General features: G+C 73.0%; 49 protein-coding genes (2 of these 49 only partly in view). 17 read left to right on the top strand and 32 right to left on the bottom strand.

The window, feature by feature from the left end; all coding sequences use genetic code 11:
- A protein-coding gene (locus ACZ6QO_RS26240) for a terpene synthase family protein (RefSeq protein ID WP_465854257.1) crosses the window boundary here: on the top strand, positions 1 to 1,108 show its 3' portion. 1,325 nt of this gene lie to the left of the window's left edge; the window shows 1,108 of its 2,433 coding nt (coding positions 1,326-2,433); its start codon lies off the left edge, out of view; its stop codon occupies positions 1,106 to 1,108.
- Between the two features lie 225 nt (positions 1,109 to 1,333).
- Here ACZ6QO_RS26240 and ACZ6QO_RS26245 read toward each other — a convergent pair whose 3' ends face one another.
- From ACZ6QO_RS26245 to ACZ6QO_RS26295, 11 genes are all read right to left on the bottom strand, one after another.
- Positions 1,334 to 1,609 (bottom strand): isoamylase early set domain-containing protein, encoded by a 276-nt coding sequence (locus ACZ6QO_RS26245; protein WP_465854258.1) that lies wholly within the window; start codon positions 1,607 to 1,609, stop codon positions 1,334 to 1,336.
- Positions 1,610 to 1,794: 185 nt separating this feature from the next.
- Positions 1,795 to 3,096, bottom strand: coding sequence for an alpha/beta hydrolase (locus ACZ6QO_RS26250; protein ID WP_465854259.1), 1,302 nt, complete (start codon positions 3,094 to 3,096; stop codon positions 1,795 to 1,797).
- A gap of 77 nt (positions 3,097 to 3,173) precedes the next feature.
- Positions 3,174 to 4,265, bottom strand: coding sequence for an LLM class flavin-dependent oxidoreductase (locus ACZ6QO_RS26255; RefSeq protein WP_465854260.1), 1,092 nt, complete (start codon positions 4,263 to 4,265; stop codon positions 3,174 to 3,176).
- Positions 4,266 to 4,343: 78 nt separating this feature from the next.
- Positions 4,344 to 4,964 (bottom strand): TIGR04076 family protein, encoded by a 621-nt coding sequence (locus tag ACZ6QO_RS26260; protein ID WP_465854261.1) that lies wholly within the window; start codon positions 4,962 to 4,964, stop codon positions 4,344 to 4,346.
- A gap of 44 nt (positions 4,965 to 5,008) precedes the next feature.
- The gene (locus ACZ6QO_RS26265; protein WP_465854262.1) at positions 5,009 to 6,244 is read right to left on the bottom strand and encodes an amidohydrolase family protein; all 1,236 of its coding nucleotides are present in this window, start codon (positions 6,242 to 6,244) and stop codon (positions 5,009 to 5,011) included.
- A 184-nt stretch (positions 6,245 to 6,428) separates the two neighbouring features.
- The gene (locus ACZ6QO_RS26270; protein WP_465854263.1) at positions 6,429 to 7,325 is read right to left on the bottom strand and encodes a glutamate ABC transporter substrate-binding protein; all 897 of its coding nucleotides are present in this window, start codon (positions 7,323 to 7,325) and stop codon (positions 6,429 to 6,431) included.
- 13 nt (positions 7,326 to 7,338) lie between these two features.
- Positions 7,339 to 8,826, bottom strand: a complete 1,488-nt coding sequence (locus tag ACZ6QO_RS26275) for a hypothetical protein (protein WP_465854264.1) — start codon at positions 8,824 to 8,826, stop codon at positions 7,339 to 7,341.
- Between the two features lie 3 nt (positions 8,827 to 8,829).
- Positions 8,830 to 9,804: an FHA domain-containing protein gene (locus ACZ6QO_RS26280; protein ID WP_465854265.1), complete on the bottom strand. Its 975-nt coding sequence runs from the start codon at positions 9,802 to 9,804 to the stop codon at positions 8,830 to 8,832.
- A 2-nt stretch (positions 9,805 to 9,806) separates the two neighbouring features.
- Positions 9,807 to 11,096 carry a VWA domain-containing protein gene (locus tag ACZ6QO_RS26285; protein ID WP_465854266.1) on the bottom strand — a complete coding sequence of 430 codons (1,290 nt, stop codon included), beginning with the start codon at positions 11,094 to 11,096 and terminating at the stop codon, positions 9,807 to 9,809.
- Complete coding sequence (locus ACZ6QO_RS26290; RefSeq protein ID WP_465854267.1) at positions 11,089 to 12,027, bottom strand: PP2C family serine/threonine-protein phosphatase; 939 nt, start codon at positions 12,025 to 12,027, stop codon at positions 11,089 to 11,091. Before ACZ6QO_RS26290 ends, ACZ6QO_RS26285 begins: the two co-directional genes overlap by 8 nt.
- Positions 12,024 to 14,027: a serine/threonine-protein kinase gene (locus ACZ6QO_RS26295; RefSeq protein WP_465854268.1), complete on the bottom strand. Its 2,004-nt coding sequence runs from the start codon at positions 14,025 to 14,027 to the stop codon at positions 12,024 to 12,026. The genes ACZ6QO_RS26290 and ACZ6QO_RS26295 overlap by 4 nt, the downstream gene beginning before the upstream one ends.
- On the opposite strand from ACZ6QO_RS26295, the gene ACZ6QO_RS26300 reads away from it, so the two are divergent.
- Positions 14,026 to 14,532, top strand: coding sequence for a hypothetical protein (locus tag ACZ6QO_RS26300; RefSeq protein ID WP_465854269.1), 507 nt, complete (start codon positions 14,026 to 14,028; stop codon positions 14,530 to 14,532). The genes ACZ6QO_RS26295 and ACZ6QO_RS26300 overlap by 2 nt on opposite strands.
- Here ACZ6QO_RS26300 and ACZ6QO_RS26305 read toward each other — a convergent pair.
- From ACZ6QO_RS26305 to ACZ6QO_RS26315, 3 genes are all read right to left on the bottom strand, one after another.
- Positions 14,507 to 15,697 (bottom strand): hypothetical protein, encoded by a 1,191-nt coding sequence (locus ACZ6QO_RS26305; protein ID WP_465854270.1) that lies wholly within the window; start codon positions 15,695 to 15,697, stop codon positions 14,507 to 14,509. The two genes, ACZ6QO_RS26300 and ACZ6QO_RS26305, sit on opposite strands and share 26 nt — an antisense overlap.
- A 165-nt stretch (positions 15,698 to 15,862) precedes the next feature.
- Positions 15,863 to 16,075: a hypothetical protein gene (locus tag ACZ6QO_RS26310; protein ID WP_465854271.1), complete on the bottom strand. Its 213-nt coding sequence runs from the start codon at positions 16,073 to 16,075 to the stop codon at positions 15,863 to 15,865.
- Positions 16,076 to 16,092: 17 nt separating this feature from the next.
- Entirely contained in the window at positions 16,093 to 17,106 is a 1,014-nt protein-coding gene (locus ACZ6QO_RS26315) for a GTPase family protein (protein WP_465854272.1), read from the bottom strand.
- A gap of 139 nt (positions 17,107 to 17,245) precedes the next feature.
- Here ACZ6QO_RS26315 and ACZ6QO_RS26320 point away from each other — a divergent pair, with 139 nt between their 5' ends.
- From ACZ6QO_RS26320 to ACZ6QO_RS26330, 3 genes are all read left to right on the top strand, one after another.
- Positions 17,246 to 20,824: an AAA family ATPase gene (locus ACZ6QO_RS26320; RefSeq protein ID WP_465854273.1), complete on the top strand. Its 3,579-nt coding sequence runs from the start codon at positions 17,246 to 17,248 to the stop codon at positions 20,822 to 20,824.
- Positions 20,825 to 20,901: 77 nt separating this feature from the next.
- Positions 20,902 to 21,300, top strand: a complete 399-nt coding sequence (locus tag ACZ6QO_RS26325) for a hypothetical protein (RefSeq protein ID WP_465854274.1) — start codon at positions 20,902 to 20,904, stop codon at positions 21,298 to 21,300.
- Positions 21,300 to 21,971 (top strand): nucleotidyl transferase AbiEii/AbiGii toxin family protein, encoded by a 672-nt coding sequence (locus tag ACZ6QO_RS26330; RefSeq protein ID WP_465854275.1) that lies wholly within the window; start codon positions 21,300 to 21,302, stop codon positions 21,969 to 21,971. The genes ACZ6QO_RS26325 and ACZ6QO_RS26330 overlap by 1 nt, the downstream gene beginning before the upstream one ends.
- A 13-nt stretch (positions 21,972 to 21,984) precedes the next feature.
- Here the strand turns inward: ACZ6QO_RS26330 and ACZ6QO_RS26335 are convergent, their stop codons facing one another.
- Both ACZ6QO_RS26335 and ACZ6QO_RS26340 read right to left on the bottom strand, forming a co-directional pair.
- Positions 21,985 to 22,677, bottom strand: coding sequence for a YoaK family protein (locus tag ACZ6QO_RS26335; RefSeq protein WP_465854276.1), 693 nt, complete (start codon positions 22,675 to 22,677; stop codon positions 21,985 to 21,987).
- Between the two features lie 279 nt (positions 22,678 to 22,956).
- Positions 22,957 to 23,748 (bottom strand): alpha/beta hydrolase family protein, encoded by a 792-nt coding sequence (locus ACZ6QO_RS26340; RefSeq protein WP_465854277.1) that lies wholly within the window; start codon positions 23,746 to 23,748, stop codon positions 22,957 to 22,959.
- Between the two features lie 126 nt (positions 23,749 to 23,874).
- On the opposite strand from ACZ6QO_RS26340, the gene ACZ6QO_RS26345 reads away from it, so the two are divergent.
- Entirely contained in the window at positions 23,875 to 24,429 is a 555-nt protein-coding gene (locus tag ACZ6QO_RS26345) for a mycothiol transferase (RefSeq protein ID WP_465854278.1), read from the top strand.
- A 21-nt stretch (positions 24,430 to 24,450) separates the two neighbouring features.
- Here the strand turns inward: ACZ6QO_RS26345 and ACZ6QO_RS26350 are convergent, their stop codons facing one another.
- Positions 24,451 to 25,269 carry a DUF2637 domain-containing protein gene (locus ACZ6QO_RS26350; protein WP_465854279.1) on the bottom strand — a complete coding sequence of 273 codons (819 nt, stop codon included), beginning with the start codon at positions 25,267 to 25,269 and terminating at the stop codon, positions 24,451 to 24,453.
- Positions 25,270 to 25,510: 241 nt separating this feature from the next.
- Between ACZ6QO_RS26350 and ACZ6QO_RS26355 the strand changes: the two genes are divergently transcribed.
- Entirely contained in the window at positions 25,511 to 26,734 is a 1,224-nt protein-coding gene (locus ACZ6QO_RS26355) for a hypothetical protein (RefSeq protein ID WP_465854280.1), read from the top strand.
- Here the strand turns inward: ACZ6QO_RS26355 and ACZ6QO_RS26360 are convergent.
- The 3 genes from ACZ6QO_RS26360 to ACZ6QO_RS26370 form a co-directional block, all read right to left on the bottom strand.
- Positions 26,676 to 29,474 carry a helix-turn-helix transcriptional regulator gene (locus ACZ6QO_RS26360; RefSeq protein ID WP_465854281.1) on the bottom strand — a complete coding sequence of 933 codons (2,799 nt, stop codon included), beginning with the start codon at positions 29,472 to 29,474 and terminating at the stop codon, positions 26,676 to 26,678. The genes ACZ6QO_RS26355 and ACZ6QO_RS26360 overlap by 59 nt on opposite strands.
- Before the next feature lie 114 nt (positions 29,475 to 29,588).
- A complete protein-coding gene (locus ACZ6QO_RS26365) occupies positions 29,589 to 31,397 on the bottom strand; it encodes a 2-isopropylmalate synthase (protein ID WP_465854312.1) in 1,809 nt (602 codons plus the stop codon).
- Positions 31,398 to 31,536: 139 nt separating this feature from the next.
- Positions 31,537 to 31,872 carry a hydroxyisourate hydrolase gene (locus tag ACZ6QO_RS26370; RefSeq protein ID WP_465854282.1) on the bottom strand — a complete coding sequence of 112 codons (336 nt, stop codon included), beginning with the start codon at positions 31,870 to 31,872 and terminating at the stop codon, positions 31,537 to 31,539.
- Positions 31,873 to 32,999: 1,127 nt separating this feature from the next.
- On the opposite strand from ACZ6QO_RS26370, the gene ACZ6QO_RS26375 reads away from it, so the two are divergent.
- Positions 33,000 to 36,077, top strand: a complete 3,078-nt coding sequence (locus ACZ6QO_RS26375) for an AfsR/SARP family transcriptional regulator (RefSeq protein ID WP_465854283.1) — start codon at positions 33,000 to 33,002, stop codon at positions 36,075 to 36,077.
- Between the two features lie 6 nt (positions 36,078 to 36,083).
- Here ACZ6QO_RS26375 and ACZ6QO_RS26380 read toward each other — a convergent pair whose 3' ends face one another.
- The 7 genes from ACZ6QO_RS26380 to ACZ6QO_RS26410 all read right to left on the bottom strand — a co-directional run bounded on the left by ACZ6QO_RS26380 (position 36,084) and on the right by ACZ6QO_RS26410 (position 43,730).
- Positions 36,084 to 37,991 (bottom strand): helix-turn-helix domain-containing protein, encoded by a 1,908-nt coding sequence (locus tag ACZ6QO_RS26380; RefSeq protein WP_465854284.1) that lies wholly within the window; start codon positions 37,989 to 37,991, stop codon positions 36,084 to 36,086.
- A 76-nt stretch (positions 37,992 to 38,067) separates the two neighbouring features.
- Positions 38,068 to 38,814 (bottom strand): 3-hydroxybutyrate dehydrogenase, encoded by a 747-nt coding sequence (locus ACZ6QO_RS26385; RefSeq protein WP_465854313.1) that lies wholly within the window; start codon positions 38,812 to 38,814, stop codon positions 38,068 to 38,070.
- Between the two features lie 97 nt (positions 38,815 to 38,911).
- Positions 38,912 to 39,928, bottom strand: a complete 1,017-nt coding sequence (locus ACZ6QO_RS26390) for a branched-chain amino acid ABC transporter permease (protein WP_465854285.1) — start codon at positions 39,926 to 39,928, stop codon at positions 38,912 to 38,914.
- On the bottom strand, positions 39,925 to 40,788 hold the full coding sequence (locus tag ACZ6QO_RS26395; protein ID WP_465854286.1) for a branched-chain amino acid ABC transporter permease: 864 nt from the start codon (positions 40,786 to 40,788) through the stop codon (positions 39,925 to 39,927). Before ACZ6QO_RS26395 ends, ACZ6QO_RS26390 begins: the two co-directional genes overlap by 4 nt.
- Positions 40,789 to 40,852: 64 nt before the next feature.
- Positions 40,853 to 42,097 carry an ABC transporter substrate-binding protein gene (locus ACZ6QO_RS26400; protein WP_465854287.1) on the bottom strand — a complete coding sequence of 415 codons (1,245 nt, stop codon included), beginning with the start codon at positions 42,095 to 42,097 and terminating at the stop codon, positions 40,853 to 40,855.
- 171 nt (positions 42,098 to 42,268) lie between these two features.
- A complete protein-coding gene (locus ACZ6QO_RS26405) occupies positions 42,269 to 42,985 on the bottom strand; it encodes an ABC transporter ATP-binding protein (RefSeq protein WP_465854288.1) in 717 nt (238 codons plus the stop codon).
- On the bottom strand, positions 42,972 to 43,730 hold the full coding sequence (locus ACZ6QO_RS26410; protein ID WP_465854289.1) for an ABC transporter ATP-binding protein: 759 nt from the start codon (positions 43,728 to 43,730) through the stop codon (positions 42,972 to 42,974). Before ACZ6QO_RS26410 ends, ACZ6QO_RS26405 begins: the two co-directional genes overlap by 14 nt.
- Positions 43,731 to 44,205: 475 nt before the next feature.
- On the opposite strand from ACZ6QO_RS26410, the gene ACZ6QO_RS26415 reads away from it, so the two are divergent.
- Positions 44,206 to 45,600: a tannase/feruloyl esterase family alpha/beta hydrolase gene (locus ACZ6QO_RS26415; RefSeq protein ID WP_465854290.1), complete on the top strand. Its 1,395-nt coding sequence runs from the start codon at positions 44,206 to 44,208 to the stop codon at positions 45,598 to 45,600.
- Between the two features lie 190 nt (positions 45,601 to 45,790).
- On the opposite strand, the gene ACZ6QO_RS26420 is transcribed toward ACZ6QO_RS26415, so the two are convergent.
- Entirely contained in the window at positions 45,791 to 45,955 is a 165-nt protein-coding gene (locus ACZ6QO_RS26420) for a hypothetical protein (protein WP_465854291.1), read from the bottom strand.
- 119 nt (positions 45,956 to 46,074) lie between these two features.
- Between ACZ6QO_RS26420 and ACZ6QO_RS26425 the strand changes: the two genes are divergently transcribed.
- Positions 46,075 to 46,434, top strand: a complete 360-nt coding sequence (locus ACZ6QO_RS26425; RefSeq protein ID WP_465854292.1) for a PadR family transcriptional regulator — start codon at positions 46,075 to 46,077, stop codon at positions 46,432 to 46,434.
- Positions 46,431 to 46,925 carry a hypothetical protein gene (locus ACZ6QO_RS26430; protein WP_465854293.1) on the top strand — a complete coding sequence of 165 codons (495 nt, stop codon included), beginning with the start codon at positions 46,431 to 46,433 and terminating at the stop codon, positions 46,923 to 46,925. Before ACZ6QO_RS26425 ends, ACZ6QO_RS26430 begins: the two co-directional genes overlap by 4 nt.
- Before the next feature lie 115 nt (positions 46,926 to 47,040).
- On the opposite strand, the gene ACZ6QO_RS26435 is transcribed toward ACZ6QO_RS26430, so the two are convergent.
- On the bottom strand, positions 47,041 to 47,559 hold the full coding sequence (locus ACZ6QO_RS26435; protein ID WP_465854294.1) for a DUF5990 family protein: 519 nt from the start codon (positions 47,557 to 47,559) through the stop codon (positions 47,041 to 47,043).
- On the opposite strand from ACZ6QO_RS26435, the gene ACZ6QO_RS26440 reads away from it, so the two are divergent.
- From ACZ6QO_RS26440 to ACZ6QO_RS26455, 4 genes are all read left to right on the top strand, one after another.
- A complete protein-coding gene (locus ACZ6QO_RS26440; protein ID WP_465854314.1) occupies positions 47,509 to 47,709 on the top strand; it encodes a hypothetical protein in 201 nt (66 codons plus the stop codon). The genes ACZ6QO_RS26435 and ACZ6QO_RS26440 overlap by 51 nt on opposite strands.
- Before the next feature lie 151 nt (positions 47,710 to 47,860).
- Positions 47,861 to 49,726 (top strand): flavin monoamine oxidase family protein, encoded by a 1,866-nt coding sequence (locus ACZ6QO_RS26445; RefSeq protein ID WP_465854295.1) that lies wholly within the window; start codon positions 47,861 to 47,863, stop codon positions 49,724 to 49,726.
- A 626-nt stretch (positions 49,727 to 50,352) separates the two neighbouring features.
- Entirely contained in the window at positions 50,353 to 51,690 is a 1,338-nt protein-coding gene (locus ACZ6QO_RS26450; RefSeq protein WP_465854296.1) for a sensor histidine kinase, read from the top strand.
- A gap of 244 nt (positions 51,691 to 51,934) precedes the next feature.
- Positions 51,935 to 53,422 carry a sensor histidine kinase gene (locus ACZ6QO_RS26455; RefSeq protein ID WP_465854297.1) on the top strand — a complete coding sequence of 496 codons (1,488 nt, stop codon included), beginning with the start codon at positions 51,935 to 51,937 and terminating at the stop codon, positions 53,420 to 53,422.
- Between the two features lie 96 nt (positions 53,423 to 53,518).
- On the opposite strand, the gene ACZ6QO_RS26460 is transcribed toward ACZ6QO_RS26455, so the two are convergent.
- Together ACZ6QO_RS26460 and ACZ6QO_RS26465 are read right to left on the bottom strand one after the other, a co-directional pair.
- Positions 53,519 to 53,704, bottom strand: a complete 186-nt coding sequence (locus tag ACZ6QO_RS26460; protein ID WP_465854298.1) for a hypothetical protein — start codon at positions 53,702 to 53,704, stop codon at positions 53,519 to 53,521.
- 232 nt (positions 53,705 to 53,936) lie between these two features.
- Positions 53,937 to 54,308, bottom strand: a complete 372-nt coding sequence (locus ACZ6QO_RS26465; RefSeq protein ID WP_465854299.1) for a DUF5997 family protein — start codon at positions 54,306 to 54,308, stop codon at positions 53,937 to 53,939.
- Between the two features lie 54 nt (positions 54,309 to 54,362).
- On the opposite strand from ACZ6QO_RS26465, the gene ACZ6QO_RS26470 reads away from it, so the two are divergent.
- On the top strand, positions 54,363 to 55,091 hold the full coding sequence (locus tag ACZ6QO_RS26470; protein WP_465854300.1) for a LysR family substrate-binding domain-containing protein: 729 nt from the start codon (positions 54,363 to 54,365) through the stop codon (positions 55,089 to 55,091).
- Between the two features lie 129 nt (positions 55,092 to 55,220).
- Here ACZ6QO_RS26470 and ACZ6QO_RS26475 read toward each other — a convergent pair whose 3' ends face one another.
- Positions 55,221 to 56,138: a GNAT family N-acetyltransferase gene (locus tag ACZ6QO_RS26475; RefSeq protein ID WP_465854301.1), complete on the bottom strand. Its 918-nt coding sequence runs from the start codon at positions 56,136 to 56,138 to the stop codon at positions 55,221 to 55,223.
- A 255-nt stretch (positions 56,139 to 56,393) separates the two neighbouring features.
- On the opposite strand from ACZ6QO_RS26475, the gene ACZ6QO_RS26480 reads away from it, so the two are divergent.
- Positions 56,394 to 56,987: the 5' portion of a dihydrofolate reductase family protein gene (locus ACZ6QO_RS26480; RefSeq protein ID WP_465854302.1), read on the top strand. The gene runs 18 nt beyond the window's last position; only the first 594 of its 612 coding nucleotides appear in the window; it begins with the start codon at positions 56,394 to 56,396; its stop codon lies beyond the right edge, outside the window.

The following is a 56,987-nucleotide window of genomic DNA, read 5'->3' on the forward strand; positions in this document are numbered from 1 at the left end:
GGCGATGATCGACGCCGACGGCGACCACGAGCAGGTCTGCCTGTCCTCCGACTGGCTGGCCTGGGGCACCTACGGAGACGACTACTTCCCGGCGGTCTTCGGCGCCACACGCGACCTGCCGGCGGCGAGGCTGTGCCAGGAGCACCTCGGGATGTTCATGCCCCTGGACATGGGTGAGACCCCCGAGCCGTCGGACGCGCTCGAACGCGGCCTCGCCGACCTGTGGCGGCGCACCGCGACCGGCATGTCCCCTCTCGGCCGGCGGCGTTTTCGCGCGGCGGTCGACGACATGACCTCAAGCTGGCTGTGGGAGCTGGCGGGCCAGGCCCAGCACCGCGTCCCCGACCCGATCGACTACGTCGAGATGCGCCGCAAGACCTTCGGCTCCGACATGACGATGAGCCTGGCGCGGCTGGCCCACATGGACGTGGTGCCCGACGAGGTCTACCAGCACCGTGTGCTGCGCGAGCTCGAGACCGCCGCCCAGGACTACGCGTGCTTCACCAACGACCTGTTCTCCTACCAGAAGGAGATCGAGTTCGAAGGGGAGGTGCACAACCTGGTGCTGGTGGTCGAACGGTTCCTCGGCGTCGACCGCCTGCGGGCCCGCGACATCGTGGCCGACCTGATGGCGGCGCGCATGCGGCAGTTCGAGCACATCGTGGCGAACGACCTGCCCGCCCTGCTGGACGACCTCGCCCTCGGCGAGCAGGTGCGCGAGATCCTCATCCGCCACGCCGACTATCTCAAAGACTGGATGTCCGGCATCCTCGAATGGCACCGCCGATGCGCCCGGTACACCGAGTCCGAACTACGCGGACACGGCTCAGCCACCGCCCCCCGCACCCCGGCCCTACCGACCACCCCGACGCTACACATGGTTCCCACCGCCCCAACGGTTCCCACTACCCCCGCGCTACCCATCCCCGCGCTACCCACCCCCGCGCTACCCACCACCGTGCTTCCCGTCACCCCGGCGGTCCCCGCCGCCCCGGCCACCCCTGCGGCGTGGCAGCCCTCCGCGCCGACCGGCCTCGGCACCGCCGCCGCACGACTCACCCCACCCGACCGAGCACAGCCCCCACAGACGGTCCCCGCAGACGGGTGACGCGGACATGCGACAGAGATGAACTGACGCTGACAGGCGACGCGCGCGGTCCCCACAGGGGCGCCACGGACGGGCGACCACGCGCGGTCAGCGCCCGCGGACGACGCGGACGGCCACCGCACGGCCACCGCCCACGGACGACCGCGCGATCACCGCAGAAGAGTGCCGGACAAGCCACCACGCGTGGTCAGCACCCACGCGTGACGCGGCACATGGCACCCGGCGTCACAGATGGATCAGGCTGCCCTGGTCGTCGATGTGGTCGGCGGTCTCGTCGTCGAACCACAGCCCGGCGGTCGCCAGGTACCGGAACCGGTGGACGCCGGCGGGAAGGATCACCGAGATGGTACGCGTGCCGTTCCGGCGGCGGAGCAGTTCGTGGCGTCCCGGGTGCCAGTCATTGAAGTCGCCGACGACGCTGACCACGCCCAGTGGCTGGTCCAGCGGCAGACAGAAGGTGACGCGGGTCTTACGGCCGAAAAGGGTGGTGCGCTTGAGCATCGGGGGTCCTCCGGATCGTGACGCGACCAAGCTTGGCGCACCACCGTCCGCCCTACGTGCGGACACGCCACACGTAACATACTTTTCACCCCGATCCGTCGGCGTCCGTCCAGTTTCGGCACTCCGGGGAGCCGCGCGCGACGACCGACTACGGGCCCAGAGACGACTATGGGCGCAGAGACGGACTATGGGCGCAGTTGGGTGGCGAGGCGGTCCATCGTGGCGTGCCAGATGGCGGCGCCGGGGTCGATCACCGCGAAATGGTCACCCGGTCCTTCGATGTACCCCGCTTCCGGCCCCGCCGCGCGCGCGTACCTGCGGCCGATGTCGACGAGGTCGGGGTCGTCCTCGGCGCCCTGGACGACGAGCTGCGGCACGCCAAGCGGCAGCCGCTCCAGCGGGCTCGCGGCGGCGTACACCTCGGGGATGTCCTGCGCGGCGCCGCCGAGCGCGGCGGCCACCGCGCCCGCGCCCATACGCCGCCGGTCCGCCTCCACCAGATCCAGCACTCCGGCCAGCGACACGGCGACCGCCACCGGCACAGGCGTCCGAGCGCCTTCGGGCCGGGAAGCCGCGACGGTGCCGACGTCTCCGGCCGACGACGCCACAGCCGCCTCGGCGTCCCTGGCCGAGGACGCCGAGGCGGCGTCGGCGTCTCGGCCTGAGAAGGGCGCGGCCGCGTCGGCGGCGAGGCGAAGGGCGAGCTGGCCGCCCGCCGAGTGGCCGAGCACCGCGACACGGGCCAGGTCCAGCGGGGCGCCGATCTCCCCCAGCGCCGCCAGACCGGCCGCCACGTCGCCGGTGGTGGCGTCCCAGCCGTGCAGGTCGGGGCGACGGTACTCCAGGTTCCAGGCGGCGTACCCTCGGGCGGCGAGGTCGATCGCGAGCGCGTCCATCAGGTCGGCCTCCCAGATGGACCGCCAATACCCGCCGTGCACCAGCACCGCCACCGGCAGGGACACCTCCGCGAACCCAGGTGGGACACCGGTGGAGTCGGTCGGGAAAGCGGTGGAGGCGATCTGCCTGGTGGTGGTGGAGGAGGACGGCGGATTCGCGGCGGCCGGGGGCAGGCGCAGTTCCCCCCACTGGTCGGGGTGGTCGCCGTACCGGATGCGGCGGGCGGGGACGCGGAGCCGGTGGACCGCGTGGCGGATGGCCCACACCAGACCCCACACTCCGCGGCCCTGCAGGTGGGCGGCGCCACCGGCCGTCTCGACCGGGCCTACGCGGCCGAGATCGAGCCACACCGTGCGGGGGGAGAACACCAGCGGGGTGCCGATGAGGCGCCGGGTGTCCGGGCCGGGGCCGGGCAGCGCGACGACGCCCTCCTCGCCGGCGGCGTCCAGCCCGGCGTGGAAGGCGGCGGCGTCGGGCGCGACCGCGAGGCGTCCCTCGACGCCGAGGGCGTCGAACTCCTTCGCCGCCATGTCCGCGAGCAGCCTCGTGTCCGCCGCGACATCCGGACCGACCAGGACGAGCACGTGCACCTGAGCATTCCTTCCATCGCGGGCGGGCCGGCCGTCCCGCACCGGTCACCCTATCGGCGCGGCCGGGCGCGCCGAGGTCAGCGGGTCCGCCGGGACGGGGAGCGGTCGAGGAGGGGGAGGACGGCGGCGCCCAGTAGATCGATGCCGCGGTCGTCGTCCAGGCCGTGCGGCGTGCCGAACTCCACTCTGCGCACCCCGGCGTCGATCAGCGCCTGCGCCTGCGCGGCCACCTGTTCGGGCGTGCCCGAGAACGCGAACAGGTCAAGGACGTCGTCGGGGATCAGCTCGCCGGCCGCCCGGTCCTCCCCCGCGGCGACCAGGTCCCGCACCCGGGCGAGCAGATCGGCGGGGATCTCGGCGGTCGGGTCGAGCTCCGCCACCACGGCCAGGTACATGGCGACCTCGGTGCGGGCCCTGGCCCGGGCGGCGGCGCCGTCGGTGTCGACGACGGTGACCGCGCCGAGCACGACGCCGACCTCGCCGGGGTCGCGCCCGATCACCTCGGCGCCGGCGCGGACGCGGTCGCGGATCACCGGGACCATCGCGGGGTTGGCGCTGCCACCCACCTTGACCTCGTCGGCGATCCGCCCGGCAAGGGCCGCGCCCTTCGGCCCCCAGGTGCCGAGCAGCAGGGGCGGACGGGCCCGGTGGACGGCGTAGCGCAGCCGCGTGCCCTTCTCCAAGCGGTGCATCTCCCCCTCGAACCCGCGGTCGTCGCCGCCGAGCAGCCGGTAGACCACCTCGGCGGCCTCGGCCAGGGCGGTCAGCGGCCGGGGCTGGGCGATGCCGACCGCGCCGAGCCAGGTGCCCCTGGCCAGGCCCAGGTACGCGCGGCCGCCGGAGGCGAGGTCCAGGGCGGCGATCTGCCCGGCGATCTCGTAGGGGGCGAGGGAGTAGGGATTGAGGCAGGCGGCGCCGAGCCGTACGCGCAGGGTGGCGGCGGCCATCTCCAGCAGCGGGTACAGGGGCGGCTGGTACATCAGGTCGCCGAACACGCTCAGCACGTCGAACCCGTGCCCCTCGGCCGCCCGCGCCAGCCGCGCGTAGTCACCGGGCCGCTTGTCACTCTGCAGCCCAAGTCCGATTTCGACCCGCCCCAGATCCATTCCCGGCGTGGCCAGTGCTCCCCGCGCGATTGGTGTGCCCGGTGCGGGGTTTGTGCTCGTCACCGCTTACCCGCCTCTCCTGTTCGTGTGCACGGCTCGTCTTGGGTCCGCTGCGGCGGAAGGCGGAGGGCTTCGCCGCCTTCACGTCAGATCGGCGGAGTTCATGCGGCGGCGTCGGGTGCGTTCGACGCGCATCACCAGGCGTTCCTCGGGGTCGGGGCAGGCGAACAGCGTGTCCTTCGCCAGCCAGTCCCCCTCGGCCAGGTCGCGCTGCTTGGCCGCGAGGAAGGGCAGCACGGCGGCCAGCGCGTAGACGCAGAAGTGGCCGCCGTCGGGCAGGCGCAGGTGCGCGCTCTGTTCGAGCTCGAACCGGTCGCCGACCCGCATACCGCAGACCGACCTGCCCTCGATGCGGTCGACCACGACCCGCAGGTCGTAAAGCTCCATGTCGCCCTCGGGCGCCGTGCCGAGCCCTTCGTCCACGGCCGGGTCGCCGGGGAGCGCGGTGCCGGAACGCGGATCGCCGGTGTCGCGCCCAGGGCATCCCGGAGCGGGCGTGCCGACTTCGACAGGGCTCGCCGGAGCGGTCGTACCGGGCTCGACGGGGCTCGCAGGACCGGTCGCGCCGGCCTCCACCGGGTTCGCTGGAGCCGTCGTGCCGGGGGCGACGGGGTTCGCCGGGGCGGACGGGCTGGGCTTGATGGGGCCGGCTGCTGTCGTGTCGCCGGTGGGGGTGAGGTTTCGGGGGCTGTGGTCGTTCATTTTGAGATTTCCGTTCCGCCGGGGGGGCTAGCGTGGGCGGGCGGTCATTGGATGGTCCGCGTGGCGTGGTCGTCGCGGACGATCTCGCCGCCCTTCATCACCCAGCGGACCCCCCTGAACGCCGACGCGGCGGCCAGCGGGTCGTCGTCCATCGCGATGAGGTCGGCGTACCTTCCGGCCTCGACGGTGCCGAGGTCGCCGGCGGCGCCGAGCCAGCGCGCCGGTTCGAGCGTCGCCGCCCGCAGCGCGCCCGCCGGGCCGAGACCGGCCTCGGACATGTGCTCCAGCTCCCGTACCGTGGCGTTGGTTCCCTCGAACTGCCAGAACGGGGGCATGTCGCTGCCGAGCATGACGGTGACACCGGCCGCGAGGGCCATGGCGTAGCTGTCGAGGTGGCGCGGCCCGGCGGAGAGCGAGCGGCACTGCATCCATCCGGGCACGCCGAGCTCGTCGAAGAACTCTTTGCAGCGCGTCACGAGCAGGGTGGGCACCAGGGCGGTGCCGTGGGCGGCCATCGCGGCCGCGACCTGCGGGGTCAGCTCGTAGCCGTGTTCCACGCAGTCCAGCCCGAGCTCGACCGCCTGGGCGATGACGGCGGCGGGACCGGCGTGCGCGGTGACCTTGCGGCCCCAGGCGTGCGCCGTGTCGATCACCGCGGCCATCTCGTCGCCGAACAGCTGGGGTGTGTCGATGCGCTCGTGCTCGCCGGCGATGCCGCCGGAGATCATGACCTTGATGAGGTCGGCGCCCGCCTTGATCTGGCTGCGCACGCCGCGCCGGAAGCCGTCGGCGCCGTCGCACTCCAGGGTGTCGCCGCCCTCGTGCCCGTGGCCGCCGGTGCACACCAGCGCGCGCCCCGCGGTGTAGACGCGCGGCCCGGCCGCCCGGCCCGCGTCGATCGCCCGTCGCAGCGCGAAGTCCGCGTGGTCCTTCTCGGCGACGCACCGCACGGTGGTGACGCCGCACCGCAGTGTGCGGCGGGCGCCGTCGGCCATGTAGAGGGCCAGGTCGTGCGGCCCCATGTCCTTGACGTCGTCGCCCGCCCGCCCGGGCAGCGACAGGGACAGGTGGGTGTGCATGTTGATCAGGCCTGGGGTCAGGTAGGCCCCCGCGAGGTCGATGACCGGCACGCCGGGGCTTGCGGCGAGGACCCGCGCGCGGGGACCGACGGCGGCGATGCGCTCGCCGCGCACGAGGACCGCCGCGTCGGTCAGGGCCTCGGCCCCGTCATCCCCCCGCCCGTCCACGACGGTGCAGTTGACGATGATGACCTCGCCCATCGGCCGGCCTCGATCCAGGAGAGGAACCGCTGTTCATGAACAGGAATGCGACCTGTTCACCGGTAATATAGCGGCCTGACCGGGCAATTCCGAGCAAACCTCACCTTTCAGCCTCGATGTTCATGAAATTTTCAGCATCGGCGGCCACGCTTCGGCCCGCACGGCCGCGGTCTCCGGGACGGCCTCAGCCGCAGCCCTCGAACTGCGGCACGGTGTAGGTGAGGGCCAGCCCCGATTTGGCGAACCACTTCTGCAGCAGCCGCTTGGCCGTGCCGTCCAGGTACATCTCGGTGATGGCCTTGTTGACCGCCTCGCAGCCGTCGATGTCACTGGTGCGGATGCCGATGCCGTACCGCTCGTCGCTGAACGGGGCATTGACGATCTTGGTGCCGGAGGTGGCGAACCCGGTCAGGATCAGGTCGTCGGTCGAGACGGCGTCGACCCTGCCCGCGCGCAGGCCCTCGACGCACTCGCTGTAGGACTCCGAGGCGACCAGCGTCACCGGGATCTTGCGTTCCTCCTTCACCCGGCGCCAGGAGTTGGACCCCTTGACCTGGCAGAGCTTTCGGTCGCGCAGGTCGCGCACGTTCGACACGCCACTCTGGTCGGCCCGGACCAGCGTGTCCTGGTGCGCCACGTAGTAAGGGCCGGCGAACGACACCTTCGTCTTGCGCTCCGCGGTGATCGAGTAGGTGGCGACGACCAGGTCGACCGCACCGCTTCTGATCATGTCCTCGCGCTGGGCGGACGGCGCGGTCAGGAACCGCACCGGCTTCCCGAGCTTGCGGGCGATGTAGGTGGCGACGTCGACGTCGAACCCCGAGTAGGCGCCGTTGGAGCCCTTGACCCCGAGGTTCGGCTGGTCGGCCTTGACCCCGACGACCAGGGAGTCCTTGTCGAGGACGGAGGTGCCGGCCGCGCAGGAGGCGGCCAGCGGGACGAACGCCGCCACGGCCGCCAGCGCGGCGGCGGCGCGGCGCGGACGGCCGCGGCCGTCTCGCCGGGGAAGCGGGAAGCGGCTCTGCTCGCGCGCGGGGCGGCGCGGACGGCCGTGCCCGCGCCCGGAGGTGAACGTGACCATCTGGGAGTTCCCTTCAGCGGTACTCGGCGAGCCGGGGCCGGACACCGATGAGGACCAGCAGGATGGCGGCCAGCGCGGCCGCGGGCGGCACCCAGTTCCACCCGCGCAGCGCGCCGTCGCCCTCGCGCACGGCGGTGTCGAGCGCCTCGCGGTGCAGGGCGGTCAGCTTGACCAGCGCGCCGTCGTACGCGCCGAAGGCGGGGCCCATGGTCTGGCTCACCGCCGCCCGCCGCGACCCGGAGGTGGCGAGCTGCCGGGTGCGCTGGTCGTTGCGCTGGAACTCCTGGTAGGTCTGCAGGACCCGCTGGAACGCCGGGCGCTGGCTGGGCAGCGCCGTGATGCCGGCGGCCTCGGCCCCGAAGAAGCCGAGGAAGTCCTCCTTGCCGGTCCTGACCCGGTCGTTCACCGCGGCGTAGTACTTGTCCAGGTTCCCGGCCGGGACGTAGAAGACGGCCTGCGACTTGTCCAGGTACACCTGCTCGTAGGTGTCGGCGCGCTGCGGGTCGAGCAGGTAGCGGCTCTCGTCACCGTGCAGGGTGTTGCCGATGGCGCGAGCCCGCGAGAGCGCGAGGACGGAGTTGAAGCCGTCCTCCTTCGCGTCGCGCAGCACGTCGCTCTCGTGCTGGAGGAGGGCGAACGCGGCCACGGTCAGCGCGCCGACGACGACGGTCGCCACGAGCGCGGGCGCGTTGAACGTGCGCCGGAAGCCGCGGCTGAGGAAGACCTGCAACACGATGAGGGCCAGCAGCGCGAGCCCGCCGGTGACGCCCACCCAGATGCGTCCCTGCTGGACGGCGGACAGCTCGGCGAGGTAGGCGTGCCGGACGATGGTGCCGCTGTCCAGGGTGAGGTTGTAGGCCTTGGGCAGCAGGTCGAGCCGCATGAGGTCGGTCGCCTGGCGGTAGACGTCCAGGACGGCCTGCGGCGGAGGCCCCGCGGCGTGGCCCGACTGCTCGTCCAGCAGCAGGGCGCGGGCGGCCAGCCGCTCGTAGCGGCCGAGCCCGTCCAGCAGCGCCTGCACCGTCATCTGGCTGGTGGCGTCGCCGCCGGCCAGGTCGGCGGCCTGCAGCACGGCGCGGTCGGCCTGCGAGCGGCGCTCGTCGTAGCGGTCGAGCATGGCCTGGCGGCCGGGCCCGAGGCCGGTCTCGCGGCCGGCGAGCAGCACGGAGGCGACCTGGGCGTCCATGTCGCTCAGCGCGAAGTACAGATCGGCGGTGGTCACGACCTGCGGGCCGGCGGTGTGGCCGATGACGCGCAGGCCGTCCCTGGCATGACCCACGCCGATGCCGACGGCCGCGAACAGCAGCACGACGGCGGCGACGGCCAGGCCGGTCAGCAGGCGGATCCACCCGGGGACGGTGCGCACCCGCAGGACGCGGCGCAGCCCCGCGGGCCCGACGGCCGGGCCGGCCGCGGGCACGGTGGCCACGCCGCCGGGAGCGGCGAGAGGAGCGGGAGGAGCGGCCGGGACGGGCGCGGGCGCGTGAGCGGGGGGTGTCATGGCTCAGGCCCTCCGCACGGTGATGACGGTCCACGCCCCGACGTGCACCCGGTCGCCGTCGGCGATCGGGACCGGGACGTTGACCTCCAGCAGCCGGCCGTTGACCAGCGTGCCGTTCGCCGACCCCGGGTCGACGAGCTCCCACGAGCCATCGGGCTGGGCGAGCAGCACGGCGTGCAGGTGGGAGACGCCGGGGTCCTCCGGCGGCCCGGACAGGTCGATCTCGGGCACCAGGGAGCGGGACTGGCTGCGCCGCCCGATGCGCATCTCGGGCCCGGCGAGGGGCAGCGTCCGCTCGGGGCAGTAGGGCGGGAAGGCGACCCGCGCGGCGTCCGGGCCGCCCTGGGAGATCATGTCGTCGTAGTGGGCGCGGTCGGCCGCGATCACCGCCACCCAGCCGGCCTGCGCGGGACGCGGCGCCGCCGTGCCGCCGGTGACCGCCGCTCCGGTGGCCCCGGCAGGGCCGCCGGGCACGGGCTGGGCGGGCTGCCAGGCCGGGGCGGACCCCGCCGGGGGCTGGACCGGCCGGGAGGCCGGCGGGGACGGCGCGGGCTGGACGGGCTGGGACGGCTGCCAGGACTGCGCGGGCTGGACCGGCTGGGACGGCTGCCAGGACTGCGCGGACTGCGCCGGCTGCGCGGTCCCGCCTCGCCGTACCGGCTGCGCCGGCTGCCACGGCTGGGCGGGCGCGCTGGCGGCGGGGGCGCCCTGGGGGGACGGCCGCGGCGGGGCGGCCTGCCGCGCCGAGCCGCCGCCGAGCACGAAGTCGTAGCCGCAGGTCTCGCAGAACCGGCCGGTTCGCTCGGCCCCGCAGTCGGGGCAGTTGCCCGCGGCGACCGGGCCGGCGGAGCCCGGCGACGCGGCGGGGCCGGCGGACGCCTCGGGGGCGGCCTGCGACGGGGTGCCGGACATCAGCGCGCCGCAGGTGTCGCAGTACTCCTCGTCTGCGGAGTCGTGCCCCACAGGGCAGATTGCCATCCTCAGTTCTCCGGGTCCTTGCGCATGCGGACGGTGCGGACGGATCGGGTGTCGAGCGCGATCTCGTCCGCCTTGTCAACGACGCGCTTGAGACGCGCGGTTCCCGTCTCGGGGTCGACGTCGATGACCTTGTCGAGCAGCTTGGCGGTCTCCTCGTTCCCGGCCCGCTCGGCGATGCCGCGCGCCCTGCCGAGCCGGGCGGTCGCGGTCTCGACGTCGCCGTCGTTGCGGGCCTGCAGGCCCTCCTGGATCAGCGAGGCGAGCTCCTGCTGGCCGGTGTAGTGGGCCACCCGGGGGTTGATGCGGGTGGACTGGACGGGGTCGTCGCTCCACTGGGCGAGGATGTTGCCGCTGGCCAGCACCTGCCCGGTGTCGGGCAGCACCAGCTTGACCAGGCCGGCGCGCATCTCCTGGCCGACGTTGCCGGCCGGCACCCGCACGCTGACGTGGTACTCGCGGGTCTCCCCGCCCCAGGAGCCGGTCGGGTAGTCGCCGGTCAGCGCGTCGACGTCGGTGCGGCGGCCGGTCAGGTCCTCAAGCGCCGGGGACACCTGCTTGACGAAGTTGAGCGTGGCCGCGCGGGGCGTCCACAGGCGCAGCGCGACGTCGGCGACGGTCTTGCCCATCGCGGCCTCGGTCATCGCCCGGAAGTCGGCCTCGAGCTCCTCGGGCCTGCGCACGTCCATCACGCTGCCGAGGAGCGTGGACCCGATCCTGCGCACCTCGGCGACCACCCAGTCGGTGCCGACGCCGCGGCAGTCGCAGACGAACTTGCCGGCACAGTAGGCGAGGTTGGCGTCGAACTCGGGGGCGGGCTCGTGCTCGTTCTTGCCGTCGGTCAGCAGGATGGCGTGCCGGATCGCGCCGGGGTGGCTCATCTGGTGGGCGCTGAACAGGTCGGCGGCGCGGCGCAGCCAGCGTCCCATGGCCGTCCCGCCGTCGGCGCGCAGCTGGGCGACGGCGTCCTTGGCGGCCTGCCTGCTTCGCGGGTCGGCGGGAACGAGCCGGCCGTCGCCGGGGAAGACGACCTCGGCCTGGTGGTCGCCGGAGATGACCGCGAAGTACACCCCGTCGCGAAGCGTGTCGATGGCGGCCTGGGCGGCCTTGCGCGCGTCGGCGATCTTGCCGTAGGCCATCGACCCCGACGTGTCGACGATGATCACCTCGGCCGCCTCGGCGACGGGCGCCCGTTCCACCGGGCCGCTAGCCTCGACCGTGATGATCCCGTGGACCTCCTGGCTCCCCGCGGGCAGGTACTTGTTCTGGTCCACGCGCATGGTGAAGTCAGTCACTTCTCTCCTTCGGGAAGACCACCGTCGTCTCTGCCCGCTCCCCCTGTCCGAACGGGATCACCGCGACGGTGATGTTGTCGTGTCCCCCTGCCTCGATGGCCAGCCGCACGAGCCGCCGCGCCGCCGCCAGAGGGGCGCCGTTCAACGCCGTGGCGGCCAGCGTCTCGGGTTCGGGGTAGTAGTTCCACAGGCCGTCGCTGCACAGCAGCACGGCGCCGGGGCCGTCGGTGGTGAACGTCCTGACGTGCGGCACGACCTCTCCGGCGTCGGCGCCGAGCCAGGCGGTGAGCATGTGGGTGCCCGGTGTCGCGTCGTCGGTGGTCAGCAGCGATGAGTGGTCGCCCAGCCAGTACGCCCGGCTGTCGCCCACCCAGCCGACCGTGACCCGCCGCCGCTCGACCACGGCGGACACCAGCGTGCAGGCCGGCGAGTCCTCCCCCGGCCGCGCGCTGGAGGCGACGGTGTCGGCGGCCAGCCGTACGGCCTCGCGGGTGGCGACCTCGGGCCCCTCGCCCTCGGCCAGCCGCTTGGCGATGGTGACGGCCGCGATGTCGGCCGCCGCCTGGGAGGCCTCGTCGGGGCGGGGCGAGGTGGACACCCCGTCGCAGACGACCGCCACGACGGCGTCCTCGCCCGCGGTCAGCAGCGCCATGGCGTCCTCGTTGCGGCTGTGCCGCAGGCCCCGGTCGCTGACTCCGGCCATGGGGCCGAGCTCGATCTCGACGTGGTCGCGGCCGGTGGGCTGGAGCATGCCGCAGTTCTCGCAGTAGCCGTCGGAGCCGACGGCCGAGGACCCGCAGGCCGTGCACGCGACGCCCCGGGTGCGCACCGGAGCGGGCGCCGGCGGGACGGACAGGTCGTGCCCGCACTGCTCGCAATACGCGTCCCCGGCCAGGACGCGGGTGCCGCACACGGGGCAGGCGCCGGTCACAACAGCGTCCTCGGGCGGACGGCGTTGGCCCGGCCGATGAGCGCGTGGCGTTCCTCGGTGGACCCGGCCGACCGGGCGAGCGACCGGTACACCCGCTCCAGTTCGCCGCGCACGCCCTGCTCGCTGAGCGGGGTGCCGAGCAGCGTGCCGTTGCCGGCGGGCGCCGCCTGCCCGGTGACGAACCGGGCGAGCGCGCTTTCGAGCACCTCGGAGGCGAGCCCGGCGCGGTCGCGCGCGTCGAGTTTCAGCCCGCGCAGCCGCTCGCCGGCGGCGACCAGTTCGGGCTCGGCCGGGGCCTGGCCGCGCACCACCACGGCGACGGCCGCCACCTGGGCGGCGGTCCGGTGGATGGAGGTGGGGGGCATCTGGTCAAGGACGCGGATCGCGCCCTGGGGGTCGCCCGCGGCCAGCCTGATGCGGGCCAGGGCGAAGCAGGCGCTGACGTAGGAGCGGTCGGTCTGCCAGATGGCCGCGTAGTGCCGTTCGGCGTCGGCGAGCGCGCCGAGCGCCTCCAGGGAGAACGCGAACGCCAGCCGGGGCGCCGCCTCGCCGGGGAACCACGCGTAGATGCCGTCGAAGAACTGCGCGGCCGTGCCGGCGTCCCCGGCGGCCAGCGCGGCGACGCCGCGGTACCACCACAGGCGCCAGTCGCCGGGCAGGTCCTTCGCCACCGCCGCGTACAGCTCGTCCGGGACGGCGCGGCCCTGCTCGCTCATCACCCTGATGAGCGCGAGCCTGGTCTCCGGGGTGGGCGGCGCGGACTCCAGCAGCCCGATCAGCTCCTCGGGGTTGCCGGCGGTCAGACCGGCGAGCAGGCCCGCGGCCGGGTCGAGCGGGTCGACGAGCGGCGCCGGCAGCGAGGAGGCGGCGTCGGCGGGGTCCAGCGGTGCGAAGGGCCGCCCGGTGGTGGCCGGGGCCAGCTCGGTGCCCACGGCCGCCCGCTCGGGACCGAACATCCCCGACTGCGCCGGGTGCGGCACGCCCTCCTCGGCGGCCCTGACCTCGCGCAGGATGCCGACGAGCTGGTCGGACATCTCGGAGGCGCTCTCGAACCGCCTGCCGGGGTCGGGGTCGGTGGCGCGCCGCAGGAACCGCTGGAAGGACTCGTGCTGCGGGGGCATGTCGGGTAACGGCGCGCTCTTGCCGCCGCTGGTCGGGCTGAAGGGGAAGCCGAGCACGGCGAGCGTGCGGCCCACGGTGTACAGGTCGGAGGCGACGGAGGGACCGTGGGAGGCGATCTCGGGGGCCTGGTAGCCGATGGTGCCGTAGATGGCGCTGTCGGCGTCGTCCAGGCGGCGCACCGCGCCGAGGTCGATGAGCTTGAGCTGCTCCTCGACCTGGATGACGTTGGCGGGCTTGAGGTCGCAGTAGAGCATGCCGCGGTCGTGCAGGTAGCCGAAGGCCCGCAGGATCTCGAGGCCGTAGGCGATGACCTGGGCGAGCGGCAGCGCCTCGCGGTTGTCGGACTCGCGCAGCCTCCGGCGCAGCATCTCCTGCAGCGGCTCGCCGCCGACGTACTCCATGACGATGTACCCGACCATCGTCCCGGTGCCCGGGTCGGGGTGGTTCACGAAGTTGAAGATCTTGACGATGTTGGGGTGGTCCATCGCGGTCAGGTAGCGCCGCTCGGCCTCGGCGGCGGCGAGGGCCTCCATGTCGCCGGTGTCGAGCAGGCCCTTCATGACCACCCAGCGGCCGTCGAGGTTGCGGTCGGCGGCCAGGTAGATCCAGCCCAGGCCGCCGTGGGCCAGGCAGCCCTTGACCTCGTACTGGCCGGCGACCAGGTCTCCCTCGCGCAGCTTGGGGGTGAAGGAGAAGCGCTGGCCGCAGTGCGGGCAGAACCCCTCGGGGCGGCCGGGGCGGCCGTCGCGCTGCCGGCCCACCGGCCTGCCGCAGTCGGGGTTGCCGCAGAAGCGGCGGTCCTCGGGCACGACCGGGTCGGCGAGCACGACCGCCGAGGGGTCGCGGTACGGGACGGGGGGCACCTCGACGAGCCCCATGCCGAGCATCCCCCGGCGGGAGCGGCTGCTGGTGCGGCGCGAGCCGCTGGTGAAGCCGGTGATGCCGGACGCCGAGCCGGTGGGCATGGTGACCGGGGGCATGCCGGCGGAGGGCGCGGTCATCGGGCCCGGCCCGGCGCCCGGGGGCGGCGCCTGGGCGGGAACCGACGGCCAGGCGGTGCCCGGCCGGCCCGGCCCGCCCGGCGGCGTGGCGGCGGGCGGGGCAGAGGGCCACGCGGTGCCGGACTGGCCCGTGCCGCCGTACCCGGGAGGGCCGGGCGGCGCGCCCGGTGGCGCCCAGTGGCCGCCGGGCGGGCTCTGCGGCGCCGCGTGGCGGCCGTTCGAGGTGCCCGGCGCGGCTCCGGGCTGTGCTCCGGAGGCCGGCGACGGGCGCGCCTCCGCGGGCGGGGGCGCCATGCCGCAGGTGTCGCAGTACCCGTCCACCACTGTCCCGGCGCAGCCGGGTTGCGTGCATCTGGTCATCCGGCCGCTCCGATTCTCGTGATGGCCCGCTGGTACTCGGCGACCGCCACGGTCGCCCGCCGCAGATCGCACGGCGCCGTCCACAGAAGATCGCGTGCCGCCCCGTACAGGCCGGCGAGGGCGGCGTCCTCGGCGTGCCCGAGGCGCACCGCCTTGGCCTGGTAGGCGGAGAGCCGCCCGCGCAGTTCGTCGCGGCGGCCGATCAGCCCGGCGACCGACTCGGTGACGCGCGTGGCGTGGGCCAGGGCCTCCTCGACGCCGCGTTCGAGCGCGGTCAGGCGCTCGGCCAGCTCCAGCCAGCGGCCCCCGGCGGTGTCCAGGGCGGCGAGCCGGTCGCGCAGTGTGGGCGCCTGGTCGGGCATCTCGGGCAGCGGCGGAGACTGGATCTTGACGAGGACCAGGTCGCGGACGCGCCGCGCCTCGCGTTCGGCCTCGGCGACCGCCTCGACGCGCTCGCCGAGGCGCCGGGCGCGGCCGGCGTACTCCTCGCGGACGCGCAGGGCCTGCGCCAGCTCGCCGCCGCGCGCCTGGGCGGCACGGCCGAGCGCCTCCAGCTCGCCGAGCAGGCCGGTCGAGCCCAGCGGGTCGGTGGTGACCCGTTCGCGCAGGCGGGCGGCCTCGGCGTCGAGGCGGTCCAGCTCGGGGTCGGCGACGCCGAGGGAGGCCGCCTGCTCGCGGGCCGCGCGGCGGGCGGCGTCGGCCCCGTCCAGCACGGGGAGCAGCGCGTTCCAGGCGTCGTCGACGGCGCCGATCAGCTCGGCGACCTCGCGGTAGGCGCGGTCCATGCCCGCGAGGGCCATGTCGAGCGTGATCCACTTGCCTTCGGCCCTGAGCAGGGAGCGCTTCTCGATGGGCACGTCTTCGGTCTTGAGCTCCACGGAGGAGCCGGTGAGCAGGGCGGTCAGCAGGCCGAGGTCGGGCTTTCCCGCGACCCTGACCTCCTGGGCGTGGTCGAGGACGCGGCGGTAGGCGTCGAACAGCCACCACAGGTTGACCAGCGTGACCTGCGCCTGCTCCCACCGGCGCGCGGTCTCCCCCGTGGGGGTCATGCCCTTGAGCAGCCGGTGGCTCGGGTGATCGTCGAGGTCGAGCATGTCGCCGGCGACGCGGTCGCGTTCCTCCATGCGCCGGCGCAGGGCGTGGTCGACGCCCTCCAGGCTCATGGGCGGGCCGGTGGCCCCAGGCATGCCCAACGCTCCGCGCCTCCCCCGGTGCTGCGACGTACTAGTCCGTCTCTATACACATTCTTTCCATAATTCAGGAGCATGCGTACGGTCGGCGCGGGACGTGCAGGCGGGTTTTCGATCACATACCGGTCACACCGGTGTCACGGCGCGGGGGGCGCGGGGCGGTCAGCGGCCGACCAGCCAGTTCCATACGCTCCTGACCACGTCGGATCCCACCTCGGCGGGCGCGCCGAGTTCGCGGGACACCGCGTCCTTGATCAGACGCTCCATGGCCGCCTCGTCGCGATACTGCACGGCGTAGTCCAGCCGTGTGGCGTACTCGGCGTTCTCGCGGCGCCTGGCGTCCACCGCCCGCTGGATGTCGTCGTCGTCGATCATGGGTTCCCCGGGCGCGGTCAGAGGGGGAACCGCGCGAGGTCGAACGCCTTGACGCCGCGCACGCCGTCCCAGACGAGGAAGTTGCCGTACTCGCGCATCGCGTCCACCGGCACGCGGGCCAGTTCGGCGACGTCGCCGAGCAGTCGCTGGAAGCGGAAGACGGCCGCGGGTCCGAGCTTGTTCACCACGCTCACCATCAGCCGCACCAGGTTGTAGCGGAACAGCGCCGAGCAGGGCAGGACGCGGTGGTCGTCGCGCAGGCGGGCGAACACCTCGGCGTGCTCGGGGTGGGCGGCGCGGTACCCCTCGTACACCTCGGCCGAGAAGTGGCCGCGGTAGCGGACGGCGCCGCCGTCGAAGGCGAGCCTGTCGTCGGCGACCGCGAACTCGCCGGTGGTGTAGGTGGCGGCGCCGAGCAGGTCGCTCCACGGTTCCAGGAACGCCCGCTCGAAGTGGGCGGCCCTGTTCTCCAGCCGGGCGGCGAGCGCGGGGCTCGGCAGGAACGAGCCGTGCGGGCCGCGCATGTCGAAGATCCACGGCGGCGGGGTGAGGGTGTCGGCCTTGGTGAGGACGAAGGTCAGCTTGGCGAGCAGCCGGGCGCGCGCGTCGTGTCCGGCGCCCGTGAGGAGCGCGCGCAGGCAGCGGGCGTCGGCGGCGGTGGACCGGCTGTCGGCGTGGAATGCCCAAATGACGACGTCGGCTTCGGCCAGCCGTTCTCGGTACATGGCCAGATAAGCCGCGTCCGCGCCCAGCGATTCCCCCATTCCTGGCATATCCCAAAAAGTCAACATATGGCCGGAATTGCCGGGTACGGCGATCGAACGCGGTTCACATGTCCCCGGTTTCGCGTCGCCCACCGGCAGCCGGGTGCCGAACAGCGCGTTGAGCAGGGAGGATTTGCCCACTCCCGTCTGCCCCATAATGGCCACGCTCAACGGTTTCTCCGACTCCGCGTCGCGTTCCCGGCGCACGTCCTGTCTGACCTTTTCCAGGCGGTGCTCACCGAGCGCTCCGACGGAAACACGCTCCATCCTTGCCACGGGCTCACCTCAGGTCATAGCGTTGAAACCGAGTTCAGGACTGTTTCCCGTCCGCCCCATCGTGGCCCCCGATCCTTGCGATGACCTTGCGGAAAGGCCGCCGATTGACGATCGCGAACCGACCCCGGCGGTGAACGTGGCGACATTCGACATCCGCCTGCTCGGCGACGTCTCGATCCTGGTCGACGGAGAGCCGAGAAAGCTCCTGCCGCAGACGGCGAAGGCCCTCGCCATGCTCGTCTCGGCCAAGAACCCGGTGCCGCAGAGCAACCTGGCGGCCGCGCTCGGGCAGAGCCCCGACTGGCCGGTGACCGACGTCGCACCGCCGCTGTCGCGGCTGCGCCAGGCGCTGACCGGCAGCGCGCTGGACATCCCTCCCGCCAAGTGGTCGCACGCCTACGAGCTGGTGGAGCGGGAGCCGGGCTACCTGGCGGCGACGCTGGACGCCCGCCGCTTCGAGGCCCTGCTGCGCCAGGGGCGCGAGCTGTACGACGCCGGCGACCTGGCCGCGGCGCTCCCGGCGCTAAGCTCGGCCGCGGCCGAATGGCGGGGCGCGCCGTTCGCCTCCCTGTCGGCCGGCTGGACGCTGCCATGGGTGTGCGAGACCTACCGCGCCAAACTGGAGGAGCAGCGCGACGAGCTGGTCCGGCTGGTCGCCCGCATCGCGCTGCGCCTCGGCCGCTACCAGGACGCCGCCTTCCTGGCCGAAGGCCCGGTCGGCGAGGGCGGCGGCGACACCACGGCCGTGTGGCTGCTGCGCTTCCTGGCCTCCCTGCGCGAGGACGGCGCGGCCACCGCGCGGCAGGCCGTCGAACGGCGCCGGCGGCTCGCCCGCGGCGACGAGGCCGCGCGCCGCGCCGGAGATCTGCTGGCCCTCCACGAGCACGGCTTCGACGTGTGCACCCCGCTCGGCGCCGGCGGCGAGGCGGCCGGCGGGTCCGGCGGCCCGGCCGTCCTGGTCGGCCGCCGGCGAGAGGTCCTGGAGCTGTCACGCCTCGTCGAGCGGCTGCGGGCGGGCGAGACCGCCGCGCTGGCCCTGTGCGGCCCCGGCGGCATCGGCAAGACGCGGCTGCTGCGAGAGACCGCCCGCCTGGCCGCCCGCGGCCGGCTGGAGGCCGTGAGCGTGATGTGCCAGGAGCTCGACGGGCTGCAGCCGTGGCGCGAGCTCGCCGCCCGGCTCTGGGCACACCTGCGGCGCGACCCGTCCAGCCCGCCCGAGCCGATCAGCGCCCAAGAACGCGACACCCTGGACAAGCTCATGTCGGCCGGGACGGGCGGGCCCCCCACCCGGCCCGGCCACGAACGCGACCCCCGCGAGCTGACCTTCCTGCTCACCGCCCTGCTGCGCCGGGCGGCCGGGCGCGGCCTGCTGGTGGCCTTCGACAACGCCCACCTGCTCAGCCCGTACGCCGAAGAGCTGCTCCAGCACGTCAGGCGAGGGCTCGGCGCCGTCCCGGTCGGGTTCCTGCTCGCCACCCGCGCCGAGGCGACCCACTGGAAGGAGGCCATGGACGCCCTCACCGTGGCTCCCCTGACCGAGCGCGAGGTGGCGCAGTGGCTCGGCCGGGTGTGGTCGCGCGAGCCGACGCCGGGCGAGGTCGAGCAGGCCGCGCGGGCGACCTCCGGCGTGCCGCTGGAGCTGTGCTCTCTGGGCGAGGCCGGCGACCTTCGTCCCGTCCACGCCGAATCCCCGTCCCCGGCCGGCCCGGCGTTCCACTGGCTGGCGGCGGCCGCGGTCACCGCCCTCGGCCTGGACGTCGACACCGCGCTGGTGGCCCGCATGCTCGGCCTCGAACCCGCCGAGGCCGACCGCGCCCAGGCACTCGCCGCCGCCGGCGGCGCCGTGGAGTGCCGCGAGCGCGTGCGCTTCCCCCACGACCGCTCCCGTGAGGAGGTCCTCGGCGAGCTCGACCGCGACCCCGCCCTGGCCAGGCGCCTGCACCGCCGCGCCTTCGAGGTGCTGACCGACCGCGCGGCCACCGGCGGCTGGGCCGACCCGGCGTTTCCCGTGCGCGTCGCCCAGCACGCCCGGGCCGCGGGAGACGACCTTCCGCAAGAGCGCGTCGCCGCCGCCTGCCTGGACGCCGCGCGGGCCGAGCAGCGCGGGTTCGGCGTCGACAGCGCCGTCGAGTGGGCGCAGTACGGCCTGCGGCTGCGGTGCGACGCCGCCACCCGCGTCGGCCTGCTGATCACGCTCGGGGACGCCGTCAGCGACGGCGGCGACATGGAGGAGGCCGGCCGCCGCTACCTGTCGGCGCACCAGGCCGCCGAAGGGCTGCCCGCCCTGGCCGCGGCGGCGGCCGTCCGGCTGGCGCGCAGGTGGTCGGCCCCCGGTCAGGTCGACCGGCAGCTCATCCACCTGCTCGGCGACAGCCTCGCGGCGCTGGAGCACGACGAGGGCGAGGAGGCAGCGCTGCTGCGCCTGCAGCTGCGGGCCCACCTGGCCAAGAAGCAGACCATGGCCGTCGCCCAGAGCGCCGCCGACCCCGTCGCCGGCGGCCCGCCGCCGGGCGTCGAGCTCGCCCGCGCGACCCTGCGCGAGCTGCCGCCGGGCGTCGACCGCCTGGTGCGCTGCGAGGTGCTCAACGAGTGCCGCTGGGCGCTGTACGACCACGCCCACCCCGCGGAGCTGCTCGGCATCGCCGACCAGCTCCGCGAGGCCGGCGTCCAGGCCGGGTCGGCGTACTTCCAGAGCGAGGGCCTGGTCGCGCTGGCCGTCGACCAGCTCAGGCTGGGACGGCTCAGCGACGCGCTGGGCACGGTGGACGACCACCGCATGCACGTGGCCCGCAACCCCCGCGCGCTCGGACCCTGGCTGCAGAGCACGCTCGACACCGTCATGGACCTGTGGAACGGCGACTTCCCGCGCGCCGAGGAGCGTCTGCTCGGCGAGTCCCTGCGCATGGTGGAGGAGCTGACCGCCGGCCACGCCGCGGCGGGCGAGACGCTGCGCCAGACGTGGATGGGGCAGTACTACTGGCTGCTGTACGAGAGGGGAAGGCTGGAGGAGCTGTTCGCCTCCGGGCTGACCCGGCAGATCGAGCAGCACGGCTACTTCCCGATCTGGCGGGCCGCGCACGTGCTCGCGCTGTGCGAGACCGGGCGGCACGACGAGGCCGCCGACCGGCTCACCGCCTTCGTCCGCGACACCGACGGCCTCGCCGCTCTGCCGCCGCACGGGTGGACGGTCGCGACCCTCGCGATGATCGCCGAGTCGTGCGCCATGATCGCCGAGGAGGCCGCCGGGCCGCACGGCGTCCACGGCGCGACCGGCCCGCGCCCCGCCGGCGCGGCCGGCGCGGATGAGGCACGCGAGGCCGTGCCGGGCGCCGGGCCGGACGACGTGCCCGGCCTGTGCGTGCCGCTGCTGCGCGAGCGGCTGGCCGCCTACGCCGACGAGATCGTGATGGCCGGCTGGCCGGCGGTGCTCCTGGGTCCGGCGACGCGCTTCATCGGGCTGCTGGCGCTGGCCGCCGGAGACGCGCCCGAGGCGCTGCGGCGATTCGACGAGGCGATCCGCATGGTCTCGGCCGCTCCCCCGCAGATGGCCCGGCTCCAGCTCGACCGCGCCCGGGCCCTTCGCCTGCTGGACCCCGCGGACGCCACCGGCGAGGCCACCCGCCTGCTGCACCGCGCCCTGCGCCTGGCCGACCGCCTCGGCATGCCGCGCGTGGCCGCCAGGGCCCGCGACCTGCTCGCCGTCCCTTGACCGGCGCGACTGCCCCTGGCCGGCGGCGCGCGGCGGCTCCGTCCGCCCGGCGGCGGCGCGTGGACCATAATGGCCGCATGGCGGCAGGGTTGCCGGGACGGTACGACGACATCGCCGAGCGGGTGCCGCGGTCGCTCGGCGACCTGCGGGGTCCCTCGGCCGGCGAAGTGGCGTTGCCGCTGCATCTGTGCTGGTCGGGCATGCGCGTGTTCGACGTAGGTGATCCGGCGATCCGCCTGGGCATGTACCAGATCGTGATCGCCGAGGGCATGCTGGCCGATGTGGAGGCCCACCTGGACGCGCGCCTGCTCGTCGACGTCTGGCCGAAGCTGCGCCGCCTGATCAATTCCGCGGCGCGGGCCGAGTGGGAGTCGCGGTTCCCCGCCCTGGCCGAGACGGCGAAGGCGCGGGAGGCCGAGGTCGCGGCCGAGCTGCGCCGCGCCCGCGAGGCGGTCCGGGCGCGGGCGGTGTCCTGATGGACATGCCGCCGTTCCACCGGCGCGTCCTGGACGCGGCGCTGGAGGTGTGCGACGAGCACGGCCTGGTGCTCGCGGGCGGGTACGCCATGCGCGCGCACGGGCTGGTGGAGCGCCCGAGCCAGGATCTGGACTTCGCCACCGTCGCCTTCACCCCGCTGGAGGACGTCGCCGCCGACCTCGCGCGGGCGCTGGAGCACGACGGGCTGGAGGTCGCCCACCAGCGCGGCAGTCCCCGGCTGGCCCGCATGACGGTGAGCGACCCGGTCACCGGCCAGTCCGCCGCCGTGGACCTGATGAAGGAGCCGCTGCAGCGACCGGCGGTCAAGATGGAGCTCTGCTCGGTGGCGAGCATGGACGACGTGGTCGGCATGAAGGTCGGCGCCCTGTGCGGCCGGGCCCTCCCCCGCGACTTCATCGACGTGCTCGCGGTCGCCGACCGGTACGGGCTGCCGGACCTGGAGCGGCTGGGCGCGCTGTTCGAAGACGGGTTCACGCTCGCGAACCTCGCGTTCAAGCTTGAGAGCGGCCTCACCCTCGACGACGCGCTGTTCGCCCAGTACGGCCTTGACGAAGATGAGATCGCCCGGGTGAAGGCCTTCGTCCTCGCCTGGTACGAGGACCTGTCGCTGCGCATCGCCGAGGAGACCGAGGTCGACCCCGAGCTGTGACACCGGCTGTGGGTCACCGCCCCGGTCCTTCGTGGCGGGAGCCGGGGTGCAGGCCGTAGCCGGCGGCGGTGAGAACGACCCCGGCGGCGACCGCCAGCAGGACCCATGCGGGCCCGGCGTACCCGAGCAGCACGGCGCCGAGGGAGGCGCCGCAGAAGATCGAGAGCACCGAGACGGCCCGGCGCAGGGCACGGGGATTGCTCCCCCCGGCCAGGCTGGACTCGGCGGCCAGGCCGGTGAGCGTGCGGGTCAGCACGGTCGTCGTCATGTCGGGGACGGCCAGCACCCGCACGATGGCGTTCTGCAGCCCCATCCCGACGGCGACCAGGGCGACCACCAGATGCCGGTGCCCCTCGGTCTGCAGGCCGAGCGCGGCGGACACGCCGGCGCCCAGGCCGGCCGCCACCGCCTCGGCGGCCAGGGTGAGCACGACGCGCGAGCGGCGGGAGGGGACGTGCACGGTGATCCGGCCGCCCGCGACCGCGCCGGTGAGAAAGGCCAGCAACGAGGTCAGCGACGCCGTCGCCGAGTAGCCGGGCACGCCCGCGGCGGCGAACCCGAGAATGACCACGTTGCCGGTCATGTTGGCGGTGAAGACGTGCCCGAGCGCCAGGAAGCTGACCGCGTCCACGCATCCGCTCAGCAACGTCAGCGCCGTGAGGGCCACGGGCAGCGGGTCGTAGGTCTTCCCCACCGGCTCGCTCACGATCGGCCGTCCTGCCAGGCCAGCGGGCTCATGACCGGCCCCTTCCCGTCGTCCGCGCCTACTTCGTGACGCTAACGCAGGCGGGCGCCGTCCCCCCGGACGCGGCCTTCCCGGCGCGTGCCGCCCTGCCTTGGCTCCCCGCCCGGGAGGGCCTTCCGCCCGGCGGGGACGAACCGTCCGGCGGGAACGGACCCGGACCCGGACCGGGGCCGGTGACCGCGCGGCGCGGAGAAGCGCCGGTGGACGACGCCCCGCTCAGCCGAGTGAACGGCGCACCGCTCAGCCGGCGACCGACCGCCCGCCCAGGTGCTCCCGCAGGAAGCGCAAGGTGGACCGGTGCAGGCGGGTTCGGTGCGGGACGGCGCCCCACCCGTGGTCGGCTCCCTCGACGACGTCGATCTCGGCGTCGCCGTCGTAGTGGTCGAGGTAGCGGCGGGCGTAGGAGATCGGCGCGATGTCGTCCCGGTCGCCGTGCACGATCAGCACGGGGCCCGCGTACGGGGCGCTGCGCCCGTAGACGTCCAGAGCGGCGATGTCGGCGACCAGGGCCGGGCTCATGCGGTGGCCGTCGGCGTCGAAGTAGCCGTGTTCCTTGATGTCCGCCGCGACGTCACGTCCCTTGACGCGGCCGGCTCCCACTTCGAAGGGGGCGACGGCGGCCGGCGACCAGAGGCACAGGGCGCGGATGCCCGGCTCCTCGGCGGCCACGATGCCGGCGACCACGCCGCCCATGCTCATCCCGACCAGGCCGACGCGATCGGGGTCGGCGAAGTCGAAGGCGCGCGCGGCCCGGACGACCGACCGCGTCTCGGCGATCTCACCGCTGATGGTGACGTCGAAGAAGTCACCGTCGCTCTCGCCGTGCCCGGAGAGGTCGAACCGCACCGAGGCGATGCCCTCGCTCTCCAGCAGCCGCGACATGAGGACGAACGAGCGGCTCTCCACGCGGTTGCCCGTGAAGCCGTGGACGAACACCACGACCGGCAGGCGCGTCCCGGACGGCCGCTCGGGCACGTGCACGGCGGCCCGCAACGTGAGCCCGTCGTGGTGGAACTCGTGGTGGCGGATCACCGTGCCTCCCGCGCGCACGCCCGAGATCTGTCGTCCCGACCCTATCGCCGAAGAGCCGGGGCGGCCGATCCCCCGGCGGAGGCGGATCCGTCGACGGTGTTCACGGGTCTGTGCCAGGGTTGCGTAGTGACCGATACTCCGTGGGAACCGCCATTGGCCGGCGACGAGGCCGCGCACCTGGTGGGCGCGCTCGAGCGACTGCGCACCACCTTCCGCTGGAAGGCCGACGGCCTGGACGAGGAGGGGCTGCGCGCCCGCGTCGGCGCCTCCACCCTCACCATCGGCCGCCTTTTGAAGCATCTGGCCGTGGCCGAGGACTACATGTTCAACGTCAAGTTCCAGGGCAAGTCGATCGGCTCCCCCTGGGAGGAGGACTGGGAGGGCGGCGACGACTGGCAGTTCACCTCCGCCGACACCGACGGTCCCGAGCACCTGTACCGGCTCTGGGACGACGCCGTGGCCCGTTCCCGCGCCACGCTGCGGGCCGCCCTGGCCGACGGCGGCCTCGGCCAGGAAGCGCACATCTCCACTCCGGACGGGGAGCACGCCAGCCTGCGCCGCCTGGTCTGCGACCTGATCGAGGAGTACGGCAGGCACACCGGCCACGCCGACCTGCTGCGCGAGGCGGTCGACGGCCGGGTCGGCGAGGATCCTCCGCCCGGCTGGCGCCCGGTGAGCTGAGCCGCGGTCCCGCGGGGCCCGCTATGCCGAGTGGCCGTTGCCGTTCAGCGCCTCGCGGCGGTACTTGCGGCCGGTGGTCTCGTGCACCCCGAGCGCCCGGGCGAGCGCGGCTCCGGTCATGCTCGGGTCCTGGGCGAGCAGGCCCGCCACCATGGCCCGCCGGTCCCGCTCGGTCTGCCCGTCGCGCACCGGTTCGTCGCCGCCCTGCGGCGGCGCCGCCCCCGGCATGGGCTCGATCACGGGCGTCGCCGGCGCGGCCGCTCGTGATGCCCGCTCGCCCGAGCCGGACGCCGCCGCGGGCGCGCCCGCCCCGGCCGCCTCGCCCGCCTGCCCGGCGGCCGGCCCGCTCGCCGGGCCCGCCTGTCGCCTCGGGTCCGCGTTCGCCGCACCGGTCCGGCCGGTCGCGATGAGGGCCCGGTCGGCGAGCTCGCGGCCCGAGCGGACCACCCACATGATGAGCTCGTAGGAGATGACCAGCGCGATCGCCGGCCACGCGGCGAGCGCCGCGGCGAGCGGGCCGCGCTCGATGCCGTGCAGGATGTTGGCCGCCAGCGTCGCGGCGATGCCGAGGGCGAGCGCCCACCGGGCCAGCGCCGGCACCTTGAGCCGATAGCGGGCGCACCACAGCAGCACCATGGACGAGGCGTAGATCATGCCGTCCACGGTGGCCGGCACCAGATGCGCCGACATCTCGTCCTCGGCGCCGTACTTCTCGATCACCGCGACGGCGTGCCAGTACGACACCCACGCCGCCACCGCCGCGACCGCCAGCACCACGACGGTCATCGACACCCGGATCAGCTGATCCCCGCCCCGACGGGCCTGCTTGATCTCGCTCACCCGAAGCATGGTCCCATGTCCGAAATGTCGGCGTGCCCGAAAGGTGACAAGCGGCCCGCGAATCACCCCGGACGAGCCGGCGAGGCCCGGCCGGCGGGTCGTCCTGTTCCGCTCATGCGGGCGGCTGGGCGGGTTCGGGCGTTCTCCCCCTCAGGTTGGGGGATGAGGGCGGGGCGGGGACGGCGAAGGATGGAAGGCGGGCATGTCCGTGCCCACTCGCACGCATGTCGGAAGGAGCGCGATGATCGGCATCGACATCCCTCTGTGGTCCGCGCGGTTGCGGGCGTGGCGGCGCGGCAGGTTGTGGAACCGGGAGGAGCTGGCCGGGCGGATGGCCGGCGCCGCGGACGAGGACACCCGGGACCGCCTGCCGTCCGGGGAGGAGCTGACCGCCGCGATCCGCGCGTGGGAGGCCGGGGAACGGCGGCCCGGCGGGCGGCAGGCGGAGCTGCTGTGCCGGGTGTTCGGCGCGCGGGAGGAGGAGCTGTTCGGCCAGGAGAGCGGGGAGCCTGCCGGGACGGCGTTGTGGCATCACCTCACCGGGGTCCCGCTGCTGCCGGGCCGGTTCACCGCCGAGGAGGAGGAGCGGACCGGCCGGGCGATAGAGGACCCCCGCCGGGCCGACGAGCGGACGGTGGCCTACCTGTCGGCCGTGCTGGAGGCCTGCGACCGGCCCGACCGGCGTCCGGCCGAGCCGGCGGGCGCGCTTTCCGCGGTGTTCGGCGTGCTCCAGGGGTTCCGCGGCGAGGCGGGGCCCGGCGTGCGAAGGGCTCTGATCACGCTGTCGTCGCAGGACGCGGAGGCGGTCAGCCGCATGTGGTACGAGGCCGGCGACCTGCGGCGGGCGCTGTCGTGGTCGGACCGGGCGCGCCGCTCGGCCGCCGAGGCGCAGGACGAGCGGCTGGTGGCCTACACCCTCGCCGGCCGGGCGGCGCTGACCGGGCCGGGCAGCGACCCGGGCGAGGTGGTGGAGATCGCGGTGGCGGCCCGCGAGCACGCCGTCCCCTCCCCGCGCCTGGACAAGGTCGCCCGCCTGCGCGAGGCCCTGGGCCACGCGATGGCGGGGGAGGAGGATCTGTGCCACCGCCGCCTCGAGGAGTCGGCCGAGCCTCCCGGCGAGGAGCCCGAGGAGCGGCCGAGGTTCGGTTTCGACTACTCCCCGTCCCTGCACGACCTGCTGGCCGCCGAGTGCCTGCTGGACCTCGGCCGTCCGGACGACGCGATCGAGATCCTGGAGCGGGAGCTGCCCTCGGCGGGGCTCAGCCGCGAGACGGCCTACGACCTGGCCCGCCTGGCGCACGCCTACGCCGACGCCCACGAGGGCGAGCGCTGCGCGCAGGCGGCGCGCCGCGCGCTGGACCTCGCCAGGAGGACCGGCGCGGCGCGCGCCATGCGGGAGCTCGGTGTCACGCGGGCAGCGACGTCCCGAGTTCCAGCGTCGACGGCAGCTCCGCGCGGCTGGTGATGTCCAGCTTGCGGTAGGTGCGCGTCAGGTGCTGCTCGACGGTGCTCACGGTGACGTAGAGCTTGTCGGCGATCTCGCGGTTGGTGTAGCCGGCGGCGGCCAGCACCGCGACCCGCCGTTCGGCGTCGCTGAGGATGGCGGTCACGTCCGCCGTCTCGGTGGCGGCGCCCGGCGCGGGGACGGCGCTCGCGTCCCCGTCGCGGGCGAGCGACCGGGTCAGCGGGTCGGCGTGGCACTCCTGCGCGACGGCGCGGGCCCGGCCGCCGATCATGCCGGCGCGGCGGTACTCGCCGAGCGCGTGGAAGGCGTCGGTGAGGTCCACCAGCACGCGGGCCAGCTCGTACCGGTCGCCGCCGGACTGCAGCAGGTCTCCGGCCTGGCGCAGCAGCATGGGACGGTGCCGGGGCTCGCTGGTCGCCGCGAGCAGCCGCATGGCGATGCCGTGCACGCGGGGGGCGGCGGTCCCGCAGCGCCTGATCTGCTCCTCCACCAGCCGGCGTGCCTGGTCGGGCCGGCCCAGGCGCAGGCACGACTCGGCGGCCTCTGCGCGCCACGGGATCAGCCAGGGGACGTCCAGGTCCCAGCGGCCCATCAGCTCGCCGCACCGCTGGAAGTCCCGCAGCGCGAGCTGCGGGTGCTCGGTGGCCAGGCTGTAGCGGCCGCGGGCGTGCAGGTAGTGCAGGCCCCAGCGGGTCTGGAACATGGCCTCGGGCACCGGCTGGTCGAGCAGGTCGTTGACGGCCTCGTACTTGCCCATCGCCGTCGAGGCGATCATCAGGCTGGACAGCGGGCCGCCGACGGCGACGCCCCAGCCGCTCATCGAGATGATGTCCAGGGCCAGCCGTCCGTGGAACTCCGCGCCCAGCATGTCGCCCTGGCGCAGGGCGATCTCGGCGCGGATGGCCGACAGCCGCGCCTGCCTGCTGGGCGCGTGCCGTGAGGACGCCTCGTCGATGAACAGGTCGCACCAGGGCGCCGCCTTGTCGGGACGGCCGCCGTAGGTGAGGGCGAGCAGGGCGCTCTCCACGGTGTCCATGGACACCTCGTCGAGCCGGGAGCCGCGCAGGATCCGCTCCACCACGGCGACGATCTCGTCGCGCGGCCCGCGGGTGAGCACGGCGGCCAGCGTGATCGCCGACTCCAGCCGGCGGTAGGCGGCCACGGACAGGATGGCCGCGCGGGACTGCTCGCCGCTCACCTGGGGCAGGTGCGACAGGAACGAGGTGTAGGAGCAGCGCAGCCAGGGCCGGGTGACCACCAGCTCGGTGACGGTGTCGGCGTCGAACTTCTCCCCCGACTCCGACGCCTCGGCCAGGTGCTTGAGCACCTCTTCCGCGTCGGCGAACCTGCCGTGCCACAGCAGGGCCTTGGCCAGCACGACGGCGTCGCTGCCGCGCAGGTTCCCCCGGTGCAGCGCGTCGGTCAGCTCGGGGAAGTGCCCGGTCGGAGTGCTGGGGTTGATGCGCCACTCGGCGCGCATCAGGGCGGTGGTGATCCTGACCCGCTGCTGCTCGTCGGAGCAGATGCGGCAGGCCAGGCGCAGGTAGGCGACGGCGGGCTCGACCTGGCCCTCGCGCAGGGCGTGGCGGGCGGCCTCTTCCAGGACGTCGACGGCCCAGGGCTGTTCGACCCGGCCGGCGTGCAGGATGTGGTCGGCGATCGCCGTGGTGGACCCGCCGCCGTCGTAGGTCAGCACCGCGGCGCGGCGGTGCAGGTCGGCCCGCTCGACGGGGTCGAGCTCGGCCAGGACGGCGGCGCGCGCCGACTCGTGGCGGAAGCGGCCCATGGACAGCAGGCCTGCGGCCGACAGCGAGTGCAGCTCGCGGCTGACGTACTCCTGTCCGGCGCCGAGCAGGCCGTCGAGCGAGTCGGGGTGGCCGAGGACGGCGAGGCCGGAGGCGACCTGGAGCATCTTGGGGTCGGCGCGGTGCAGGCACGAGACGACCGCCTGGCCGTACCCCTCGCCCGGCACCAGCTCGGCCGGGGCGCGTCCGGTGCTCCTGAGCGCGGTCTGGTAATCCTCGATGAGCCCGGACACCAGCAGCGGGTTGCCGCCGCTGAGGTTGTACCACTCGGCGGCGAACCGCTCGGCCGGCTCCTTGCCGGCCTGCTCGGCCACCACGCTCATGACGCCGGCCTGGGACAGCGGGGACAGCTGGATGCGCCGGCAGTGGGGCTGGCGGAGCAGCTCGGTGGGGAAGGACGTCTCGGCGTACCGGCCGTGGGTGGAGTGGCTGAACACCGCGACGATGGGGGCGAAGCGCACCCGGCGCGACAGGTAGGCCAGGCACAGCAGCGAGGCCCGGTCGGCGTGGTGCACGTCGTCCACGACGATCATCAACGGGTAGCGCTCGGACAGTTCGAGCAGCACGGTGCACAGGGAGTGGACGATCTGGGCGTCCACCTGGTTGAGCGGCTCGCCGCCGGAGGCCGTCGGCATGACGGTGCGGGCGCCCTCCTCCAGGAGGGCCATGGCCCGGTCACGCTCCTCCATGACGAGCGGAGCATCATGGATGAGCTGCCCGATCACGCCGAGGGGCAGGTCTCTCTCGGCCAGCGAGCCGGTCGCCATGATCGGCAGCGCGCCGAGCTCGGCCTGCTCGGCGAAGGAGTGCAGCAGGTCGCTCTTGCCGGTCGCGACCGTGCCGCTGACCAGGGCGACCCTGCCCTTACCCATGATTGCGCTGGCGAGGAGCCCCTCCAAGGAGGTCAGCGCCTCCTGTCGTTCGATCAGGCTCATGACGAGCCTCCCTTGTCGACGTTTACAGCTGTCGCCGCGTGGCGCCTTCCATTTGTCAGTACTTGTCCGAATTCGAAGTTGGTTGCCACGCTAAGTTGGTGCGCCTTCCAGCTGTTATCGAGCCGCTATCGATGGTGGGATCGCCGCCGCGCGGGCGGCGCGAGGTGCGGGGACGGCGGCGGACGCCGTGGCCGCGAGCGGCCGCGCGTGCGCGGCGGGGGCCTCCTGCCCTGCGGGAACGCGGTCCATGCGGGCGCGGGTCATGGCCGACCGGACCGCCGACAGCGCGGCGGCGCCCGTCTCCGCCGCGACCCCCGCGCCCCAGATCGACCTGCCGCCGGCCCTGCACTCGGCGTAGACCACCACCGCCTCCGCGCCGGCGTCCCTGGCGTGCGAGGCGTCGCGGGCGGTGTGGTGGACGGCCCGCACCTCCACGCCCCAGCGCGCCAGCGCCTCCTTCAGGCCCGCCACGCGGGCTCCTCGCGCGGCCCCGAGTTCGAAGCCCCCGCCGTCGATGTGCAGTTCGGCGATCACCGGGTCGCCGGTGAACACCAGCGGGATGGGCAGGGCCGGGTACTCCAGGTACTCGCGGTCGAACAGGTCCTTGACCCGTTCGGGCGCGACCTCGCCGCCCTCGGCGTCGGCGTGCGCCTGCACCACGCGGGCGAAGTCGGCCTGGAGCGGACGCGGCAGGCTCATCCCGTGCCAGGCGCCCATGATGTAGGCCACGCCGCCCTTGCCGGACTGGCTGTTGATGCGGACCACCGCCTCGTAGGTGCGGCCGACGTCCCGCGGGTCGATCGGCAGGTAGGGCATCTCCCACGGCAGGCGCCGGGCGGGAACGCCCGCCTCGGCGGCGGCGTGCTCCATGGCGTCGAAGCCCTTGTTGATCGCGTCCTGGTGCGAGCCGGAGAACGAGGTGTACACCAGGTCGCCCCCGTAGGGGTGGCGGGGGTGGACGGGCAGCCGGTTGCAGTGCTCCACGGTGCGGCGCACGCCGTCCAGGTCGGAGAAGTCGATGCCGGGGTCGACGCCCTGGGCGAGCATGTTGAGGCCCAGGGTGACCAGGCACACGTTGCCGGCCCGCTCGCCGTTGCCGAACAGGCAGCCTTCGACGCGCTGCGCCCCGGCGAGCAGCGCCATCTCGGCGGAGGCGACGCCGGTGCCGCGGTCGTTGTGCGGGTGGACCGACAGGCAGACGTGCCCGCGGCGCGTGAGGTTGCGGTCGATCCACTCGATCTGGTCGGCGAAGACGTTCGGCATCGAGCGCTCGACGGTCGTGGGGAAGTTCAGGATGATCTCCCGCCCCTCGTCCGGGCCCCACTCGTCCATGACGGCCTCGCACACCTCCAGCGAGAACTCCGGCTCTGTGTCGTTGAACAGCTCGGGCGAGTACTGGAAGCCGAGGTCGCAGTCGCCCAGCAGCCTGTCGGCGTACTTCATGACCAGCCGGGTGCCGCGCACCGCGAGGTCCTTGCACTCGTCGCGGTCCATCCCGAAGACCACCCGCCGGAACAGCGGCGAGGTGGCGTTGTACAGGTGGACGGTGGCGCGCCGGGCGCCCTCCAGGCTCTCCACCGTGCGCCTGATCAGCTCGTCGCGCGCCTGCACCAGCACCGAGACGCGCACGTCGTCGGGGATGCGGTCGCCTTCGATGAGGGCGCGCACGAAGGTGAAGTCGTCCTGGCTGGCGACCGGGAAGCCGATCTCGATCTCGCGGTAGCCCATGCGCACCAGAAGGTCGAACATCGCCATCTTGCGCTCGGGGCCCATGGGGCGGGCGAGCGACTGGTTGCCGTCGCGCAGGTCGGTGGACAGCCAGCGCGGGGCGGAGGTGATGACGTTGCCGGGCCAGCGGCGGCCGGGCAGGTCCACCGGCGCGCAAGGGCGGTAGCGGGCCGCCCGGTGCGCGGCCGGGCCGATGGCGGCGAGGCCGCGGGCGGCCTCGGTGGTGTCGACTGTGGTCACGGTGTGGTTCCCTTCTCCCCTTGGTACGCCCTGCGCCGCCGTGCGCCGCCCGGGAGGGGGAAGGCCGGACCGGGCACGGCGGGAATGCCGTCGGTCACGCGATCCGGAAATGGGTGGAATACGAATACGGGGACAGCATCACCTGTATCTGGTAGGAGTCCGTCTCATCCTGCATTCGGAATGTCACGATGATTTCCGGGTACGCCGCGCTGACGCCGAGGCCGACGAAGTAGTAGTCGCTGTCGAAGACGATGCGGTAGAGCCCGCGTTCGAGCTTCTTGTCCCGCCACTCGCTGATGCGGCCCTCGCTGTCGGTCTCGGCGTCGGCCAGGTCGTGCCATCCACCGATGCCGTCGCGCTCCAGGCGGGCTCGCACGCCGGCGGCCGACCGGCCGTAGACGCCGTCCAACGCCTGCGCGGTAACACTCATGTCCAGCACACCTATCTGCCGTGCCCGCCGCGACGGACAGCCCTAAGCATCGCGCCTGCGCGCCGCCGACCGGCGCTCCCCACTGCGTGCACGCGCGCGGTTCCGGGGCGTTCGTCCGCACGGACCACCGTCCCTCGCGCGACGCGTGTACGGCGGGACGCGCCGGCGCCGGCGTGACGCCAGGCCAGTCCCGGCCTGGGGGCAAGAGTGCCTAACGGGGCTATCGATCCGCTTTCCGGTTTCTATTCATGGCCGCCCTCTCCTCCGGTTCCTGAGGGCGTCGGCGCAGCTCAGACCGCTTTTCGCGCCGCGCGGACGACGTCCGGGACGGCCAATGCGCCCGGCGATATCAGAAAAGACCAGAAATAAGCGGATGTATACCCCTGAGCTGCCGGGATGGCGGGCGAGAAGCGATCCGATAAGGACCGAATGGTGATGGTTTCTACGTTGACGGTGTTCCAGCGAATCGCTGATGGACGACCGCACCGCGACACCGGAAGAGGTCAAGGAAATGAGCGCTCAGAGCAGCGGCCGCGGCCATCGGCCTCTCTCCCCCGCAGTCGCCGCCGGCGGCCACGGCGCCCAAGCCGTCCCGGGCGCGGCCCGCCGTCCGCGGACGCCCGGCGGCTCGACGCCGGCGACCGCCCACCGCGCCGCCGCCGGTTCGGGCAACACGCCCTGGGGCTGACATCCCGGCTCACCATCCCGCACCTGCGCGCATTCGCGGCGCCGCCGACGTCGAATCACGAATGTCCACATCTGGCCACGAATCCCGTCAAGACCTCCCACGGAGTGTGTTAGAAACTACCCAGAGCGGGACATATCACTATTCGGTCACGCCCGCCCTGCAAACCGGTAGCACACGCGAATGGACATCAGGAGTGCGAGAAGTATCCGTAGACTCTCTATAGATCCGAACCTCGTATAGTTGTACTATCCAGACATAAGTGACATCGCCATAAGTAACCAGCTCGCATCCGACAGTAGATGCCGAGCGAGGGCCATAAGCTATTCGGTGATGTTCACCACGAGGGTGGATCTCCTGGCATCACGTTTCCGTGTACCTCTCGCATCGGAGGGTGATCGAACTTCCGGATGGGCCGCGAGTCTTGTCGCAAGGAGATGCAGTGCAATTCGGGATTCTGGGGGCACTTGAGGCGCTTGCCGCCGACCGCCGGCTAGATCTTGGCGGCATCCGACAGCAGATCGTGCTCGCCGTGCTGCTCCTGGACGCCAACAGGGTGGTCACCATCGGCCGGCTCATGGAGGCCATCTACGGCGACGAGCCGCCCACCACCTCCCGCGCCCAGGTCCAGATCTGCATCTCCTCACTCCGGCGGCTGTTCGCCGCCAACGGCAGCCCCGACATCATCGCCACGCAGTCGCTGGGCTACTCCATCCGCGTCGCCGCCGACCAGATCGACGCCCAGTGCTACGAGAGCCTGGTGCAGCGGGCCCGCCGCGCCCGCGAGGCCCGCAACGTCAACGAGGCGATCCGGCACTACCGCGAGGCCCTGGCCCTGTGGCGGGGGCCGGCCCTGGACGGCATCGAGAGCAGGCTCGTGCAGTCGGCCGCCAGCCGGCTGACCGAGAGCCGCATCACCGCCAACGAAGACTGCATCCAGCTCGAACTCGACCTCGGCCGCCACCACGAGCTGGTGGGCGAGCTGACCGAGCTCACCGAGGAGCATCCGTTGCGCGAGCGGCTGCGCGGCCTGCTCATGACCGCGCTGTACCGCTCGGGCCGCCAGGCCGAGGCCTTACAGGTCTACCGCAACGCCCGCCGCACGATGATCGAAGAGCTGGGCATCGAGCCCAACGAGCGGCTGCAGCAGCTCGAACACGCGATCCTCACCTCCGACGAGAGCCTCGCCGCCCCGCCGCCGCCTCCCCCCGACAAGATCGAGGTACAGCCGCCGGCCGGGGCGATGCCCAACGTCCCCGGCATGCTGCCGACCGACATCGCCGACTTCACCGGGCGCACCAAGCAGATCGAGGACATCCGCCAGCGCCTGATGCTGGCCTCGGAGGACCGCACGCGCTTCGCCGTCCCGATCATCGTGGTCGTGGGCAAGCCCGGCGTCGGCAAGACCACCATCGCCGTGCACGCCTCGCACGCCGTCGGCGAGCGCTTCCCGCACGGGCAGCTGTTCGCCGACCTGCACGGCGGGGCCTCCCGTCCCACCAGTCCCATGCAGGTGCTCGAACGGTTCCTGCGCGTCCTCGGGGTGCCGGGCACCGCGATACCCGACGGCCTGGAGGAGCGGGCCGAGATGTACCGCGCGCTGCTGGCCGACCGCAAGATGCTGATCGTGCTGGACGACGCCGGCAGCGAGAGCCAGGTCCTGCCGCTGCTCCCCGGCAACCCGTCCTCCGCGGTGATCATGACGAGCAGGAGCCGGCTGGCGGGCCTGGCGGGCGCGAGCCACGTCGACGTGGAGACCTTCGACTCCGACCAGTCGGTGAACCTGCTGTCCCGCATCGCCGGCATCGAGCGGGTGCAGTCGGAGATCGAGGCCGCCGAGGCGCTGGCCGAGCTGTGCGGCCACCTGCCGCTGGCGCTGCGCATCGCAGGCGCGCGGCTGTCGGCCCGCCCGCACTGGAGCATCGAGCAGCTGGTGAGCCGCCTGGAGGACGAGACCCGCCGCCTGGACGAGCTCAAGCACGGCGAGATGGGCATCCGGGCGAGCATCTCGCTCACCTACGACAGCGTCGGCGAGGACGCGCGGCGGCTGTTCCGGCGGCTGACGATCCTGGACTCCCAGATCTTCTCGGCCTGGGTGAGCGCCGCCCTGCTCGACCAGCCGCTCCCCATCGCCCAGGATCTGCTCGACGACCTGGCCGACGCCCAGCTCATCGAGACCACCGGCGTCGGGTACGGCGTGCACAGCCAGTACCGCTTCCACGACCTGATCCGGGTGTTCGCCCGCGAGCGCCTGGCGGCCGAGGAGTCCCCCGGCGAGCGCAACGCGGCGCTCGAACGCGTCCTCGGCGGCCTGCTGTTCCTGGCCGAGGCGGCCCACCGCCGCGAGTACGGCGGCGACTACGTGCAGATACACAGCGAGGCCCCGCGCTGGCCGCTGCCGGCCAAGCTGGTCGGCCAGCTCGTGGCCTCGCCGCTGCAGTGGTACGAGCGCGAGCGCTCGATGCTGGTGTCGGGCATCCGCCAGGCGGGCCAGGCGGGCCTGGTGGAGCTGTGCTGGGACCTGGCGATCAGCTCGGTGACGCTGTTCGAGTCGCGCGTGTACCTCGACGACTGGCGCGAGACCCACCAGGTGGCGCTGACGGCCGCCCGGCAGGCGAACGACCTGTGCGGGCAGGCGGCCATGCTGTACTCCCGCGGCTCGCTCTACATCACCGAGCAGCGGTTCGGCGACGCGCGCTGCGACTTCGAGGCGGCGGTCCAGCTGTTCGAGGAGGTCGGCAACCGCCAGGGGACGGCCCTGGTGATCAGGAACATCGGGTTCCTGGACCGGCTGAGCGGCCAGTTCGCCGACGCCGAGGCGCACTACCGGCGCGCCCTTGAGATCTTCCGCGGCAACGGCGACCAGGTCGCCTCGGCGTACGTGCTGCACAACCTCGCCCAGCTCCGGCTGGAATTCGACGACCTGCCCGGCGCGCAGCGGCTGCTGACCGAGGCGCTGGAGATCAGCCGCAGCAGCGGCAGCAGGCGGGTGGAGGCGCAGGTCCTGCACCGCATCGGCCACACCTACCTGCAGTCCGACCAGCCGGCGCTCGCGGTGGAGGTGTTCGAGGAGGCCCTGACGGCGGTGCGCAACATCGGCGACCCCACCGGGGAGGCGTACGCGTTGCACGGTCTCGGCATCGCCCGCATGCGGCGGGGCGAGCTGACCGAGTGTGAAAGCGCTCTCACCCGCGCCCTGATGCTGGCGAGCGCGTCCAACGAGCACCTCGTCGAGGCACGGGTGCAGCTCGGCCTCGGCGAGCTGGCCATGGCCCGCGACGACGCCCCCCAGGCGGTCATCTACCTGGAGCAGGCCCTGTCGCTGTTCCGCCAGATGCACATGCCGCTCCAGGAGGCCCGCACCCTGATCAGGCTCAGCGACGCCCAGCAGACCGCCGGCGACGTCGAGGCCGCACAGGACTCCCTCAACCAGGCACTCACGCTGACCGACAAGATGGACGCCCCCGTGGCCGAGCAGATGCGCGGCCAGCTCACCCAGCGACTGGGCGAGTGCCGCTGACCCCGTTCAGCCGGTGGCGTCGTCCGGGCGGGCGGTGACGGGGCGCAGGCGGTTGAGCCGGAGGGCGAGCTGGATCTCCAGGGCGCGTTCGGGCGACTGCCAGCCGTCGCCGAGCAGCCTGCCCACCCGGTCCAGCCGCTGGGTGACGGTGTTGACGTGGATGTGCAGCCGCTCGGCGGTGCGCGACAGGCTGGAGCCGGTGCCGAAGTAGTTCTCCAGGGTCCGCACGAGCGCGGTGCCGCGCCGCCGGTCGTAGGCCAGGACCGGCCCGATGGCACCCTCCAGGAATCCGCCGACGTCGCGGTCGCGGCCGATGAGCAGGCCGACGAAGCCCAGCTCGTCGCTGCCGGCCCCCTCGCCTTCGCGCCCCAGGGCCAGCAGGGCCTCCGCGCAGCGGCGAGCCTCGCCATAGGCGTCGGCGACGGCGGCCGGGCCGTGGACCGGGCCCGCCGCGCCGGCGGTGACGGGGGTGCCGAGCGAGGCGCCGAGCTCCTTGGCCACCCTGCGGGCCGCCGCGGCGGGGTCCACCCCGGGCAGCAGCAGGATGGTCTCCTTTCCCCTCGCGGCCACCAGGCCGTGGCGGGAGGCGGCGTCGGAGGCGGCCCAGAACGCCGTGCGCCGGGCCGAGACCGGCTCCTCCGCGCGGTGCCGGGCGACGACCAGGATGTGCGGGGCGTCCAGGTCGACGCCGAGCAGCCGCGCCCGGCCGTGCAGGGCGTCGGAGTGGACCGCCCGGCCGGTGAGCAGGTCGTCCAGCAGCTCGCCGCGCACCCGGCCCTCGGCGGCGGCGGCCGTGCGGCGGAACAGCAGGAGCAGCGCGGTGACCAGGGCGGCGCGTTCGAGGATCCGCTGGTCGGCGCCCGAGACCTCGTCGGGGTTGCGCAGCACGAGCGTGCCGAGGTTCTCCGCGCCGGAGGCGACCGACGCCCCCCACAGGTCCCCGCGCTGGACGGTGCGGCCGAGGCGGCGGGACGCGGCGGCCGCGGCGGCGACCTCGGCCTCGTCCAGGTCGCCGGCGGAGCCGACCTGGGCCAGCCGCCGCCCGTCGGCGTCCAGCACGACGATCGCGCCGCCGAGGATGTCGGTGACCACCGCGGCGACGTCCTCGACCCCGCCGCCGCGCACGACCAGGCCGGTCATGCGGTCGTGGGCCTGGGCGGCGCGCTCGACGGAGGCGCTGTGCGCCTGCAGGAGCCGGTTGGCGGAGCTGAGCTCGCCGAGGGCCGTGCGGGTCTCCTCCAGCAGGCGCGCGTTGTCCAGCGCGACGGCGGCGTGGGCGGCCAGCGAGGCGAGCAGCGCCACCTCCTCCTGGGCGAAGGGCCGGGCGCTGCGGTTGGCGGCGAACAGCACGCCGATGATCTGGGCGCCGAGCCGCATCGGGACGCCGAGGATGGCGACCAGCGCCTCCTCCTTCACGGCGGCGTCGATGTGGGTGCGGTGGCGGAAGCGCTCATCGGCGAAGTAGTCGGCGCTGGCGTACGGGGTGCCGGTCTGGGCCACCAGGCCGCCGAGGCCCGCGCCCATGGGCAGCCGCAGCGCCCGGAAGGCGGCCGACACCGACCCGTCGGTGACCCGCATGTAGGTGTCGCCGCGGTCGGCGTCGTGCAGGGTCATGTAGGAGATGTCGGCGTGCAGCAGCCTGCGGGCGCGGCGCACGATGGCCTCCAGCACGGCGCCGACGTCGCGCAGCCCCGCCAGGTCGCCGGCCGTCTCGAACAGCGCCGACAGCTCGGCCTCGCGGCGGGCCCGGTGCTCCAGCAGCGCACGCACGCGCAGCGCGGCGAGCTTGGCCTGGTCGAGCTCGGCGAGCGTCTCGGGGGCGGCGCCGGCGGCGCGCGCCTCGACGAGCGGGGCCTCGAACTCCACCGGCGGGGCCTCGCGGGCGAGCAGGTCGAGAAAGACGGTGCAGCTCATGGGGTTCATTGTCCCCTTGATCACGATATATCCCCCGATGCGGCAGCCTGGTGGCGACGGCGTCTCCGGACGGCTCTCAGTGCGCCGTCCAGCCGCCGTCGATGGCGAGGGACGTCCCGGTGATCATCGACGCCTGCGGCGAGCACAGGTAGGCGACGGCCTCGGCGACCTCCTCGGGCTCGATCAGCCGCCGGATGGCCGCCGGGGCCAGCATGACCTGCTCGACGACCTCCTCCGGCGCCAGGTCGTGCACCCGCGCCTGGTCGGCGATCTGCTCCTCCACCAGCGGCGTGCGCACGTAGGCGGGGTTCACGCAGTTGGAGGTGACCCCGTGCGGGGCCCCTTCCAGGGCGATCACCTTGGACATGCCCTCCAGGGCGTGCTTGGCGGTGACGTAGGCGACCTTGTACGGCGAGGCGCGCAGGCCGTGCACCGAGGAGATGTTGACCACGCGCCCCCAGCCCCGCTCGTACATGCCGGGCAGGACCCGCCGGGCCAGGCGGAACGGCGCCTCCACCATGATCTTCAAGATGGCCGTGAAGGTCTCGGGCGGGAAGTCGGGGATCGGCGCGACGTGCTGGAAGCCGGCGTTGTTGACCAGGATGTCCACCGCGCCGCAGTCGAGCGCGTCCACCGCGGCCATGTCGGTCAGGTCGGCGCCCAGCGCCACCCCGCCGATCTCGCCGGCGGCCTCGCGCGCCTCCCGCTCGCGGACGTCCAGGATGAGGACATGCGCTCCCGCGCCCGCCAGTCGCCGGGCGCAGGCGCGCCCGATGCCGCTCGCTCCGCCGGTCACCAGGGCACGCCGGCCGGTCAGATCCATCGCGGCTACCTGCCCGGCGGTCACGCTCGTTGAAACCACAGCGAATGCTCCTAGATGTACGGGAATGCGGTGGGCCGTCGAACCGATCCGGCCGCGGTCACACCGGCGAGCCGACGTCCTGCGGCCGGGCGGGCGAGCCGTCCGGCGCGCCGCCGGGCGGCGGGTCCTGCGCCCGGCCGTCCGCGCGGGCCCGCAGCAGGTCGCGGGCGGTGCCCCAGACGCCGCGGCGGAAGACCAGCACGATGACCACGAAGATCGTGCCGGTGACGATGCCGATGCCCTCGAAACCCGAGGTGACCAGGTAGTCGTTCAGCTCGACCACCAGGGCGGCGCCGAGCACCCCGCCCCACAGCGTGCCGATGCCGCCGAGGACGACCATCATCACCGCCTGCCCCGAGGTGGTCCAGTACACGTTCTCCAGCGAGGCGAACCCGTGGCCGATCGCGAACAGCCCGCCGGCCAGCCCCGACAGCGCGGCCGACAGCACGAACGCCAGCAGCCGGTAGCGGTCCACCGGGTAGCCGAGCGCCTGCGCCCGCGCCGGGTTGTCCCTGATCGAGGCGAGCACCCGGCCGAACGGCGAGCGCACGATGCGCCACACGGCGGCGAAGCCGATCAGCACCAGCGGCAGGCCGGCGTAGTAGAACAGGAACGAGTCCGACAGGTCCAGGCCGAACAGCTCGCGCGGGACGCCCTGCAGGCCGTTCTCTCCGCCGGTCAGGTCGCGCCACTGGTTGACCACGAAGTACACCATCTGGGCGAACGCCAGCGTGACCATGGCGAAGTAGATGCCGCGCAGGCGCACCGACAGGTAGCCGATGGGCAGGGCGAGCACGGCGGCGAACGCGGCGCCGCCGAGCACGGCCACCGGGAACGGCAGCCCGGTGCGCAGGGCGATGAGACCGGCGACGTAGGCGGCGCCACCCCAGAAGGCGGCGTGCCCGAAGGACAGCAGCCCGGTGAAGCCGAGCAGCAGGTCCAGCGCCGCGGCGAACAGCGCCCAGCAGGCGATGTCCAGCGCGACCGGCGGATAGACCATCCAGGGCAGCGCCAGGGCGAGCAGCAGCCCGGCGACGAGCAGGAGCGGCCGAGCGGCGAGCCGGGAAAGGATCACGACGGCGACTCCTCGCGTCCGAACAGGCCGGCCGGGCGCCACAGCAGCACGGCCGCCATCAGGATGAACACCAGCGTCTGCGACAGCGCGGGCACGTAGAGGTTGCCCAGCGCCGAGACCAGCCCGATGGCGAACCCCGCCGCCACCGAGCCGAAGATCGAGCCGAGGCCGCCGATGACCACGACCGCGAAGACGGTGATGATCAGGTCGGAGCCCATCAGCGGGTTGACCGCGCGCATGGGCGCGGCGAGGACCCCGGCGAACCCGGCCAGCGCGATGCCGAAGCCGAACACCGGCGTGACCCAGCGCCCGACGTCGATGCCGAGCGCGCGGGTCAGCTCGGGCCGCTCGGTCGCCGCCCGGACGATCATGCCGACGCGGGTGCGGGTGAGCACCACCCAGACCGCCGCGCAGACCACCAGGGAGACGGCCGGCACGAACACCTGGTAGGCGGGGTAGGTGAACAGCCCGAGGTCCACGGTGCCCGACAGCGCTTCGGGGCGGGGATAGGGCTGGGACTGCACGCCGTACTCCCGCTTGACCAGGTCCTGCAGGATCAGGGCGAGCCCGAAGGTGAACAGGAAGTTGTACAGCGGGTCCAGCGGGGCGAGCCTGCGGATGAACAGCCGCTCCAGCAGGGTGCCCGCCACCCCGAGCACGACCGGGACCAGCACCAGCGCGGCCCAGAAGTTCACGCCGAAGGAGTCCAGCAGGACGTAGGACCCGAACGCGCCGAGCATGTAGAAGGCACCGTGGGCGAAGTTGACCACGCCCAGCATGCCGAAGATGACGGCGAGGCCCAGGGCGAGCAGGGCGTAGAAGGCGCCTCCCACCAGGCCGTTGAACGCCTGTTGGAGCACGGTGACCTCCAGAGGACGAGGTGGCGGGCGCGCCGGCCGGGCGAGGCCGGGCGCCCGCCGGGGATCAGAGCTTGCAGGCGGGGCTCGCCGGCTGGAACGCCTGGTCGGCCGGGATGGTGCGCAGGACCTTCTCGTAGTCCCAGGGCTCCTTGACCTCGCTGGACGGCTTGACCTGGGCGAGCGAGACGTCGTGCAGCAGCAGGTGGTCCTGGGCGCGGATGGTCCCGTTCTCGGCGAAGGCGTCCTCGAACTTGTAGCCCTCGAGCTGCTCGACCACCGCGTCGGCGCCGTCGGTGCCGGCCCGCTGCACGGCCTCCAGGTACTGCGTGGCGGCGGAGTAGTTGGCGGCGTTGGGGAAGCTCGGCCGCTTGTTCGCCTTGGCCTGGAACTTGTCGGCCCAGGCGCGGTTGCCCGGCGAGGCGTTCCAGTACCAGGCGTCGGTGAACTTGGTGCCGGCCAGCGCGTCCGGGCCGAGGGAGTGGATGTCGGTGATGAACATGAGCCCGACGGCCAGGCCGATGCCCTTGTCGCGCAGCTTGTACTCGTTGTACTGCTTGACCAGGTTGACCAGGTCACCGCCGGCCTGCATGGTGCCGAGCACCTCGGGCTTCGGGCTCAGGCCCGGCGCCTTGAGCAGGAACGTCGAGAAGTTGTCGTTCGGGAACGGCGCGGGGTCGCTCTGGATCACCGTGCCGCCGGCGCCGGTGACGGCGGCGGTGAAGTTCTTCTGCATGTCCTGCCCGAAGGCGTAGTCCGGGTAGACGATGTACCAGTTCTTGGAGCCGTCCTTGGTCACCGTGTCGCCGGTGCCGTGGGCCAGCATGTAGGTGTTGTACCCATAGTGGAAGGTGTACTTGTTGCACTGGGCGCCTTCCAGCTCGGTGGTGGCGGCGCCGATGTCCATGAAGATCTTCTTCTTGCCCTTGGCGACGCCCGCCACGGCCAGCGCCGCCGCCGAGGACGGCACGTCCAGGATGACGTCGGCCTGCCGGCGGTCGTAGAGCTCCTGCGCCTTGGAGTTGGCCACCTCGGGCTTGTTCTGGTGGTCGGCGGACACCACCTCGACGTCCTTGGCCACCGCCTTGTCGCCGTACTTGGCCTTGTAGTCCTCGACGGCCATCTGGACGGCGGTGACGCTGCTCTTGCCCGACAGGTCGGCGTAGATCGCCGACTGGTCGTTCAGCACGGCGAGCACGACCTTGCCGTCGCTGATCTTGTCTCCGCTCCCCCCGCCGCCGGGTCCGCCTGCGCAGCCGGCGAGCGTGGCTCCCGCCGCCACCAGGGCGGCGGCTCGGCCCAGAGCTTTCATATGTCTCTCCTGTAGGTCTTTTCCGGGGCGTGAGAACTCCGGGGGGTGCGGATCCGGGGGGTGACTCCGGGGGACATGCGCGGGGCGCCGCCGGAGCGCGAGGCTCCGGCGCCGTCTCCGGTGTGCGGCCGTGGCGTGCCGGCCGGTGGCGGGCGCCGGGGGCGGGCCGGGTCAGATGCCGAGGTGGTCGAGCAGTTCGTGCTCGCGGGCGCGCATCTCGTCGTTGTCCAGCGACTCGACGATCCGTCCCTCGGCGAGCAGGTAATGACGGTCGGCCACCGTCAGGGCGAAGTGCACGTTCTGCTCGATCAGCAGCACGGTCGTGCCCTGCCGCTTGACCTCGCGCAGGATGTCCCCGATCTGCTGGACGATCAGCGGCGACAGGCCCTCGGTCGGCTCGTCGCACAGCAGCAGCCGCGCCCCCATGCGCAGCACCCGTGCCAGGGCGAGCATCTGCTGCTCGCCGCCCGACAGCTTGGTGCCGGGGAACGCGCGCCGCTCGGCCAGCCGGGGGAAGGTCTCGTAGACCCGCGAGAGCGGCCACGGGTCGGGGCCGACGCGGGGCGGCAGGGTGAGGTTCTCCTCGACGGTGAGAGTGGAGTACACCCCCCGGTCGTCGGGGACGTAGCCGAGCCCCTGGCGGGCCCGCCGGTGCGCCGGCAGCCGGGTGATCTCCTCGCCGAGGAAGGAGACGCTGCCGGTGTAGCGCCCTTGCAGGCCCATCAGGCAGCGCAGGAGCGTGGTCTTGCCGGCGCCGTTGCGGCCGACGAGCGTGACGATCTCGCCCTGCCCGACCCGCAGGGACACCTCGCGCAGCACCTGCGCCTCGCCGTACCAGGCCGACAGGCCGCCGACGGCCAGCAGGGAGGTGGTGTCAGTCCTCGGCATGGGGATCTCCCAGGTAGGCGCTGATGACCCGTGGGTCGTGGCGGATCTCGGCGTAGGGCCCTTCGACGAGCACGCGCCCGCTCTGCAGGACGGTCACCCGGTCGGCCAGGCTGGACACGACGCTCATGTTGTGCTCGACCATGACGACGGTGCGCCCGGCGCGGACCTTCCTGACCAGTTCCACGGTGCGGTCGATGTCCTCGACGCCCATGCCGGCGGTCGGCTCGTCCAGCAGCAGCACGCGGGGGTCGAGCGCCAGGGCCAGGGCCAGCTCCAGCGCACGCTTGTGGCCGTAGGCGAGGGTGCCCGCCGGGGTGCCGGCGTGCGCTGCCAGGCCGACCTGGTCGAGCAGTTCGGCGGCGCGCTCGGCGTACCGGTCGAGCAGGCGGCCGGAGCGCCAGAAGCGCCAGGTGACCCCGGTGGCGCCCGCCAGCGCGAGTTCGACGTGCTCGCGCGGGGTCATCTGCGGGAACAGGCTGGTGATCTGGAACGACCGGGCGACGCCGAGGCGGGCCACCTGTTCGGGACGTCTGCCGGTCAGGTCGTGCTCGCCGAGCATGATGCGGCCCGCGGTGGGCTTGAGGAAGCCGGTCAGCAGGTTGAACAGCGTGGTCTTGCCCGCGCCGTTGGGCCCGACCAGCGCGTGGACGTCGCCCTCCGCGATGTCCAGGTCCACCCCGTCGACGGCGCGGAAGCCCCTGAACTCCTTGGCCAGGCCCTGCGCCCGCAGGACGGGACCGTCCATGTGGCTCTCCTCCTCGTCGTCTCGATCCGGCGTCGTCATCCGGCGTCGTCATCCGGCACGGTCGCCCCGCGCCGGCCGTGCGCGGTGTTACCCGGGGATGACCTGGCCGTTAACGGACGAAGTCGTTGTGACGCGGAACACTAAGTGAGCCGGCGGGGCCGTTCCATGTGGCGGCGGCACACAATCCGCCGCGGCGGGGCGGGGGCGGCGCACATGTTCCGCAGGTCAGCGGCCGTCCCACGGGACCGCGGCAGGTGTGTGGGGCGGCCACGTGCCCGGCTCATCCCTCCCGGGCGGCGGGCGGGACGCACCGATGGCGCCGGGGACGGCCTCGCGGGACGCGGGACATGGCGGCGCCGGACATGAGCGGCCGGCCGATTGTGGGTACGGCGGACGTGGCCCGGATCACAGCCGATGAGCACCATGGCGACACCGCTCGGGCGCCGCGTCGCCCGTCCCTGTGTGAGGAGCCCCCATGCGATCCATCCGACGACGTCCGGGCCGGCTGACGGGCCTGGCCGCGGCCGCCCTGGCCGGCGCGACACTGCTCGGGCCCGTGCCCGCCGCCGGAGCCTCCGCCGCCTCCTGTGCGGGGCTGGACCGGATCACCGTGCCGGGGGCGGAGAAGCAGATCTCCGCGTGCCTGCCCGACCTGACCACGGCCGGGACGGTGGCCTCGGGCCACTCGGTCGCCGCCGACTTCGCCGGGCTCACCTCGGCCGGGGCGAGGAACCCCTCCGGAGTCCCCGGCGCGCAGATCGACGGGTACTTCACCGACACCTCCACGTTCAACACCGCCCACGGCTGGAACCACGACAGCCAGTTCGTGATCCGGCTGCCCGCGCGCTGGAACGGCGGGCTGGTCGTCGCCGGGACGCCGGGGGTCCGGCGGCAGTACGCCAACGACTACGCGATCTCCGACTGGGTGCTGGCGCGCGGGTACGCGTACGCGGCCACCGACAAGGGCAACAGCGGCGCGGCCTTCTACCAGGACGGCGTCAGGCCCGGCGACGCCATGGTGGAGTGGAACAGGCGGGTCACCCAGCTCACCCGCGCCGCCAGGGCGGTGGTCGCCCAGCGGTACGGCCGCGCGCCGCGCCGCACCTACGCCGCCGGCATCAGCAACGGCGGCTACCTGGTGCGCTGGCAGCTCGAGAACCACCCCGAGCTGTACACCGGGGGCCTGGACTGGGAGGGCACCCTGTGGCGCGAGGAGGGCCCGAACCTGCTGCGGTTCCTGCCGCCGACGCTGCGCGAGTACCCCGCGTACGCCGCGACCGGCGACGCCGCGGCGCACGACGCCATCATCGCGGCGGGCTTCGCGCCCGGCTCGGAACCGCTGTGGGACTACCACCACAAGGTCTACTGGGATCTCACCCAGCGCATCTACCGCGAGGAGCTCGACCCCGGCTACGACGGCGCGGCGGAGGCGGGCACCCCGTTCTGCGCGCCGGGGACCCCGGCGTGCGACGCCGACTACGACTACGCCTCCCGGCCCAAGGCCGTGCATGAGGCGGTCGGGCGCATCGCGCTGACCGGCCGCATCGACCGGCCGCTGATCACCCTGCACGGCACGCTGGACACCCTGCTGCCCATCGGCCAGGACTCCGACGTCTACGACCGGCTGATCGAGTCGCGCGGACGCGACCGGCTGCACCGGTACTACCGCATCGAGGGCGGCAACCACGTCGACGGCCTGTACGACGCACACCCGCAGCTGCTCCGCCCCATCCTGCCGTGCTTCCGCGACGCCTTCGCCGCCCTTGAAGCCTGGACGACCCGAGGCGAGACCCCGCCCGCCGACACCACCATCCCCCGCCCGCCCTCCGGCGACCTCGCCAACTCCTGCTCCATCGCCCGGCCGCACTGACCTGAGAGGCCGGGTACGCGGCTCACGCGTCCAATCCTGGAGGGCTGCCAGCCCGAACCGGCCGCCCTCCTTACCTGCGCGTGCGCAGCCGACCGAAGGCCGAAGGCATGGGGGTGTCGCGGCCGGCCGTCCCCATCGGGCGGCGCGCACGACCTCGCGGCGCCGAGCGACACGGCCGAAGGCCGCGGGCTCATCTCCGTGTCGAGTTGCCGGCGCCGATGGCGGCCTGACTACTGCGGAGGAACGAGGCTGCGACGGTCGCCGGCTGGTCGAGGTATCCGGCGACCATGGCGCCATCGCGGATCAGCATCAGGTCGTCGGCGACCTCTCCGGAACCCGAACCCGTGATCACCACGCCGCGCACTCCTTGTGCTGTCCACGAACGTCCAGCGAGCTTGTCGCGAGATTTCAGCCGTATGCCTCAGTACGAACATGTGTCGGTCGCGCCTTATTCGAGCTAGGTAGAGTAAGGACATGACGGGTCCCACGAGGATCACCGCTCCGACGCTTGACGTCTTGGAGGCCTTCCTCCAGGCGCACACCCGAGGTGTGGAACTGCACGGATGGGCGATCGCCAAGGCGACCGGGCGCTCGGGCCCCACCGTTTATGGAGTGCTTGATCGCCTTGAGGACGCCGGGTGGATCGAAGGCGTCTGGGAAGATCAGGACCAACAGGCGAACAGACCTCGCCGGCGGCTCTACCGCCTCAGCGGAATAGGAGTCGCCCATGCCCGCGCTCTGGTCGCGGATCGACGTCCCGAGGCGCTCCGCGCCATTCCAGGCCTCGGGTTCCTGTTCGCGGTTTACGCTTCGCTGGTCGGGAGCGTCCTATGAGCGGGTCCGAGGTCGCCGTCGCCGTGATCTTGGGCTTGCTCATCAACGAATGCTGCGACATAGCACCATGGCTCGCTCGCACGCTTGTGAAGTGGTCTGCCCGTCTTCGCTACAACGATCGCTCACGAGCGGAGACACGCGCCGAGGAACTCACCGCTTTCATCAACGACCGCCCCGGAAAACTGCTGAAGCTGGCAACGGCGCTGGCGTTCGTGTTCGTCTCCCTGGTTTCCTATGGCAATCAAGCCATACGCCGTTGGACCTCATCCACTGTCGACAGACTGCGGCCACAAGACGAGGCATTCGCGTCTGTAATGCGGTGGACGATCGGCCGCCACGGCGCCAAGCGCTCCTATCGGGACCCCCGTTTCGACCGAGTGATCGTCTGCCTCACCTGCGGGGGAGACGGCAGGGGCGATGGAGGCAAGACCTGTCGTACCTGCCAGGGAAACGGCACCCTCAACTTCTTCGAGCCTCCGGAGGCCGGCTAGCCCGCGTCGATCGACCCCGGCATAGGGACACACGCCACGGCGATCCCGGCGGCCCGACCGAGTGCCGCACTCGCACCCGCGGCATCCTGACCACGCCTTCCCGCTCGTAACTCGCTCAGGGCACGGGAGCCGACCATTCGATGCGGGGAGGGCGAACCGCCGCGCACAACGGCTGTCCGCGCGAGTCGGTCAAGCCCAGACGCCCTACCAATAGCCCCGTCCTCACCGCGGCGTCCAGCACTTTCGTGGGGACGGCATCCAGCAACAGCTTCGCCCGGCGGAACATCGTGAACCCCCCGGCCTCAACCACCGTCCCCCAGGACAGGTACACGAACCGGCCACCCGGCGATCCCCGCAGGAATGGGCCGAGAAGATCCCATCCACTGTCCTTCGCCGTGGTTGTGGCCTCCACCTCCCACACAGCCGCCGGCGCATCGCCGGGACGGAGCCCGAGCAGCTCGCGCGGGCGAGCCCGCCGTTGCACCCCGACGTGGATGTTGCGATATCCCGGGAAACCCGGCGCCTGATCACAATCTCGGCCTGGCAACCGGGACCCCTCGATGCGAATCAGCACACCGTCATCATGCGACTGCCACTCACCGGATGCCCGGCGGACGTCACGGCGGGCCGCCACGCGGATCTGAAGGCCCCGCCCACCGTGACCTCCGAGCTCTTCCGGCTCGGCCCGCTGGGCGTGCTGGTCCCGGGCACCCATCACTTCGCCAAGCCGGACGGCGTACCCGTCGGCGCCCTCGCCGAGGCGCTCCTCCTGCTCGGCGAATGAGCACAGGCCTCGAAGGCGACCCGCGCGGCGATCGGTTGGAATGCCAGATCAATCCCGCTCGGCGCGCCGCGCGCCCTGACACGTCGTGCACGTCGAGACTCTCGGTGGTCAATCCATTACCCAACGTTTACCGTCTCAGGGAGCACATCGGATGACAACCATCGACCGCCGCGGATTCGCGCGGCTGGCGGGGCTCGGCGCCGTCGGATCCTTCGTCGGCGCGGCCCCCGCCGCGCCCGCCGCCGCCACCCCCCTCCTTCCCGCCGCGCCTGCCCGGGGCGCGGGCGCGCCCGCCTTCAGCACCTGCCTGGACGTGGCGCGCGACCTGCTGCTCGTCGGCGAGGACGGCTCGGACCTCAAGCTCAAGTACCTTCGGGTGCTCATCGACCACGGCCTGCCCAAGGCCCGCTCGCCGAAGAAGGTGCTGATCGTCGGGGCGGGCATCTCGGGGCTGGTGGCCGCCACGCTGCTGAAGCGGGCCGGCCACCACGTCACGGTCATCGAGGCCAACGGCAACCGCATCGGCGGCCGCATCAAGACCTTCCAGAGCGGGTTCGCCGACCCGGCCCAGTACGCCGAGGCGGGCGCCATGCGCATCCCCGACTTCCACCCGCTGACGCTGGCGCTGATCGACAAGCTGGGCATCCCGCGCCGCCCCTTCTACAACGTGGACGTGCGTCCCGGCGCGTCCCCGAGCGGCCCGGTGCCGCCGGTCGTCTACACCTCGCGCGGCGGCCGGGTGTGGCGGTCCGGGCCCGACAAGGGCGCGTTCACCCCGCCCAAGCGGCTGAACCACACCTGGATCCGGGTCAACGGCATCGTCCAGCGCCGCGACGAGTACGCCGCCGACCCGCGGCGGATCAACGCCTCGTTCGGCCTGAAGGACCGCAGGACGACCGCCGAGATCCTGGACCGGGCGCTCGACCCGGTGCGCGACCACTTCTCGGTGGTGCGCGGCGGCAAGCGGGTCGACAAGCCGCTGCCCGAGCTGATCAAGGGCTGGGCGCGCGTGCTGCACGAGTTCGACGGCTACTCCATGCACCGCTTCCTGACCGAGCACGCCCGGCTGAGCGAGGCGGCGATCGACGCCATCGGCACCGTGGAGAACCTCACCTCGCGGCTGCCGCTCGCGTTCATGCACACCTTCCTGACCAGGAGCCTGGTCAACCCGGCCGCCACCTACTGGGAGATGGAGGGCGGCAGCCGGCTGCTGCCGTACCGGCTGGAGGCGGGCCTGCGCGACGAGATCCGCATGGACCGGCGGGCGGTGCGCATCTCGACCTCCGGCGGCGGCGTGCGCGTCGAGACGGTCAGCGAGAAGGGCAGCGACGAGTCCTCCTCCGCGCCGCAGGTCAAGACCGAGACCTTCCACGGCGACGTGGCGATCATCACGATCCCCTTCCCGGCGCTGCGGCACGTCGAGATCGCCCCGGCGCTGTCCTACGCCAAGCGCCGGGCGGTCATCGAGCTGCACTACGACTCGGCGACCAAGGTGCTGCTGGAGTTCCGCAAGCGCTGGTGGGAGTTCAGCGAGGACGACTGGAAGCGCGAGCTCGGGCCGCGCTACCGCCCGGGCCCGGTGACCCACGTGACCGGCGGCGGCTCGGTGGCCGACAACGCCAACCGGTTCACCTACTACCCCTCCCACCGGGTGCGGGGCAGCGAGGGCGGCGTGGTGCTGGCCAGCTACGTGTGGGCCGACGACGCCTCCCGGTGGGACTCCATGGACGACAAGGAGCGCTACGGGTACGCGCTGCGCGGCCTGCAGGAGGTGCACGGCGAGCGCGTCGCCGAGTTCTACACCGGGCACGGCCAGACCCAGAGCTGGTTGCGCAACCGGTACGCGTTCGGCGAGGCGGCCGTCTTCCTGCCCGGCCAGATGACCGAGATCCACCCGGCGATCGCCGTCCCCGAGGGGCCCCTGCACTTCGCCGGTGAGCACACCTCGCTCAAGCACGCCTGGATCGAGGGCTCGCTGGAGTCCGCCGTCCGCGCCGCCCTGGAGGTGAACGCCTGAGGCGCGCCGCCGGCGGGCCCGGCCGGCGCGGACCCCTCCTGCGCGCCGGCCACGGTCCTCCGGCGGCCGTGCCGCCTTCGCCGGCCTGCGTGGGGTAAAGAAAGTGCCACGCCGAATGAATAAAGGGGTATGGGAAACCCCACACACGGCCAGAGAGTCGCGCACTTTTCCCAAAACACCAAGAAAGGACTTGAAAGCCCCCTATATCGTGCTAACTTGAGTGTTTCCAGATAACGAACGCATATAGCCGCCATAGATCGCCGCAGGCGCGGCCGGACCGGGCAGCACGGAGTGCCAGGTGGCGCGCCCGGAACGGCGCGCGCCCCCCTCTCGCCGGATCTCACCCAGCGGTGTGACGGACCTACCAACGAACATCGGAACACATGACGAGAACATGACGTTGGAAAGCGCTATCCCGAGCCAGGCGTGCCCGCGGGTGGCACCTCGCCGAAGATCTCATGGAGAGCACGATGACTGCCGATTCACCCGGCCGATCGCACTGGCGAACCGTAGCGCGTACGCCCATGCGCGTCCGGCTACGGCCGCAGTCGATCCGCGGCCGGGTCACGGCTCTGGTCACCCTCCTCGCCATGCTTCTCCTGGTCCCTTCGGGGATACTGGCCGGTTTGGTTGCACATCAGTCCGTCGAGAGGGGCGCGTGGCTGGCGGCACGGCAGGAGTCGGGCCTCGTGGCCGCCGCCGACCGCCTCGGGCGGCTCGCCGATCCGTTGCGGGCACGGGTGCCGGGCGTCACGCTGGTCCAGGTGGTCGCGGCCGATCATCGCGTGATCGCCGCCTCTCCCATGGCGCGCGGGCTGCCGGCGCTTAGCGACGTGTGGCCGTCGCCGCAGGACCCTCAGCAGGACGTGCACACCTGCGCACTGCCGCGCGTCGGGTGCGTCAACGTCTCCGCGACACGGGTCTCCGCCGCGCCGGACTCCCACGTCGTGTACGCGGGCAGCCCCACCGCGGCAGGCGGCATCACCGGCGTCATCGACTCGATCTTCACCATCCAGGGCGTCGCGCTGATCCTGCTCGCCATCGCGATGACCTGGAAGGTCACCGGCCGGACGCTGCGGCCCGTGGAGGCCATCCGGGCCGAGCTCGCCGCGATCAACGTCAACGACCTGAGCACCCGTGTGCCCGAGCCTCCGGGAGGCGACGAGATCGCCCGCCTGGCGCACACCATCAACGGCACGCTGTCGCGGCTTGAGCTCGCCAAGGACCAGATGCAGCTGGCGCTGGACCACCAGCGGCGGTTCACCGCCGACGCCTCGCACGAGCTGCGCACCCCGGTCGCCGGACTGCGCGCCCAGCTGGAGGAGGCGCAGCTGCATCCGGACGACACCGACCTGCGGGAGTTATTGCGTCATGCGCTGCGGGACGTCGACCGGCTTCAGAAGATCATCACCGACCTGCTGCTGCTCGAACGCGCGGGCGCGGGCGTACCGCAACCACGCGCCCGCGTCGACCTGGCCGAGATCGTGCGCTCGGAGGTGTCGCGGCGCTCGGACCCGCACCAGGTGCGCCTGGATCTGGCCTCGGGCGTGACGGTCGAGGCCGTGCGCACCCAGATCGGCCGCGTGCTCGGCAACCTGATGGACAACGCGTCGCGGCACGCCAGGAGGACGGTGACCGTGACGGTCCGCCGGGCGGGCGATTCGGCCGAGCTGATCGTCGACGACGACGGCGACGGCATCGCGGCGGAGGACCGGGAGCGGATCTTCCAGCGGTTCACCCGGCTGGACGCGGCGCGCAGCCGGGACAAGGGCGGCACGGGCCTCGGCCTCGCCATCGCCCGCGACCTCGTCCAGACCCACGACGGCACCATCACGGCGGAGACGTCCCCGGACGGCGGCGCGCGGTTCGTCGTCCGCCTCCCACTGCGGCGGCGCGACCGTCACGGGTCCGCGATCACGGCCCCGGGTATGAGCGGGGCCGCGCTTGACCTCGACGTGACATGACCGCGATAGCCTTTTGTCTGATTTGCACCATTTTGGGGCTTCTGCTATGTTAAAAGTCACCCTAGCGGAAGTTCCGCGGGTCAACGGGCGCACGTGCCGCCCGTCCCGGGCCGCCCGAACGTACGGCGGATCGCCGCACCCATGCGGCGCCTTCCCCGGAGTCTCCATCCCGATCAGGCGCAACCCCCCCGCCACCCTTAGTGCGCACCTGCCGGTGGTCACCGCGAGGAGGAGTCGCGTCCCCATGAGAATGTCCTTCCCCCTGCACCGCAGACGCCCCGGCGGCACGCCGCTCTGGCGTCCCCGTTCCATCCGCGGGCAGGTCACGGCCCTCGTCGCCCTGCTGTCGATGCTCCTGCTCGTGCCCGCCGGGGTGCTGGCCGGCATGGTCGCCCGCCAGGAGCTCACCAACGCCGGATGGCTGGACGCGCGCCGCGCCGCGGGCCTCATGGCCGCCGCCGACCGGGCGGGCCGGCTGAAGGACCCCGTGGTGACCAGTAGCGTGCCGGGCGTCAACGTGGTGCAGGTCGTCGCGCCGGACGGCCGGGTCCTCGCGTCCTCGCCGGAGGTGCGCGGCCTCCCGTCGCTGTCCACGGTGCGGCCGTCCGCCGACGACCCGCAGCGGGACGTGCAGACCTGCGTGAACACCCGCCTGGGGTGCGTGCGCCTGTCGGCCGTGCGCGTCAGCCCCGAGCCGGACTCCAACATCGTCTACGCGGGCGGACCGGTGCGCATGGTCATCTCGACGGGCGTGTTCGACGCGCTGTTCGCCGTGCAGGTCGGGGCGCTGATCTCCCTCGCGATCTGGGCCGCGTGGAAGATCACCGGACGGACGCTGCGCCCGGTGGAGGCCATCCGGGCGGAGCTCGCGGCCACCAACGTCAACGACCTGAGCAGCCGTGTCCCCGAGCCCGCCGGCGACGACGAGATCGCCCGCCTGGCCCGCACGGTCAACAGCACGCTGGAACGCCTGGAGAAGGCCAAGGCCAGGACGGAACTGGCCCTCGCCGCCCAGCGCCAGTTCGCCTCCGACGCCTCGCACGAGCTGCGCACCCCCGTCGCCGGGCTGCGCGCGCAGCTGGAGGAGGCCAAGATGCATCCTCAGGACACCGACCTGGACACCCTGATCGACCGCACGCTGAGCGACGTCGACCGGCTGCAGGCCATCATGTCCGATCTGCTGCTCCTTGCGAAGCTCGGCGGCGGCGCGCCGCGGGCGATGGGCGAGATCGACCTGTCCGAGACGGTCCGCATGGAGGTCTCCCGCCGCGCCGACCGGCACCCCGTGCGGCTGCGGCTCGCCCGCGGGACCGTCGTCGACGGCGTCGACACCCAGATCACCCGCATCCTGACCAACCTGCTGGACAACGCCCAGCGGCACGCGAAGGACGCGGTGATGGTGGAGGTGCGCCACGACGGCCGCCACGCCGAACTGGTGGTCTCCGACGACGGCGACGGCATCGCCGAGGCCGACCGGGAACGCATCTTCGAGCGCTTCACCCGCCTGGACGCCTCCCGCTGCCGCGACCGGGGCGGCACGGGCCTCGGCCTCGCGATCGTCCGCGACATCGTCCGCGCGCACGACGGCACCATCGAGGTGGACACCGCAGACGCCGGAGGCGCCCGCTTCACCGTCCGCCTCCCCCTGCACCGGCCCCCGGCGCCCGGCCCCACGCCGACCGGCCCCGCCCCCGGCGCCTCGATGTCCCTGGCCGCCTTCTCCATCTCCTGATCTTCTGACAGCGATGATGTAGGTGGATCGGCCGCCGATCGCACCCATGAGAAAGCGCCGATGCTCCGCGCGCGGCTCGCCGGAGGCGAGAGCGCATCAGGAGACGAGCTCGCCGTCCAGGTAGGCGCGGAACTCTCTGACCTGGACGGTGGCGGCGTAGGGCTCAAGCCGCTCGGAGAACCTCTGGATGCGTTCGACCAGCGCCCGCGCCAGCTCCGGACGTCCGCCGCCACGTCTTGACCCGCCCATGACCACCTCCCGGCACAATGGGTCACCGATCACTCACCCATTGTCAAGAGCCGTGCCGCCGCCACCCGGTCCGCCGCGTGAAACGACCGGGAAACGACCACTCGGCACGGTGATCCACAAGTGGTGGCCGTCCTCCAGGTCTGCGATCAGTCCCGGACGGGGCGGCCGCCACCCGAGGCCGGCGGGAGACGCACGGCCGAGGAGCGGACCCGTGGCCGGCGAGCGCGTGATGGCCCTACCCCGGCCGACGTTCGCGGCCGGCGGACTAGCGTTGCTTGAGGCGGAGGGCTTCTTTGCGGACCTCGGCCTGGATGGACCGCTCGTGCTCCAGCCACGCCGGGTTCTCCGCTTTCAGCGCGTCGATCTCGGCTGTGGTGAGCGGTCCGGTGATCCCGTTTCTCAGCAGGCCGGAGATGGAGACGCGAAGTTTGGCGGCGATGACCTGCTTGGGGTGCGGGCCGTTGCGGCGCAGGTCGGCGAGCCAGGCGGGAGGCGTCGACTGCATCTCGTTCAGCTCGTCCCTGGAGACGACACCCGCCTGGAACTCGGCGGGAGTCGCCGAGAGGAGCACGCCCAGCTTCTTGGCCGCGGTCGCGGGCTTCATCGTCTGGACGCTCTTCGGCTTGGGCGGGGTCATGGTGCCAAGCGTAGCCAGTCGGAACGGTTCCCCTGACATCGCTACGCTGGGGAAGTGACCGAGGAAGAGATCGGCGAGGTGTTCCGGCTGGCGTACGTGCCGGGGGTGACACCCGCGAAATGGGTGAACGTCTGGACCGAGAGGATGCCCGACGTGCCGATCGTCCTGGTCGCGGTCCCCGCGGCCGAGGCGGTGGAGCTCCTGCGGAACGGCGGCGCCGACGCCGCTTTCGTCCGGCTGCCGATCGACCGTGACGGGCTCAGCGTGATTCCTCTCTACGTGGAGAACACGGTGGTCGTGGTGCCCAAGGACCACGACGTGGCCGCCGCGGAGGAGGTGTCCACCGCCGACCTCGCCGGCCACGAGGTGCTCCATCCGCTGGACGACACCATCGAGTGGGCGGCCCGGCCCGGGCTGCCCGCGTTCACCCGGCCGGCCACGACGGCGGGCGCGGTCGAACTGGTGGCGGCCGGCGCCGGGATTCTCCTGGTTCCGCAGTCGCTGGCACGCCTCCACCAGCGCAGGGATCTCACCTACCGGCCGGTGCCGGACGCGCCGCGGTCCCAGGTCGCGCTGACCTGGCCCGCGGACGCCACCACCGAACTGGTGGAGGATTTCATCGGCATCGTGCGCGGGCGGACGGCGAACAGCTCGCGGGGACGCACCCCCGCCTCCCCCGCGAAGAAACCGGCGGAGCGGCAGGCGCCGAAACCCGCGCCCAATCGCTCCACTCGCCGGGGCGCGCCGACCGGCCGTAAACGGAAAGGCAACCGTCCGCGGTGACCGCCGACCCCGGACGCACGGTCAAGCCGTATCCGCGATCCGCGCCGACCGTGGGGTAGTCGCTTCGAGAACCCCCGTCGGAGGGACGGAAGGGAAGCACCCCCGGCGAAGGTGAGCGGGGCACCGCGCTCAGCCCAGGTCGGGGTGCGGGAGGTAGCGGTCCAGGCGGAGCAGGCCGGGGTCGCTCGTCATCAGCGTGTCCATGTCATCGATCTCCCAGCCGGCCTCCACCAGCCGGGGCAGCATCGGATGCGCCCCCGGCACCGCCACCTGCACCTCGTCGACGCCCGGGTGCGCGGCGACCGCCGCGAACAGCGCGTCGGCGCAGTCCTGCGGCGTCTCCCCGCCCACCGGCCCCATCTCCAGGTCGTCGGTCTCGGTGACCCGGGCGAACGCGTACCCGCCGCTCGTGACGTGCAACGTGACCCCGGGCACGCCCGCGTACCAGGACAGCGTTCCGGCCCGGTCGCCGCCCGCGAGCCGGGCGTCCAGCGCCCCGGCCTCTCGCACATCGGCTTCCTGGACTTCGGCCTCCCGGACGCCGGCATCTCCGCCGCCTGGCCGTCGTCCGCCGGGGTCCCGTCCACCGGCCTCGGGCCCGCGGGGTCGCGCGGCCGCCCCGGACGCCTCGGCGGACCCCGGCTTGGCGGATCCCGGCGAGAAGGTCAGGTAGAGCAGCGGGCACACCGGGCGCATCCCCTGCCTGACGTACAGGCCGAGGGCCCTTGGGTCGTCGGAGGCGAACGTGACGCCCGGCGTTCCGGGCGTCAGCAGCCGGCCCAGGATCGTGCGCCCGACTCCCGACGACTGGTGCTCCGGCAGGACGAACAGGTCGCCCAGATGGGACACCTTCCCTCTGTGGAGAACCCCGCCGAAACCGACGATCCGCCCGTCGGCCTCTCCTACGAGCAGCGTCCCGAACGCCCGCTCGGCGTCGAGGAAGTCCGGCATGCCCTTCCAGTCGTCCAACAGCTCGAAGTGCTCGGCCACCTTCCGCACTCCCGGCATGTCCGCGTCCACGGCGGCGCGCACGGTCGATTCCCCCATGAGCGATCCTCACCTGCGATTTCGCGACGTTCCACTCGATCTGGAACCTTTTCCTCCCTTGTCCTTCCCGTCGCACCGCCGGAACCACTCCGACAATCGTTCTGGTCTTGACAAGATTTATCTTCGGTGACAGCGTGGCGAACGCAGGGCGAGGTGACGGTCGGAAAAGATGAGGCCAGTGCCTCCGGCACCGCTTCTCAGAGCACGCGATGGATCGGCCCCGGGCCGGGGTGATCCGCCCGAAAGGACAGGCAAATGAGAAACCTGATCGTGAGCACCTTCATCACCCTCGACGGCGTCATGCAGGCCCCCGGCGGCCCCGGAGAGGACGACAGCGACGGCTTCGCGCACGGCGGCTGGACCGTGAACTACTGGGACGAGCAGATGGCCCGGTTCATGGGCGAGACGATGACCACGCCGTTCGACCTCGTCCTCGGGCGCAAGACCTACGACATCTTCGCCGCGTACTGGCCGCACGCCCCGGAGGAGGCCGGCGCCAAGCCCTTGAACGACGCCACCAAGTACGTCGCGTCGCGGGGGCGCCCCTCGCTGGAGTGGAGCAACTCGGTGCTGATCGGGGGAGACGTGGCCGAAGGCGTCGCGGCGCTCAAGAAGGAGGACGGCCCCGAGCTGCAGGTGCACGGCAGCGGCGACCTGATGCGGACGCTGCTGCGCCACGACCTCGTCGACCGGTACCGCCTGCTGATCTTCCCCGTCGTCCTCGGCTCGGGCAAACGGCTGTTCTCCGAAGGCGCCGTCCCCTCCGGGCTGAGGCTCCTCGACAGCAAGGTCTCCTCCACCGGCGTGATGATGAACACCTACGAGCGGGCCGGCGAGGTCGTCACCGGG

The sequence above is a fragment of the Sphaerisporangium sp. NPDC049457 genome (assembly GCF_055586705.1).

Coding starts and splice junctions, on each gene's coding strand:
- ACZ6QO_RS26415 (WP_465854290.1), top strand. CDS start 44,206: ATGCGATCCATCCGACGACGTCCGGGCCGGCTGACGGGCCTGGCCGCG.
- ACZ6QO_RS26440 (WP_465854314.1), top strand. CDS start 47,509: ATGCGACTGCCACTCACCGGATGCCCGGCGGACGTCACGGCGGGCCGC.
- ACZ6QO_RS26400 (WP_465854287.1), bottom strand. CDS start 42,097: ATGAAAGCTCTGGGCCGAGCCGCCGCCCTGGTGGCGGCGGGAGCCACG.
- ACZ6QO_RS26310 (WP_465854271.1), bottom strand. CDS start 16,075: ATGATCGACGACGACGACATCCAGCGGGCGGTGGACGCCAGGCGCCGC.
- ACZ6QO_RS26330 (WP_465854275.1), top strand. CDS start 21,300: ATGGACATGCCGCCGTTCCACCGGCGCGTCCTGGACGCGGCGCTGGAG.
- ACZ6QO_RS26405 (WP_465854288.1), bottom strand. CDS start 42,985: ATGCCGAGGACTGACACCACCTCCCTGCTGGCCGTCGGCGGCCTGTCG.
- ACZ6QO_RS26360 (WP_465854281.1), bottom strand. CDS start 29,474: ATGAGCCTGATCGAACGACAGGAGGCGCTGACCTCCTTGGAGGGGCTC.
- ACZ6QO_RS26370 (WP_465854282.1), bottom strand. CDS start 31,872: ATGAGTGTTACCGCGCAGGCGTTGGACGGCGTCTACGGCCGGTCGGCC.
- ACZ6QO_RS26430 (WP_465854293.1), top strand. CDS start 46,431: ATGAGCGGGTCCGAGGTCGCCGTCGCCGTGATCTTGGGCTTGCTCATC.
- ACZ6QO_RS26380 (WP_465854284.1), bottom strand. CDS start 37,991: ATGAGCTGCACCGTCTTTCTCGACCTGCTCGCCCGCGAGGCCCCGCCG.
- ACZ6QO_RS26475 (WP_465854301.1), bottom strand. CDS start 56,138: ATGGGGGAATCGACCGTGCGCGCCGCCGTGGACGCGGACATGCCGGGA.
- ACZ6QO_RS26325 (WP_465854274.1), top strand. CDS start 20,902: ATGGCGGCAGGGTTGCCGGGACGGTACGACGACATCGCCGAGCGGGTG.
- ACZ6QO_RS26425 (WP_465854292.1), top strand. CDS start 46,075: ATGACGGGTCCCACGAGGATCACCGCTCCGACGCTTGACGTCTTGGAG.
- ACZ6QO_RS26455 (WP_465854297.1), top strand. CDS start 51,935: ATGAGAATGTCCTTCCCCCTGCACCGCAGACGCCCCGGCGGCACGCCG.
- ACZ6QO_RS26445 (WP_465854295.1), top strand. CDS start 47,861: ATGACAACCATCGACCGCCGCGGATTCGCGCGGCTGGCGGGGCTCGGC.
- ACZ6QO_RS26280 (WP_465854265.1), bottom strand. CDS start 9,804: ATGGCAATCTGCCCTGTGGGGCACGACTCCGCAGACGAGGAGTACTGC.
- ACZ6QO_RS26410 (WP_465854289.1), bottom strand. CDS start 43,730: ATGGACGGTCCCGTCCTGCGGGCGCAGGGCCTGGCCAAGGAGTTCAGG.
- ACZ6QO_RS26260 (WP_465854261.1), bottom strand. CDS start 4,964: ATGAACGACCACAGCCCCCGAAACCTCACCCCCACCGGCGACACGACA.
- ACZ6QO_RS26465 (WP_465854299.1), bottom strand. CDS start 54,308: ATGACCCCGCCCAAGCCGAAGAGCGTCCAGACGATGAAGCCCGCGACC.
- ACZ6QO_RS26385 (WP_465854313.1), bottom strand. CDS start 38,814: ATGGATCTGACCGGCCGGCGTGCCCTGGTGACCGGCGGAGCGAGCGGC.
- ACZ6QO_RS26275 (WP_465854264.1), bottom strand. CDS start 8,826: ATGACACCCCCCGCTCACGCGCCCGCGCCCGTCCCGGCCGCTCCTCCC.
- ACZ6QO_RS26305 (WP_465854270.1), bottom strand. CDS start 15,697: ATGCCTGGGGCCACCGGCCCGCCCATGAGCCTGGAGGGCGTCGACCAC.
- ACZ6QO_RS26300 (WP_465854269.1), top strand. CDS start 14,026: ATGCCGAGCATCCCCCGGCGGGAGCGGCTGCTGGTGCGGCGCGAGCCG.
- ACZ6QO_RS26315 (WP_465854272.1), bottom strand. CDS start 17,106: ATGGAGCGTGTTTCCGTCGGAGCGCTCGGTGAGCACCGCCTGGAAAAG.
- ACZ6QO_RS26355 (WP_465854280.1), top strand. CDS start 25,511: ATGATCGGCATCGACATCCCTCTGTGGTCCGCGCGGTTGCGGGCGTGG.
- ACZ6QO_RS26295 (WP_465854268.1), bottom strand. CDS start 14,027: ATGGGGCTCGTCGAGGTGCCCCCCGTCCCGTACCGCGACCCCTCGGCG.
- ACZ6QO_RS26245 (WP_465854258.1), bottom strand. CDS start 1,609: ATGCTCAAGCGCACCACCCTTTTCGGCCGTAAGACCCGCGTCACCTTC.
- ACZ6QO_RS26270 (WP_465854263.1), bottom strand. CDS start 7,325: ATGGTCACGTTCACCTCCGGGCGCGGGCACGGCCGTCCGCGCCGCCCC.
- ACZ6QO_RS26265 (WP_465854262.1), bottom strand. CDS start 6,244: ATGGGCGAGGTCATCATCGTCAACTGCACCGTCGTGGACGGGCGGGGG.